The organism is Jannaschia seohaensis (assembly GCF_900116765.1).
GTDB classification, from domain to species: Bacteria; Pseudomonadota; Alphaproteobacteria; order Rhodobacterales; family Rhodobacteraceae; genus Jannaschia; species Jannaschia seohaensis.
The window spans coordinates 1-54958 of the sequence record NZ_UETC01000007.1; the positions used below are offsets into that span (position 1 = coordinate 1).

The following is a 54958-nucleotide window of genomic DNA, read 5'->3' on the forward strand; positions in this document are numbered from 1 at the left end:
TCAGGGCGCGGCAGAGGGACGGTCTTCGGCATCGGCCTTCCTCGCGACTGGATTCTGCAATCCAACCAACCCTCACCCAATCCCCATTAAAACCAGGTGAACAAACACAGGATTCCGAGACGACGCGGCATCGGGATGGAGAGAGTTTTAAGGAGACCGCGGGCCGCGAGCTTGGGTCGGCGCAGCGCCGCGACCTAGAAGAGAATAGAGGCGAGTGGATCATCGTCTTCCACATCCCCGGTCGCATCGGCTTCCGGATCCGCGTCTGACGCGGGGAGGCCGAGGGCTGCGCGATGGACCTCGCGCTCCCGCTCGATGGTGTAGTGGCCATATGCCCGAGCGATCTGGTCCGGATCGGCCTCGCCGTCCTCCATTGCTCGTCCCGAGCCCTCCAGGGTTCCCCCTATGCGTTCCAGCATTTCGAGCGTCAGGCTGTTGGAGGCGATGCGCGCTTCGGCGGCGCGGGCATTAGAAACAAGGTCTTGCAGCGTCGCGGCACAGGCGGCTTGGGCGGCGCGGAGCGCCTCGACCTCGGCACTGAGCCGGACGATATCCGAGCCCGCACTGTCGATATGGTCGCAGACCTGCGTCAGCAGGTTCCCCAACTCGTCTCGCCGGGCGCTGGAGAACACCGTCTCCAAGCCGCCGAAAACGATCTTCAACTCCTCGATGGCGTCGCCGTAGGATTTGGCACACTCCCCGATGGCCTTGGTAACCGAGCGCATTTCGGGCGATTTCCGCTCCGCCCGCTGTTCCGACAGGTCGGCGTTGAGCGAGGACAGGCGGACGGCCAGCCGCATCCGGTTCAGGCGCTCGAACGCGCCGGAAATCTCGGCGAACACCGCCTGGCAGGTCTCCAGATCGGCGAGCGCCCCATCCGATTCGCGTTTGATTTCTTCGACCGAGCGGCGGGCGTCGTCCAGCCGTGCCCGTCGGGCCCGCATCCGAGCGAGGCGGGTATCGGCGCGCAGCGCCTCCTGGAAGGCGAGGATCGTGCGGTCGCAGGCCGCGGCCACCTGGCCCAGGGCGGCCCGCGTGTCCGTCTGCACGCGGTCGAGTTCGCCGCGCATGTCCTGAATCTGTGCGTGCGCCAGCCGCGACAGGGCTGCGCGCGTGGCGCCGGAGACCGTCTCTTCGTTACGCATCGCTAAGATGCGGGCGACGTGATCGCAGCGTTGGCAGAACGCGTCCGGATGCTGCATGCAGGCGACGATTCGCGGCATGAACTCCGCCACGGACGCGGAGAGCGCCTTGGCCATCGCCGAAAGGTCGCGCGAGGCGCCTGCCGCCGCCGATCCGCGCGCCGCGACGTCGGCTTGGCCCGCTTCGCCGGTCAGATGCGCGTGGGCCAGATCATGCGCCTGACGCAACGAGCGCACGGAGGTGACGCGGACCCGATGGACCTGTGCGACCACGTCCACGATCGTCGCGCTTTCGCTCAGCAGGCGGTCTGAGAGCTGTCGCAGATCGGCGACCAGCCCCTCGACCGAAACCTCGCCGCGGGCGTTCGCCGCGGTGATCAGCATGAAGGAGGAAAGCGCGTTCAACTCCCTGCCATTGTTGTTGAAACGCTGGCAGAGCGCTTCGAGTTGACGAAGGCGCCGATCCGTCTCAGGGGCGCTGATCGCGCCGATTGCGGCGCCGATCGTGTCGCGTAGGGCGGCGATGGTGGCGATAGCCTGGTCCGCGTCGTCCCGGACTGCGCGCCCCTGCACACCGTCCTGCGTTTCGTCCAGCGTTCCGATCCCTTCCTCGAAATCCCGCGCCAGTTTCCGGACCTGGGCCAGGCAATCGACGACTGGTTCGTAGATCGCTGTGACTTTGCGGCCGACGGCCTCGATATCCAGGCCCCGCGTCGTCCCCTCGCTTTCCGCCATGTTACGTCTCCGGGCCGGCCATGCGTTCAGCCCGCGATAGACGGAAAGTCTTAGGCTTTCCTTAAGTCCGCATCCGCGTGTCGGAAGCGCTTTGTTAAGCTTTACCCGCTAGCCCAGCCCCGAGTGCCGCAGCCAGAGCCGCAGATAGGGGATGACATGGGCTATACGATCTTGACCGTCGACGATGCCAAGGCCGTCCGGTCGATGGTGACTTTCGCGCTTGAGCCGCATGGCTACACGGTGATCGAGGCCGAGAACGGGCGCGAGGGGCTTGAGAAACTGTCCCAAGCCAAGGTCGACCTGATCATCACCGATTTGAACATGCCCGTTATGGATGGGTTCGACTTCATCCGCTCAGTTCGTGCGGATCCGGCTCAGACAGGCGTTCCGATCATCATGCTCACCACCGAATCCGCGCCCGAGAAGAAGGCCATCGGCAAGGAGGCCGGGGCGACCGGCTGGTTGAACAAGCCCTTCGACGAGGGGCAACTGATCGCGATCGCAAAGAAGCTCGCCGGCTAGGGAAGCGCGCGCGTCCGGATCGGATCGGGGCGATTAGGCCACAGAAGACGCGCGTCGGTCGCGCCGGGGCAGGCGCCGTGCGAAACCTCGGCTCGGTGCGGGCAGACCATCAGCGAAAGGTGCTCGGCGCGGCGCCGAAGCAGCGCCGCATCGCCCGGGCGAAGGCGCTGGCGTCGGCATAGCCCGCGCGCGCGGCTGCCTCGGTGACGCCCTCTCCCGCTTCCATGGCGCGCCGCCCGGCCTCCAGGCGGAGGCGGCCGTAGACGGCGCGCGGGGTCTCCCCCAGGGACCGGGCAAATCGGCGGGCGAGGCCCCGAGGCGAGGCCCCCGTCCGTCGGGCGATCTCTGCGACAGGCAGAGGGGCCTCCACATGCGCCTCCATCACCGCGAGCGCCCGCGCGACCAGCCGGTCCGACGGCCCGCTCTCCGGACCTGCGAGGAACAGCGCGGCGATGTCTTGCGCCAGCGCGCCTCCATGGCGCCGGCGGATCAGGTGCAGCACCAGTTCGAAGGCCGCCGTGGCGCCCCCGGCGGTGAGTCGCGGCCCATCCTCGATCCAGCGCGCAGGCAGGACCGTCAGGTCTGGAAAGCGCGCCTCGAACGGGCGCTGCAACTCGGCGTGGATCGTTGCGCGGCGCCCGGTCAACAGCCCGGCCTGCGCCATCAGCCAGGCCCCCGCATCCAGCCCCGCGACGGTCCCATAGCGGAACGCGGCCCGCCGCAGGTCCGCCCCATGCCGTGTGAACGCCTCATGCCCGTAGCCCGGCATCAGCATCAGCAGATCGCCCCCCGGCGCCGCCCCGAGCCGGCCCTCCGCCGCCACCGGCAGCCCGGAAGAGGACAGGACCGACCCGCCCTCCGGCGTCAGCAGGTGCCAGCGATAGAGCGCCCGCCCGGACAGGTCGTTGGCCGCGCGCAAGGGCTCCAGCGCGTTGGCCAGGCAATGGTTCGAGAAGCGGGGGTAGAGGCAGATCCCCACAATTTCTGTCTTGTTCGGCATGATTTTGACTATTTCGGCACGGCGCATCCGGGACAACCCCTCGTAGACCGGAGACAAGGAGGGACGGACCATGCCACTCGAAATGAACCGCGAGGTCTTCGTGACCTGCGCCGTGACCGGCTCCGGTGCCACGCAGGACCGCAGCCCCCACGTGCCCCGCTCCCCCAAGGAGATCGCCGAGAGCGCCATCGCCGCCGCCCGGGCGGGGGCCGCCATCGTCCATTGCCATGTCCGCGACCCGGAAACGGGCGCGCCGTCGCGCCGCCTCGACCTCTACCGCGAAGTGACGGAGCGGATCCGGGACGCCGAGATCGACATGGTGCTGAACCTCACCGCCGGCATGGGCGGCGATCTGGTGCTGGGCGGCACGGAGACGCCGTTGCCGCCCGGCGCCGGCACCGACCTGATCGGCACGGAGGACCGGGTCGCGCATCTCGCCGAGTGCCTCCCGGAGATCGCGACGCTCGATTGCGGCACGATGAACTTCGCGGAAGCCGACTACGTCATGACCAACACGCCCGGCATGCTGCGCACCATGGGCGCGGCGATGACCGAGATGGGCGTGCGACCCGAAATCGAGGCCTTCGATACCGGTCATCTCTGGTTCGCAAAGCAGCTGGTGGCGGAGGGCGTGCTGGACGCGCCCGCGCTGGTGCAACTCTGCATGGGGGTGCCCTGGGGCGCGCCCGACGATCTGAACACGTTCCTGGCGATGCGGAACGCCGTGCCCGAGGATTGGACCTGGTCGGCCTTCTCGCTGGGTCGCCACCAGATGCCCTATGTGACCGCCGCCGTGCTGGCCGGGGGCAATGTGCGCGTCGGACTGGAGGACAACCTGATGCTGGGCCGCGGGCAACTCGCGACGAACGCGCAGCTGGTGGAGCGGGCGGTCACGCTGATCGAAGGAATGGGTGCGACCGTGATCGGGCCGGAGGCGGTGCGCGCGAAGCTGGGCCTGACCAAGCGCGCCCCGGCGTGAGCGGAGCATGACGTGACGGCCTATGTGATCGGACAGATCGAAATTCACGACTGCGACGGGTATCAGGTGTATCTGGACGGTTTTCTGGAGACCTTCACGCCTTTCGGCGGCACGGTCCTGGCGACGAGCTTTCAGGAAATGACCGTGCTGGAGGGGAGCTGGGCGACCTCTCGCAGCGTCTTGCTGCGGTTTCCCGCGCGGGCGGCGGCGCAGGCCTGGTTCGACAGCGCCGCCTATCAGGACCTCGCGCGGATCCGCCGCGCGACGGCGGTGGCGAATCTCGTGCTCCTGGACGGCGATCCAGACGGGCGCGCATGGACGGAGAGGGCGTGAGATGAAGGCAGCGATCATTGGCGGCGGCGTGATCGGCGGCGGCTGGGCCGCGCGGTTCCTGCTGAACGGGCATGACGTGGCGGTCTACGACCCCGCGCCGGATGCGGCCCGCCGCATCGAGGCGGTGCTCGCGGGCGCGCGCCGGGCGTTTCCGATGCTCTACGACGTGGCGCTGCCGCCCGAGGGGCGGCTCAGCTTCCACGACCGGCTGGAGGACGCCGTCCAAGGCGCAGCCTGGGTGCAGGAGAGCGTGCCCGAGCAGCTCGACCTCAAGCACCGCGTGATCGCCCAGGTCCAGGAGGCCTCCGCCGCGCCGCTCGGCTCCTCCACCTCGGGCTTCACGCCCAGCGAGCTGTCGCAGAGCGCCGCAGACCCCGCGCGCATCGTCGTCACTCATCCCTTCAACCCCGTCTACCTGCTGCCCCTGGTGGAGCTGGTCGGTCATCCGGGCACCGATGCGGCTCTGCTGGATGGGGCCGAGACGATGCTCCGCGGCCTCGGCATGTATCCCCTGCGCATCCGCGCCGAGATCCCCGCCCATATCGCCGACCGTCTGCTGGAGGCGGTCTGGCGCGAGGCGCTATGGCTGGTGCGCGACGGACAGGCGACCACGGCGGAGATCGACGAGGCGATCCGCATGGGCTTTGGCCTCCGCTGGGCCCAGATGGGCCTGTTCGAGACCTACAGAATCGCGGGCGGCGAGGCGGGGATGGCGCATTTCATCGCACAGTTCGGCCCCGCCCTGGCCTGGCCTTGGACCCGCCTGACCGACGTGCCGGAGCTGACCGACGACCTGATCGCCACCATCGCCGGGCAGTCGGACGCGCAATCCGGCCAGCTGTCGATCCGCGAGCTGGAGCGGGTTCGCGACGACAACCTCGTCGGCATCCTGCGGGGCCTCAAGGCGCGCGGCCAGGCCGCGGGCGCGGTGATCGGCGCCCATGAGGCGGCGCTGGCGCCGCCGCTTCCGTCCGGGCCCGTGATGCGGAGCCAGGACCGGATCGTGCCGATCGACTGGACCGACTATAACGGCCACATGAACGAGGGCCGCTATGGGCAAGTCTTCTCCGACGCGTCCGAATGGGTGCTGGCCGCGATCGGCACGCCGCCCGCTGCGGTCGCGGAGACCGGGCTGACTTGGTTCACGGTCTCCTCTTCGGTCGAATACCGGCATGAGACCATGGCCGGGGAGCGGTTCGTGGTCGACACGCGCGTCGTTGAGGGCGGAGGCAAGAAGCTGCGGCTCGCCCATGAGATGCGACGCGCGGAGGACGGGACGCTGCTCGCCGAAGGGCAGCAGCTGCTCCTCCATGTCGACCTGTCCACCCGCCGCTCTTCGCCGCCGCCCGCAGAGGTGGCCGCGGCGATTGAGGCGCTTTGTCAGATCGGCGCCCCCTGACGCGCCCTCCGCAGCAGCCACGCCCAAGCGCCACGCTCCTTCTTCCCTGTTCAAATATCCCGGGGGTCCGGGGGCGGGCCCCCGGTCCCGTCCTTACAGCCCGCGCGAACGCGCGCGGGGGCGCATGACGGCCTATACCGCGATCCGCAGCCCGTCGGCCGCCAGGAAAAAGGGCCCGTCCCAATGCCCGGCGATCGCCCGGCTCCAATCCTCCGGCCCATAGGCGGGGTCGTCTGCGGGGATCAGGTGGCAGAGCGCCAGCCGCTTGACCCCGGCCCGCGTCGCGATGCGGGCGGCGTCCTGGGCAGGCGTGTGGGAGCGCAGCAGATGCGTCATCAGCTTCTCCGACCCGTTACCGACCCGCGCGGTCAGGGAAGGCAGCGCCTGTTCCAGCATCGCCTCGTGGATCAGCAGATCGGCGCCTCGGGCAAAGGTCTCCAGCGCGGCCAGGGGGGCCGTGTCGCCGGAGAAGACGACATGGCGCTCGGCCGTTCGGAACGACAAAGCGAAGCAGTCGACCAGGGGCGGGTGGATCGTGCGCAGAGCTCTGATGGTCAGCCCCCCATCGGACAGGACCTCGCCCTCGGCGATGGGGTGGATCCGCACCAGAGGGCGCAGGTCGGGGCGGCCCTCGTCGGCGATGCGCAGGTCGATATCGGCCTGCATCGAGGCCAGGAACCCGGCCCAGGCGGTCTCCAGTCCGGGCGGTCCGTAGACATCCACCGGCGTCTTCAGGCCAGCCGTCCAGGCGGTGTGGAGCAGCGGGCCGAGCTCTAGGTAGTGGTCGGAATGCAGATGGGTGACGAAGATCAGCGACAGGTCCTTCAGCTCCATCCCCTGGTCCACCAGCCCCCGCGTCACCCCCAGCCCGCAATCAACCACGATCCGCCGCCCGCCCATCGAAACCAGCAGCGAGGTCGGCATCGACGAGCCCGGGCGGATCGCCGGCCCGCCCTTGGCGCCGAGAATCGCGACGTAATCGCTCATCCCCCGCTCCCCGGTCGGCGCGACTTTGCGCCCCTCAGGCGTCCCCATTTCCACTCTGTCCCGGTCATCGCTTTTGCGCTCCTGACGGTCTGGAGGCCCATAGGGCGTGGATTCCCACGCCGCGCGAGGGGATGCCGGTGCCGATCGGGTCTGCGGTCAAGCCGCGTCCCATGGTGCCGGAAACCGGGCCGGCGGCGGTTGTCGTGTCGGGCATGAAGTCTCCGGAGGTCAGCGAAATCGAGGGCTCTGGCGGCATCTTGACCGGGCCGCCATCCGAGAACAACGCAGGCGCGCCTGCCGTGCCGATTGATCTCGCGGCCTTGGCGGGCTAGGCCGCAGCGGCATCAAACGGAGACTTGGCGATGAAAGCGCGCGTGACGGTCATGCTGAAAGATGGCGTTCTGGACCCCCAGGGCGAGGCGGTGCGCCACGCGCTGGGCGCGCTTGGCTTCGGCGGCGTTGAGGGGGTGCGGCAGGGCAAGCTGATCGAGCTGGACCTGGCCGAGGGCACCACCGAAGACGAGGTCCGCGCCATGTGCGACCAGTTGCTCGCCAACACGGTGATCGAGAGCTACCGCATCGAGATGTGACCGCTCGTCAGGATGGGGTTTCCGTCCGGGCCCCTGGTGACAAAGCGCGCCGGGGCTGACCCCCCGGTGCCGCAGTCCTGGTCGCGTGTGTGGCCCGCCGCCTGCGGCCGGACCATGATCGCGCGGAGGGCTTCGAGTGCGCCGCCGACCGGCTGCGCGTCCTGAGACGGGCCCGGGCTGAAGGCGAGTCGGTCGGTCTCGATCAAGCCTCCGAACCCGCTCAGGGCCGTCGGCCCGTCCCGAAGGAACATCCGGCGCTTGTCCGAGAGGTCGTCCGCGACCTCGGCCCCCAGCGTCTCGGAGAAGGCGCAGGACGTGGCGCAGCCGCGGACGCTCCGGCTCATGGAAAAGACGCCGGATCGCATCGAGACCCCCATCCTTGCGCCCCCATCCTTGCGCCCCCAGCCTCGCAAGTCAGCCCACGCGCACCGCCACCTTGCCGAAATTCCGCCCGGCCAGCACGTCGCGTAGCGCATGGGGCGCGGCCTCTAGCCCCTCGACCACCTGCTCGGTATAGTGGACGGAGCCATCGGCCAGCCATCCGGTCATCTCGGCCAGGAAGGCGTCATAGGCGCTGGGCGGGAACGAGTCGTAGACGATGAAGCCCTGCATCTTCACCTTCATCCTCAAGATCGTCGCCATGATCTGCGGCCCGCGATCCGGCCCTTCGGGCAGGCTTTGGAGGTTATACCAGCCCGCAACGCCGCAAACGGGGACGCGCGCGAACGGGTTGAGCAGCGGCAGCACCGCATAGAGCGGCCGCGCGCCCGTATTGTCCCAATAGACATCCACGCCGTCGGGGCAGGCGGCGCGCAGCTCAGCCTCGAAATCCTCGGCCCGGTGGTCGATGCAGGTGTCGAAGCCTTGGACCTCGACCGCGTGGCGGCATTTCTCCGGCCCGCCCGCGACGCCGACCACGCGGCAGCCGCGCAGCCGCGCGATCTGCCCGACCGTGGCGCCGACCGGCCCGGTCGCGGCGCTGACCACCAGGGTCTCGCCCGCTTTGGGCTCTCCGATATAGGCGAGCCCCGCATGGGCCGTCAGGCCCGGCATCCCCAGGATGCCCAGCGCCCAGGCGGGCCGCTCCAAGCCTTTGGGCAGGCGCATCACGCCGGTTCCATCCGAGACCGCCCAATCCTGCCAGCCGCTCAGGGCCAGCACCCGGTCGCCAGGGGCGTAGCCGTCGACGCCGGAGGTCACGACCTCCGCCACGACCTGGCCCGTCATCACGCCGCCGATCGGCACCGGCTCCGCGTAGGATTTCGCGTCGTTCATGCGGCCCCGCATATAGGGGTCGATGGAGAGCCATTCGGTGCGCAGCAGCATCTCGCCCGCGCCAGCCTGCGGCATAGGCCGCGTCTCCAGCCGCAGCGTGTCGTCGTCGGGTTCGCCCACGGGGCGCTGGGCCAGCACCCAGGCGCGGTTCTGGTCTCGTGATTGCATGGTGTTTCTCCGGCTTGCGTTTCGACGCTAGCGCGGGCCAACTCCGCCCGAAAGGGAGAGACCACCATGCGCGCAGCCGTCCTGAAGGAATACCGCCAGCCCCTCGCAATCGAGGAGGTGCCCGACCCGGAAGTCCCGCGCGACGGCGTGGTTCTGAAGGTCATCGCCTGTGGCGTTTGCCGGTCCGACTGGCATGGCTGGGTGGGGGAGCACCCGCGGGTGAAGCCGGGCCAGATCGGCGGGCATGAATATTGCGGCGAGGTGATCGCGGCGGGGCCCGACGCGCAATACGCGGTGGGCGACCGGCTGGTCGCGCCCTTCATCCTGAGCTGCGGGACCTGCCCGCAATGCCGCTCGGGCGCGTCGAATACCTGCCTGGATCAGCGTCTGCCCGGCTTCGTCGAGCCGGGCGCCTTCGCCGAATACGTGGCCGTGCCCCGCGACCACAATCTGGCCCGCCTGCCCGAGGGGCTGTCGCCCACGGTGGCGGCGGGGCTAGGCTGCCGGGTGACGACCTCCTGGCACGCGCTGACCGACCGCGCCGCGCTCAAGGGCGGCGAGTGGCTGGCCGTGCATGGGACCGGAGGCATCGGCCTCTCGGCGGCGCTGCTGGGCAAGGCGCTGGGCGCGCGCGTGGTCGTTGTCGATGTGGTCCAGGAAAAGCTGGATCACGCGCTCAGCCTCGGCATCGACGCGGCGGTGATGGCGGGCGACGATGTGGGCGCGCGCATCAAGGACCTGACCGGCGGCGGCGCCCATGTCTCGGTCGAGGCGCTGGGCATCCCGGCCACGGTCAACGGCTCGCTGCAATGCCTGCGCCCGCTGGGCCGCCACGTGCAGGTCGGCCTGCCCACCGGCCACACCGCCCGGATGGAGGTCGACATGTCCGCCGTCTACCAGGGCAACCTCGCCCTGTTCGGCACACGGGGCATGCCCGCCTGGCGCTATCCGTCGCTGCTCTCGATGATCACCTCGGGCGCGGTCGACATGTCGCCGATGATCGCGCGGGAGGTGGGGCTGTCCGATGTCTCAGCCGAACTCGCCGCCTTCGACGGCCCCACCACGCCGCCGGGGGTGGCGATCGTGACGGACTTCGCGGCCTGAGGGCGCGCCCGATCTCCGGCGTCCATCGCGGCTGAGAGCGCGCGATCGAGTATTTTTGGCCAGAAGAAGAGGGGCGCGCGCCTGTGGTCCGGCGCGCCCTTTTTTGCGCAAATTTAGGTGTTGCCGAAACCGGTTTCGGAAATCACGCTTGCCGTCATGGAGGAGATCACGGCACCGCGAGGGCCAGGGCGGAGAGCGACGATTACCGACGTCGCGCGCGACATCGGCGTGTCGAAAGGCACGGTCAGCCGGGCGCTCAATGGCCATCCCGATATCTCGGACGCGACGCGTTTGCGGGCGCAGAAGGCGGCTGCGCGGCTGGGCTACCGGCCGCTGGGCTCCGCCCAGGCGATCCGCACCGGGCGCTGCCGCGCGCTGGGCCTTGTGATCGAGACCGGCGAGCACGACGCGCACCGTCCCTTTCTGGCCGCCTTCCTCGCGGGGCTCTCCGATGGCGCGGCGCTGGAGGGCTGGACGCTGACGGTCGCGACCGCGCCCGAGGGCGATACGCTGGCCACCTATCAACGCCTGATCGACGACCGGAAAGCCGACGGGTTCGTATTGCCGCGCACGCGGTTGCGCGACCCGAGGGTCGAGATGCTGCGCGGGGCGGGGGTGCCCTTCGTCCTGTTCGGCCGCCATGGCGACCCAGAGGGATGCGCGTGGTTCGACATCGAGATGGAGGCGGCGATGCGGGCCTCGGTCGCGCGGCTGGCCGCGGCGGGCCATCGGCGGATCGCCTTCGTCGGCGGCAGCGCGTTGCATACCTACGCCCAGTTGCGGGCCGAGGGGTTCCGGGCCGGCATGGCCGAGGCGGGGCTGCGCGCCGACCTGATGCGGTTTGGCGCCGTGGACCGGGCGGGCGGCGCGCGGGCGGCGGCGGCCTTGCTGGACGCGCCCGACCCGCCCAGCGCCTTCGTCTATGCGGTCGATGCGGCCGCTCTCGGCCTCTGGCAGGCTGCCCGCGCGCGTGGGCTGACCGTGGGCCGCGACCTGGCCGTGATCGGCTATGACGGCACGCCCGAGGGTGCCCATGCGGAGCCGCCGCTGGCCACCTGGGCCGTCGACACCCATGCCGCCGGCCTCCGCCTCGCCGACCTCTTGATCCGGCGCATCCGCGGGGAGGCGCCCGAGGCGCTCCGCGAAGTGGGGCAGGCCCGCTATCTCGACCGCGGCTCCGCCGCCTGTGCGGGCCCGGGCGGGGCCGCGCCATCAGACGACGACACACCAATGGGAGGACGATAATGACAACCAAGACCATGCTTCTGGCCGGCACCGCGCTGGCGCTGATGACCGGCACCGCGCTGGCGGAGAACCTGCGCTTCTGGACCACGGAGGAGCAGCCCGAGCGTCTGGCCAAGCAGGAAGAGATGGCCGCCGCCTTCGCCGAGGCCACGGGCCATACCGTCGAGGTGATCCCCGTCACGGAGAGCGACCTGGGCACCCGCGCCACCGCCGCCTTCGCGGCGGGAGACCTGCCGGACGTGATCTATCACACGCTGCAATACGCACTGCCCTGGGCCGAGGCGGGCATTCTGGACATCGACGCGGCCACCGACGTGATCGAGGATTTGGGCGAGGGCACCTTCGCCTCCGGTGCGCTGACGCTCGCGGCCTTCGAGTACGGCTACGCCTCCGTTCCTGTCGATGGCTGGACGCAGATGATCGTCTACCGCAAGGACTTGTTCGAGGACGCCGGGCTGGAGCCGCCCACCTCCTACGCCAATGTGCTGGCCGCCATCGAGGCGCTGCATAACCCGCCCGAGATGTATGGCTTCGTCGCCGCCACCAAGGTCGACGAGAACTTCATGTCCCAGGTGTTGGAGCATGTCTTCCTCGCCAATGGCGTCAGCATCGTCGACGAGGACGGCGCAGCGACCCTGGAGGAAGGGCCGACGCTGGAGGTGCTGGACTTCTACAAGGCCATCGCCGAGGCCTCGCCCCCGGGGGAGCTCTACTGGGACCAGTCGCGCACGCTCTACTTCTCGGGCAACGCGGCGATGATCATCTGGTCGCCCTTCATCCTCGACGAGCTGGCGGGCCTGCGCGACAGCGCGCCACCCACCATCACCGACGACCCGACCTCGCCTGAGCTCGCGTCGCGCACCGGGATCGTGACCAACTTCTCCGGTCCCTCGAACCCGGATGGCGCGGCCTGGGGCGATATCCGCTATTTCGGGATCACCACCGACGCGGCCACAGACGCGGCGATGGAGTTCGTCGCCTATTCGATGGGCGAGGGCTATGGCCAGACGCTGTCGATTGCGCCCGAAGGGAAGTTCCCGGTCCGCCGTGGCACGACCGAGAACCCGACCGAGTTCACCGAGCTCTGGTCCACGCTGCCCGTGGGTGTGGACCGCAAGGCGCCGCTGGGCGACCTCTACGCCGCGTCGATGATCGACGAGATCGTCGGCGGGCTCGACGTGGCGCAGCGCTGGGGCGTGGATGAGGGGCAGTTGGCCACTGCTTCCAAGATCATCAACAGCCAGGTGATCAACCGGATCGTGCGTCAGTATATCGACGGCGAGATCGAGGGCGCGGCCGCTGTCGCCTCGCTCAACGAGGCCATCGCCGGGGTCGAGTGAGACCCGCCGCCGGGGCGCGCGCGCGCGCCCCGGCTCCTGCCGACTGCGAGAGGAGGCGCGGCATGGCCCATCCGTCCGAGACCGGCACGCCGTCGACGGCCCCCCCCACCGGCCGCGGCGCCCTGGCGCGCGGCGAGGCGCGGCTGGCCTGGGGCCTGTTGGCCCCGACGATCGCTATCGTCGCCGCCGTGGTCATTCTGCCTCTGCTGGCGATCTTCTGGATCAGCGTGAAGCCGGTGAAGCTGTCGGATCTGCGCGCGCCCGAATTGGTGCTGCGCGAGGATCTGCGCGGCCTGGACGCGCCCGGCGATGCGGGCATTTGGCGGTTCCGTTTGCGCAATTCCTCCCCCGACCGCGCGCTGCGCGGCGTGAGCTTTTCCGATACCGTGCCCCCCGGACTGACCTTGAGCGCGGTGCCCGAGCCCTGCGCCCTGGAAGGCGCCACCCTCACCTGCGCCTTTGGCGAGGTCGAGGGCGGCTGGCGCGAGCGGATCGAGATCCCGGCCACCGCCGCCGCCGCTTTCGACCCGGATCTCGACCCCGACGACGTGCCGGCGCGCATCACCGCCCAGGCGAGTTCGGTTCTGACGGACGCGACCTTCACGCTCGACAATTTCGCCCGCATCTTCGACGGAGAAGAGTTCTGGTCCGTTCTCTACGCCACGATCTTCTACACCGTCTTCGGCACGGTCGGCGCCATCGTGATGGGCCTCTTCGCCGCGCTGCTTCTGGACAAGTCGTTCAAGGGGCAGGGCATCCTGCGGGGACTCTACCTGTTTCCCTACGTGGCGCCGGTGATCGCGGTGGCCTTTGCCTGGATCATCCTATTCGACCCGTTCTCCGGCTCGGCCAATGCGCTGCTGATCCAGATGGGCGTGACTTCGGAGGCCATCAACTTCTTCGGAGAACGGCCGCTCGCGCTCATCATGGTCACGGTGTTCGAGATCTGGCGCTATTTCCCGCTCAGCTTCCTCTTCATCCTCGCCCGGATGCAGAGCATCGACAGCGATATGTACGAGGCCGCCGACATGGACGGGGCCTCGCCCTTTCAGCAATTCGCCTGGCTTTCGCTGCCCCAGCTCCTAGGGATCCTGTCGGTCCTGTTCCTGCTGCGCTTCATCTGGACCTTCAACAAGTTCGACGACATCTTCCTGCTCACCGGCGGGAATGCCGGCACCCGCACCCTGACCGTCAATGTCTACGAGCAAGCCTTCGCCATCTCGAATATCGGGGCGGGCGCGGCGGTCGCCGTGGTGATCTTCGGATGTCTGCTGCTGTTCTCGGCCTTCTTCTTCCGGTTCATCTCGCAGGAGGAGGGGCTGTGATCGGGTTCGCCGCCTTGGGCGGCGAACCGCTGGGGGCTCTGCCCCCAGACCCCCGGAGTATTTTCGGCCAGAAGAAGGGGATGCGGGCATGACGATCCGATCGGGTCTCGTGACGGGGGCGCTTCTTGGAGCGGCCTGGATGGTCACGCTTTCGGTCACGGTCGCCGTGGCGTTGTCCTTCGCGACCGGGGGCGCGTTCCGGCCGTCGATCCTGCTCTCGGTCCTCTGGGGCGCCGTAGCGGGGGCGGGGCTGGTGGCGCGGCCGGGGCGGGAGGCGCTTGGCGCGGTCGGAGCGGCGGTGCTCGTTCTGTGTCTGACGCCGCTGGGCCCGATGCGCGCGGGGCCGGAGGTCGGCTGGCTCGCGTCTGGTCTGGGCGCGGCGATTCTGGCGCTGTCCTTCGCCGTGGCGAAGCGGCCCACCTTGACCGACCTCGTGCCGGGCGAGAACGACCGCCACGCCTTTGAGGCGGCGGTCATCCGCTTCCTCACCGGCTTCGGCTACATCTTCTTCACCGCCATCGTCGCGATCCCGTTCTGGGTGATGCTGGTCACCTCGACCAAGAACCGGGCGGAGCTGGTGTCGAACCCGCTCGACCTGTCGGTCGATCTGTCCAAGGGGACCGAGCTGTTCCGCAGCTATGTCGAGCTCTTCGCCGATTTCAACTTCGGCACCTACCTGGTGAATTCGGCCTTCATCTCGGTGGTCACGGTCCTTGTCACGCTCGCCTTCGCGATTCCGGGCGCCTATGCCGTGGCGCGCCTGCGCTTCCGGGGGCGGGCGGCATTCTCGCGGTCGATCCTGCTGATCTACATGGTGCCGATGATCGTGCTGGCGCTGCCGATCTACATCACCTTCTCGGTGACGGGCCTGCGCAACTCGATGATCGGCATCCTGCTGATCTACCCGGTCACGACCATCCCCGTCGCGCTCTACATGCTTCAGGGCTATTTCCGGGGCCTGCCCGCCGAGGTCGAGGAGGCGGGGCTGATGGACGGGCTGAACCGGCTTCAGGTGATCTGGAAGATCACGTTGCCGCTGTCGCTGCCCGCGCTCGCCTCGGTCAGTCTCTACGTCTTCATGATCGCCTGGAACGAGTTCCTCCTGGCGTTCATGCTGCTCGACGATCCGTCGAAATTCACCCTGACGCGGGGGATCGCCTCGCTCAATTCGTCCGAGATCCCGCGCCAGCACCTGATGGCGGGCTCGGTCATTGCCACGGTGCCGATCATGGCGCTGTTCCTTGGATTGGAGAAGTTCATGACGAAAGGTCTCGCAGCCGGGTCGGTCAAGGGATGAGTGCCGATCTCGACGCCCGCGCCCGCGCCATCCTGACCGGCAACGACCGGGGCGGCTACACCGTGCCCACCGCTGGGCTCTACCCGTTCCAGTGGAACTGGGATTCGGCCTTCGCGGCCTGGGGGTTCTCGACCTTCGATGCGGACCGCGCCTGGACCGAGCTGGAGACGCTGACGGCGCATCAATGGCCCGACGGGATGATCCCGCATATCGTGTTCCACCGCGACGACGAGGGCTATTTCCCCGGTCCCGGCGTCTGGGGCACCGGGCGGCCGACGCCGACCTCCGGCATCTCCCAGCCGCCGGTGGCGGCGACGATGGCGCGGATGATCCTGGAGGCGGACAGGAGCAAGGCGCCTCGCGCGGCGGCCCTCGTGCCGAAGCTCGCCGCCTGGCACCGCTGGTGGATCCGCGCGCGCGTCCGCGAGGGCGTGGTCGGCATCGTGCACCCATGGGAGTCGGGGCGCGACAACGCCTTCGACTGGGACGGGGGCATGGCCAATGTGGACGGCTCGAATGTCGGCGCCTATCAGCGGCGCGATACCAGCCATGTCGATGCCTCGATGCGGCCCACCAAGGCGGAATACGACCGCTATCTCGCGCAGGTGCAATGGGGCAAGGCGCATGGCTGGGACCAGGTGAAGATGGCCGACGAAGGGCCGTTTCTGGTCGCCGATCCGGGCACTACGTTCATCCTGATCCGTGCCTGCGACGACCTTGCGGCCTTGGCCGCGGCAGCGGGCGTCGCCGATGAGGGCGCGGCCGAGATGGCCGAGACGCTGCGCGGCGGGCTCGGCACGATCTGGAACCCCGATGGCTACTGGGACAGCCGCGATCTGCGCACGGGGGTCTTTACCGGGATCCTCTCGGCGGGGGCGTGGCTGTGCTGGCTGGCCGGGGCCGGGCGGCCGGAGATGGACGCGCATCTGGCGCGGGCGCTCGGGGGCGTGCGCTATGCCATGCCGACCGTCGACCCGACGCTCCCGGCCTTCGACGCGCGGCGATACTGGCGGGGGCCGACATGGCCCTTCTACAACGCGCTGATCGCGCTGGGCCTGCGCGACGCCGGCAAGGCGGCCGAGGCCGAGCGGCTGCGCGTCGATACCGCCGATCTGATCCGGGGCGGCGGGTTCTATGAATATTTCGACCCGACCGACGGCACGCCCTGCGGCGGCAAGGACTTCACCTGGACGGCGGCCATCTGGCTGGCCTGGATCCGGTCGGGCGCGGGGAGAGACGCATGAACGCGCAGGTCGAATTGAAGGCGGTCGAAAAGTGGTTCGGCGAGGCGCAGGTGATCAAGGGCGTCGATCTGGCGGTCGCGCCGGGGGAGTTCGTGGTCTTCGTCGGGCCCTCGGGCTGTGGCAAGTCCACTCTGCTGCGGATGATCGCGGGCCTGGAGGAGACCTCGCGTGGGCAGATCCTGGTCGAGGGCCGGGACGCCACCGCCGAGCCGCCGTCGAAGCGCGGACTGGCGATGGTGTTCCAGTCCTACGCGCTCTACCCGCATCTGACGGTGCGGGAGAATGTCGGTTTTCCGCTGAAGGCGGCGGGCATGCCCAAGGACGAGATCGCCCGCCGCGTGGACGAGGCGGCCCGCGCTTTGCGGCTCGACGCCTATCTCGACCGGCGGCCTCGCGACCTGTCGGGCGGGCAGCGGCAGCGGGTGGCCATCGGCCGATCGATCGTGCGGCAACCCACGGCTTTTCTGTTCGACGAACCGCTCTCCAATCTCGACGCGGCGCTCCGGGTCGAGATGCGCTACGAGATCGCCAAGCTGCACCAGCAGCTCGGGACCGCGATGATCTACGTCACCCACGACCAGATCGAAGCGATGACCCTGGCCGACCGGATCGTCGTGCTGGAATTCGGCAAGATCGCCCAAGTCGGCACCCCGCGGGAGCTTTATACCGCGCCCGCCAACCTGTTCGTCGCGCAGTTCATCGGCAGCCCCAAGATGAACGTCTTCGACGCCTCCGCCGTCCCGGCCATCCCGACGCCTGCGGGCACCGACAAGATCGGCCTGCGGCCCGAGCATCTGACGATCCATGAAGCGGGCGAGGCGCCCATCGCAGGGCAGGTGGACGTGCTGGAATATCTCGGCGCCGACACGTTCGTGATCGTCGATTGCGCGGCCGCGGGGCGGATCACGGCGCGGGTGCAGGGCGAGGTCGACCTGGCCCCCGGTACGCCGATCTCCCTGGGCTTCGACCCGGCCGATCTGCGCGCCTTCGGGGCGGACGGTCTGGCGATCCGCTAGGCGCTCTCAGAGCGGCCAGAACACCAGGATCGCAGGCACCCCCACGGCAACCACGAGAATCTCCAGCGGCAGGCCCATGCGCCAGTAGTCGCTGAACCGGTAGCCACCCGGTCCCAGGATCAGCGTGTTGTTCTTGTGCCCGATCGGCGTGAGGAACGCGCAGGAGGCTGCGACGGCGACCGCCATCAGGAATGGGTCCGGCGAGACCTCCAGCGTGCGCGCCATCTCGATGCCCACCGGCGCGGCCACGATGGCCGTGGCGGTGTTGTTGAGCACGTCCGATAGCGTCATCGTCACCACCATCAGGACGAGCAGTGCGACCCAGGCCGGTTGCCCTTTCGTCAGCCCCGTCAGCCCATCGGCGATCAGCCGCGTGCCGCCCGCTGCCTCCAGCGCGGCCCCCAGCGGGATCATCGAGCCCAGCAGTACGACGACCGGCCATTCGATATGGTCGTAGAGCTCCCGCAGGGGCAGGATCCGGAGCAGCACATAGGCGACGACGACGACGCCGAGCGCCACGGTCAGGTCCACCAGCCCCAGGCTCGCCGCGATGACGGCCAGGAGGAAGACGCCGCTCGCCGGCCAGATCTTGCCCTTCTCGGTCACCGCGAGGCCGCGATCCGCCAGGGGCAGCGCGTCGAGCCAGCGGACCACGTCCTCCGCCTGCTCCGAGGGGGCCAGCAGCAGCAGCAGGTCGCCCTCGCGGATGGTCTCCCGGCGGAGCCGTTCGGTGATGTGCCGGCCCCGGCGCGAGATGCCCATCAGCACCGTGCGCTGCCGCCAGGCGAGGCCGATGGACTGGGCGGTCTTGCCCCGGATGCGGCTGTTCTCGCGCACCACCACTTCCAGCAGGGTCAGGCCCTGCTCGGCCGCGTCGAGCACCGTCATGCGCCGGTCATCGGCGAAGGTCAGGTTCTCGCCCGCGCGGAACTCGTCCAGGTCCTCGGGCCGGGCCTCCAGCACCAGCGTGTCGCCCGCCTTGAGCGGCACGTCCCGGGCCGAGCCGAACATGCGCCGCCCGTCGCGGATGAGGCCCACGACCTGCACCCCGGCCTCGTCGGCGGCGTCGATCAGATCGCGCAAGGGCGCGCCGATACGGTCGCTTTTCTCCGGCACGGTCAGCTCGGCCAGGTAACGGGTGATCTCGTCCGCTTCGGCCCCGCCCTGGGCCATGCCCTCGCCCAGCGGGATCAGCCGCCAGCCCAGCAGGGCCACGAAGAGCAGCCCCGCCAGGGCGACCGTCGCGCCCACCGGCGCGAAGTCGAACATCGTGAAGCTCTCGCCCAGCTGGTCCTGGCGGATGCCCGCGATGATGATGTTCGGCGGCGTCCCGATCAGGGTGATCATGCCTCCCAGGATCGTCGCGAAACTGAGCGGCATCAGCGTCTGCGCGGGCAGGCGGCCCGCCTTTCGCGCCGTCGCGATATCGACCGGCATCAGCAGCGCCAGGGCCGCGACGTTGTTCATAAAGGCCGAGAGCACCGCGCCCACGCCCCCCATGATCGCAATATGCGCGCCAACCCGGCGCCCGCTATCGATCAGAGTCCGGGTGATCATCAGCACCGCGCCCGAGCGCACCAGCCCCGCCGAGACCACGAGGACCAGCGCCACCACGATGGTCGCCGGATGGCCGAAGCCGGAAAACGCCTCCTCCTTGGGCACGACCCCCAGGATGACGCCGAGCAGCAGGGCGGAGAACGCGACGATGTCGTAGCGGAACCGCCCCCAGAGCAGCAGGACGAAGACGCCTCCGAAAAGCGCGAAGAGGATGATCTGGTCAGCGGTCATGGAGCGGCGCGTCTCACGTCTGTTGCCGAAGGACGCTTGGGCCTGCGTCCTTGTTCCATGAATTCACGGTCAGGCCGCACATTTCAACGTGGGTTCGGCCGGCCGCGCCCCGTCGCTCCCGCAGCGACGGACCCCAGGGCCCCGATCCCGATCGCACCGGGCGCAGGCCGAGCCCGGCCTCTCGGGGACGGCTGCGAGGGAGGGACCGCATCCAAGGCGGGCATTGGACCGGGCCTTGCGAAGCGACCGGTGCCTCGCCTATATCGCCGCGTCCGACGAGCGAGGAGACATTCCATGGCCGGCCACAGCAAATGGGCGAACATCCAGCACCGCAAGGGCCGGCAGGATAAGCTGCGGGCCAAGATCTTCAGCCGTCTCTCCAAGGAGATCACGGTCGCCGCCAAGATGGGCGACCCGGACCCCGACAAGAACCCGCGTCTGCGCCTGGCCGTGAAAGAGGCCAAGTCCAACTCGATGCCCAAGGACAACATCGAACGGGCCATCAGCAAGGCCACCGGCGGCGACGCGGAGAATTACGACGAAATCCGCTATGAGGGCTACGGGCCGAACGGCGTCGCCATCATCGTCGAGACGATGACCGACAACCGCAACCGGACGGCGTCCAACGTCCGGTCCACCTTCTCGAAGAACGGCGGCAATCTGGGCGAGACCGGCTCGGTCGGATTCATGTTCGATCGCAAGGGCCAGGTGATCTACCCGGCGAGTGTGGGCTCCGAGGACGATGTGATGATGGCCGCCATCGAGGCGGGCGCGGAGGATGTCGAATCCGACGAGGAAAGCCACGTCATCTGGTGCGCCGACACCGACCTGAACGCCGTCTCCACCGCCTTGGAAGAGCAGTTGGGCGAGGCCGAAACCACCAAACTGGTCTGGCGCCCCCAGACCACGACCGAGCTGGACCTGGAGGGCATGCAGGCCCTTATGAAGCTGATCGAGGCGCTGGAGGACGACGACGACGTCCAGACCGTCACCGCCAATTTCGAGGCCAGCGACGAGGTCATGGCCCAGCTCTGACCGCCATGGCGGAACCCGGGCGGCGTCGCCCCGGTTCTTCCGCCATAACAGCTTGCGATCCGCCGACGGATCCCGGTGGCCGGAGCGTCCCCATATTTTCGCGGGCATGGCCCGGCTCGGCTTCGCCGGGCCCTCGGTTTTCGCCCACTCGCTCCTGATGGCGGATCTCGTTGTGCCGCATCCCGACGCTATCGCCGACACGATCAGCGATCTGGGGGCCGGGCGCCATGAGATGATCGTCGATATCGGGATCTATGCTTATGCTCTGTCGCTGATCGCCTTGGCGGTCGGGGCGTCCCACGCACATCTGGGCGGGTTGGGCTGGACCCTGGGCATCTATGGGCTGATCTTGACCGGGCCGATCGTCTTCCTCGTGGGGGCGCGCAACGAACACGGGGACGGGGATCATGACGGGCCGGTGATTCAGGTCTATCTCGTCTCGGCGTTGGACTTGGCCTTCAGCGTCATCCCCTGGGCCATGTCCGCCCGGGGCAGGGGGGATCCGGGCGCGCTACCGCTGGATTTGGCGGGCGACGACACCCGTCTGGGTGCCCGCCGCGCCGGTTTTCTGGATGCATGACGGCAAGGACGGATCTTAGGAGCGCGGCTGAGGAGCGCGGCTGAGGTCGTGTGACCTTCGTCTACGCCCTGGCCTTCACACTGCGGGCCCGGGCCCGCGCGCTGACCGTGCCGCCCGCCCGGGCCGATGCGGGCTGAGACATCGCAGCCGGCTTGCGCCCATCCCCCGGGCAGGCGATGCGGCGCGCATGACCGCCTATCTCTCCGGCTTCGGCCTGGGCCTGTCCCTGATCCTCGCCATTGGCGCGCAGAACGCCTTCGTCCTGCGCCAGGGCCTGCGCGGGGAGCACGTGCTTCCGGTGGTCCTGACCTGCGCCGTCTCGGATGCGCTGCTGATCGCGGCGGGCGTGGCAGGATTCGGCGTGCTGGTGGAGGCCATGCCCTGGATCGTGCCCGTCTTGCGCTGGGGCGCCGCCGCCTTTTTGCTGGCCTATGGCGCGCGCGCCTTCCGGTCCGCCTGGCAGGGAGGTGCCGCGTTGCAGACTGGCGAGGCCGCAGGGAGCCGGAGGCGTGCCGTCGCCATTTGCCTCGCGCTGACCTGGCTCAACCCCCATGTCTATCTCGATACGCTGGTGCTCCTGGGCTCGATCTCGACTCAATCGCCGGACCCGGCGCTCTTCGGGGCCGGAGCGATAACCGCCTCCTTCACCTTCTTCTTTTCGCTGGGCTTCGGAGCGACGCTGCTGCGCCCGGTCTTCGCGAAGCCCTCGGCCTGGCGCGCCCTGGATTTCGCGATTGGGCTGGTGATGTGGGCCCTCGCACTGAGCCTCGTCCTCGGCTGACCGGCGCATCTCGCTGGCTCTTGCGCTTCCCCCGGGAAGGGCGCATGCCGCTGCCATGTCCGAGACCCCGCGCCCCCTGATCGGCATCCTCTGGATGGTCGTGACGGGCCTGTGCTTCATCGCCGTCACCGCCACCGTCAAGCATGCCGCGCAGGAGCTACCCGCCGCGCAGGCGGCCTTCCTGCGCTATCTGCTGGGGCTGGTCTTTCTGATCCCCGCCATGGGCGCGATCCGGGCAGCGCGGATCGACCGCAGGGATCTCGCCATTTTCGGCATCCGGGGCTTGTGCCACACGCTGGCGGTGATCCTGTGGTTCTACGCGATGACACAGATCTCGATCGCCGAGGTGACGGCGATGAACTACCTCACGCCGGTCTATGTGACGCTCGGCGCCGCGCTTTTGCTGGGGGAGCGCTTGGCTGCCCGGCGCATCACGGCGGTGCTGGCGGCGCTGCTCGGCGTGGTGGTGATCCTGCGGCCCGGGTTCCGCGAGGTCGAGACCGGCCATTTCGCGATGATGGGCACGGCGCTCCTGTTCGGGGTGTCCTACCTGTCGGCCAAGCCGCTCTCGGGGCGGCATTCGGCGGCGCTGGTGGTGGCGGTGCTGTCGATCACGGTGACGATCGGGCTCGCGCCTTTCGCCTATGCCGTCTGGGTTCCGCCCAGCATGACCGAGGTCGCCTGGATGTTCCTGGTGGCCAGCTTCGCGACGGCGGGCCACTATTCCATGACGCGGGCCTTCGCGGCGGCGCCCATCGCGGTGACGCAGCCGGTGACCTTCCTTCAGATGGTCTGGGCGGTCCTGCTGGGCTGGGCCTTGTTCGACGAGGCGCCCGATGGCTGGGTGATCCTGGGCGCGACCATCATCATCGCCTCGGTCAGCTTCATCGCCTGGCGCGAGGCAAGGCTGCGGCGCGAGGTCGTGCGGCCACAGGTCGTCATAAAGTAAAGCCGACGTTAATCATTTCTTAAGGACTCCCTGGAAGGCTCTGCGCCCGTCGCCCATTTTGGGGGGATGCTTCGTGTCTGGACCCTCCTCCTCTGCCTCCTCGCCGCGCCGGTTTCGGCCGATATCCTCACCGGCTCCGTGCGCGTGATCGACGCCGACACAATCGATATCGGCGCGGACCGCACGATGCGCCTCAAGGGGATCGACGCCGCCGAGGACGGGCAGGACTGCGCCGACGGGGCGCGGCTTCTGCCTTGTGGGCGCATGGCGACCGAGGCGGCGCGGGCGCTCTACGAGGGCCGCACCGCGCGCTGCGCCATCCATGGGATTGACCGTTTCGACCGCGCTCTGGCGGTCTGTGAGGTCGCTGGTCGGGAGATGAATGCAGAGCTCGTGGCCCGTGGCCTCGCTCGCGCCTATCGCCGCGATCCCACCTATCTGCCGTATCAGCAGGCGGCGCAGCGCGCGGGTCACGGGCTCTGGGCCTATGAGATGCAGAATCCGGCCGCCTGGCGCGCCGCCCGCCGGGCCGCGCAGCCATCGGACCCGGCGCCCGAGGGCTGCCGGATCAAGGGCAATGTCAGCGCTTCGGGACGCATCTACCACAAGCCGGGCGACAGCAGCTACGCGGCTACGCGCATCGACACCGGCGCGGGCGAGCGGTGGTTCTGCACCGAGGCCGAGGCCCGCCGCGCGGGCTGGCGCCCGCCGCGGCGGTGACCCCGGCTTGGGGAGCGGCCCTTAGGAGCTCTGCTCGCCCCCCTCGACCTGGTCCTTGAACGTCTCGAAAAACTGGTCGGCCATCTTCGCGGCAAAGCCGCCGATGATCCGGGAGCCGAGCTGGGCCAGCTTTCCGCCCACCTTGGCGTCCACCGCATAAGTCAGCTCCGTCCCCTCGGGGACCTCGGCCAGCGTCACGTCCGCGGCGCCCTTGGCAAAGCCCGCGACCCCGCCCTTGCCCTCGCCGACGATGCGGTAACTCTCGGGCGCGTTCACATCCTCCAGCGTCACCGCGCCCTTGAACGTCGCCTTCACGGGGCCGACCTTCTGCTTGACGACGGCTTCGAACCCCTCCTCGGGCGAGCCGGTCAGCTCTTCGCAGCCCGGGATGCAGGCCTTGAGCACTTCGGGGTCGTTCAGCTTGGCCCAGACTGTCTCGCGCGGGGCGGCGATGGTGCGGGTTCCGTTCAGTTCCATGTGGCTCTCTCCTCGGCTGCGCCTGTCATCGCAGAGCCGCGCGACGCCGCCAAGGCCCTCAGAGATCGTAGGGCAGCACGCCCCGGTCGTCGGCGTCGATGCGCAGCGGGCGCTCCAGCGGCGGCACGGCCCGTTGCGGGCAGGTGGCGCGCTCGCAGATGCGGCAGGAGACGCCGATCGGATCGAAGGCGCCGGTCAGGTCCAGCCCGTCGGCATAGACGATCCGCCCCGCATGGCGCAGCTCGCAGCCCAGCGCGATGGCATGGCGCCGCATCGGCGCCCGCCACGCCCCGCCCGAGCGCGAGACGTCCCGCGCAAGGCAGAAATAGCGCATCCCGTCCGGCGTCTCGGCCAACTGCCGCAGGAAGCGGCCCGGCGTCTCGAAGGCCGCGTGGACGTTCCAGAGCGGGCATGCGCCGCCAAAGCGCGCGAATTGCAGCCGCGTGGCGGAGTGCCGCTTGGTGATCTGCCCCGCCGGATCGACGCGCACGAAGAAGAAGGGCACGCCCTTTTCGCCGGGCCGCTGAAGCGTGGAGAGGCGATGCGCCACCTGCTCCAGCGAGGCACCGAAGCGGCGGGCCAGGGCCTCCAGGTCGTGGCGCGTCTCCTCGGCGGCGGTGCGGAAGGCGCCATAGGGCATCAGCGCCGCCCCCGCGAAATAGTTGGCGAGCCCCGTGCGCGCGATGGCCCGCGCGTCGTCCGAGGAAAAGCGCGCGAGGTCCAGCGTGGCGTCCAGCAGCTTGGCCTGGGACAGGAGCGCGACCTGGTGGAGCTGCTGGAACCGCTGCGTCGCCGCTTCGGTGCGACGGGACAGAACCAGCGTGCCCTCGCGCGGGTCGAAGACGCGGAGGCGCTCGGTCTCGTCGAGCCGGACGCGGATGTTGCGGTCGTTCCAGAACGCGGCGAGCCCCGCGTCGATATCCGGCCAGCCCTGGGCCAGCCGCTCGGCGGCGCGGTCGATCGCGTCGAGATAGTTGTCGCAATAATGGAAGAAGTCGCGCACCTCCTCCCACGGAGACGGCGCGGCCATGCCCGACGAGCCCAACGCGGCGTCCAGCGAAGCGAGCCGTTCATGCCCGTCGCGATAGGCGCGGTGCAGCGTCAGGAAGGCGCGGGCGAGGGCCGGGGCGTTGCCCGCCGCCAGCCGCAGGTCGGCCAGGGGCACCGCATCGGCGAAGACCGGATCGGCCAGCGCCTCGCGCATGTCCGAGACGAGCCGGGCCTCGTCGCCTCCGCCCAGTTCGGTCACGTCAAAGCCGAACTCGCGGGCGAGGGCCAGCACCACCGTGGTCGAGACCGGGCGGTTATTGTTCTCCATTTGATTGAGATAGGGCAGCGAGATGCCCAGCCGGGCGGCGAACTCGGTCTGGGTCAGCGCGATCCGGGTGCGGACCTCGCGCAGCTTCGCGCCGGCATAGAGCTTCTGGGTGGCCATGGCCGAGGGGTGCCATGGCCGCGCAGGTTTGCAAAGCCCGTTCGCGTCTTTGCGGGTCCGCGGCTCAGGCGCCCAACTGGCGGTTGCGCCGGATCGTCAGCACGATCGCCACGACCGCAGCATAGGCCGAGACGACCATCAGCAGCTCCAGCGGCAGCGGCGTGGCTGCGCCCTCCAGCATCTTGCCCGCAAAGCCCGAGAGCGCCGCGCCGCCGCCGATCATCATCGCGCCGCCCAGACCGCTCGCCGTGCCTGCCAGATGCGGTCGGACCGACAGCATGCCCGCCGTGGCGTTGGGGATCACCATCCCGTTGCCCAGCCCCAGGAAGGACATAAAGCCGAAGAACAGGTAAGGCCCGCTGAAGCCAGACAGCGTCAGGACCATGAGCACGGTCAGCCCCGCCGCCTGCAGCAGCGACCCGCCAAGGATCATCCGGTCGACGCCCAGCCGCTGCGAATACCGGCCGGAGACGAAATTGCCCAGGAAATAGCCCGCCGCCGGGGCGCCGAAGAAGAAGCCCAGCGTCGCCGGGTCCATTCCGAACAGCACCGCGCCGACATAGGGCGATCCGCCCAGATAGGCGAAGAACGTGCCCGAGGCGAGCGCCGAGGCCCCGCAGTAGCCCCAGAAACGTTGGGAGGTCAGCAGTTCGGGATAATCGCGGACCTGGTCGCGGAAGGATCCGCCCGACCGCGGCGCCGTCTCGCCCAGGTCGTGCCAGGTCCAGGCCAGGATCGCCGCGCCCGCCGCCAGCAGCAGCCAGAAATTGGATTGCCAGCCGAACAGGCTCTCCAGCCAGCCGCCCAGGACCGGGCCCAACATCGGCACGACGGACATGCCCATGGTGACATAGCCCAGCATCGAGGCCGCCTTGTCCTGCGGGTAGAGGTCGCGGACGACGGCCCGGCTCAGTACCATGGCGGTCACGATGGCCGCTTGCCCCATGCGGAAGGCGAGAAAGACTTCGATCGTCTCGGCCATGAGGCAGCCGATCGTGGCCAGCATGAACAGGGCGATCCCGCCCATGATGACGGGCCGCCGTCCGTAGCGGTCCGAGAGCGGGCCGACCACCAGTTGCAGCACCGCGTTCATCCCCAGATAGAGGCCGACCGACAGCTGCATAGTGCCGTAATCGGTGGCGAAATACTCGGCCATCGTGGGCAGCGACGGCAGGAAGACGTTCATCGACAGGGTCGACACGCCGACCAGCGCGACAAGCGTCAGAATGTGTGGGGGCGTGCGTTCGGGACGCACAGGAAAATCTGTCATCGTTGTCATGTCGAGGCGCTACGCCTCCGTGTCCATCCTGTCCATTCCGCTCGGCGCACAGGTGCGTGTGCGAAGCGCGGTGCGGTGCGCAAAAGAATTTGCCGTTTTGCCAAAAAGAGAAGCTGAATATTCCGGGCTTTGCAAATATTCCGAATGACGCTTCCACCGCGCGCTCCGAGCGCGTAACCCATTTGGAAGGGAAGCGGAGGGCGTCATGACCGACATTCTGGAACAGCTCGAGGCGCGCCGCGCCGAGGCCCGCGCCGGCGGCGGAGAGCGCCGCGTGGCCAGCCAGCACGCCAAGGGCAAACTGACCGCGCGAGAGCGGATCGAGCTTCTGCTCGATGCGGACAGTTTCGAAGAGTTCGACATGTTCGTCACTCACCGGGCAACGGATTTCGGCATGGCCGCCGAAAAGCCCGCTGGCGACGGGGTCGTGACGGGTTGGGGGACGATCAACGGGCGTCTCGTCTATGTCTTCTCGCAGGACTTCACCGTGATGGGCGGCTCGGTCTCCGAGACCCATGCCGCGAAGATCTGCAAGATCCAGGATATGGCGATGCAAAACGGCGCGCCGGTGATCGGCCTCAACGATTCGGGCGGCGCCCGCATCCAGGAAGGCGTGATGTCGCTGGCCGGCTATGGCGAGGTCTTCCAGCGCAATATCGACGCCTCGGGCGTCATCCCGCAGATCAGCGTCATCATGGGGCCCTGCGCGGGTGGGGCGGTCTATAGCCCGGCGATGACCGACTTCATCTTCATGGTGAAGGATTCGAGCTACATGTTCGTGACCGGCCCGGATGTCGTGAAAACCGTCACCAACGAGGTCGTCACCGCCGAAGAGCTGGGCGGCGCCTCTGCCCATACCAAGAAGTCGGGCGTGGCCGACGGCGCTTTCGAGAACGATGTCGAGGCCCTGGCCGAGGTGCGCCGCCTGGTGGACTTCCTGCCGCTCTCGAACCGCGAAACGCCGCCCGTGCGTCCCTTCTTCGACGATCCCGGCCGGCTGGAGGACAGCCTCGACACGCTGATCCCCGACAATCCCAACATGCCCTACGACATGAAGGAACTGATCGAAAAGATCGCCGACGAGGGCGATTTCTTCGAGCTTCAGGCCGATTACGCGGGCAACATCCTGACCGGCTTCATCCGGCTGGAGGGGCGCACCGTGGGGGTCGTGGCCAACCAGCCGATGGTGCTGGCAGGCTGCCTCGACATCGATTCCAGCCGCAAGGCCGCCAAGTTCGTCCGCTTCTGCGACGCCTTCGAGATCCCGCTGCTGACGCTGGTGGACGTGCCGGGCTTCCTGCCCGGCGTGGGCCAGGAATACGGTGGCGTCATCAAGCACGGCGCGAAGCTGCTCTTCGCCTATGGCGAGGCGACGGTGCCGAAGATCACGGTCATCACCCGCAAGGCCTATGGCGGCGCCTATGACGTGATGAGTTCCAAGCATCTGGGCGGGGACATCAACTACGCCTGGCCCACGGCCGAGATCGCGGTGATGGGGGCCAAGGGCGCCGTCGAGATCCTCTATCGGAGCGAGGCGGGCGAGCCCGACAAGATCGCCGCCCGGACCAAGGATTACGAGGACCGCTTCGCTAATCCCTTCGTCGCGGCCGAGAAGGGCTTCATCGACGAGGTGATCATGCCCCATTCGACCCGCAAGCGCGTCGCCCGCGCCTTCGCGTCGCTGCGGCACAAAAAGGCCCAGCGGGCCTGGCGCAAGCACGACACGATCCCGCTGTGAGCGACTGGCGCCCAGATGGCCGCGGCTGGTGGGAGCGGCGGGACGGCGCGGCCTATGCGCTGACCCGCCGGATGCCGCCGCGCTGGGACGTGATGGCCCGGACCTGCCTGCCGGATCTCGGACGGCGGCGGCTGGCGCATGCGGTCCGTCAGGATATGTGGCGTGCCTTGCAACGGGTCCGTGGGTTCTCGCCCTTGGTGGAGGTCGTGAGGGAGGACGGTCTTTGCCACCTGCGCGCGGGCGGTCGTGTGGAGGGCCCGCGCCCGCCCGACCTGCCCGCGCGCATCCAGTCCCTGCTGGACGACCCGCGCAGGCGGGCGGCCTGGGCGCGGGCCGCGGCGCATCGGGGGGCGGCATGACGGGAACGCGCGACCGGGGTCGGGGCGTTGGGATGGCGGAAGGAGACCGCCATGACCAAGGACCACGGGCCGAGTATCAAGGACGACGAGACCTACGAAGCGCTCCGCGAGGACGGCGCCTCCAAGGAGAAAGCCGCGCGGATCGCCAATGCGCAGGCCGCGCCGGAGCAGTCCCCGGGGAAGGCCGGCGGAAACTCGCCGCCCTACGAGGCGTGGTCGAAGGATGCGCTCTACGAGCGCGCGCAGGAGCTTGGGATCGAGGGCCGCTCGGACATGGCCAAGGACGCGTTGATCGCCGCCTTGCGCGCAGGTTGAGCGCGGGGCTGCTGGCGCTGGCCTGCGCCGCGCCCGCCTGGGCGCAGGGCGTGCCTTCGGGGCAGGCCGTCGTGTTGTGGCAAGTTCTCTGGGAGCGGGTGGAAGGCCAAGGAACTCAAGCGGTTCTGCGCTTCATTGCGCCCGGGGTCGGCGCCGAGGGCGGCGTCGATTTCGAGGCGGCCCAGGCGGATATGGACTGGCTCTGCGAGACCCATGGCGTGCCGGTCGCGGCGCTGCCTTATGCCAGATCCGACGATGTGGTCGTCGAGATCACCGACCGCGCGGTTCCCCGCGGGGAGACCGATCCGGAGGCGGTGCGCTACTTTTCCGTCTATCGAATCGATGGCGAGACCTGTCTCTCGGAGGGCTTTTGATGCAACGCGGCAACAAACTCTTGCGGCGAGTCGCGAATCCGTCGCAGCCTGCCGGCAGCGGCGGTGCGTCCTGCGCGCGCCGCTTTGTCTGCCAAAGAAGGAGAGAGACATGCGTAATTTCTTTAAGCTGGCCGCCGTTCTCGGCGTCACCGTTACCCTGGCCGCCTGTGGCGCCCCCGAGGAAGAAGAGCCCGTCATCATCGTCGAGCCCGAGCCCGTCAGCACGAAGTACTGACCGCAGGGCGGCGGCGGCCCCCGCGCCGTCGCCAATTCCGCATCAATCTGGTCATCGGGCCGGGTTTGGTGCGGCACGGACACGGCGCGGCAACGCAATCGGGGCCATTTTGGGGCACCCGTATCGCGGCCAAATCCCGCGCGGTAACCTTCTGACAGATCGCGGCAGAGCGATCCCAATCTCGGGCGGCGTCGTAGGGGACACCCTGGCGCCGCCCGTCAACGTCAGGAGACTGGAATGTCGACCATCCTCAAGGCCTGCGCCGGCCTCGCCGCCCTCTCGCTGCTGGGAGGCTGCCTGCTGCCCAACCCGCAGGCCGAAGAAATCGTTATCGTCGAGCCTGCCCCCGTTGTGGCCGAACCCGTGGGCGGCAAGTACGACTGATCACGCTTCGGGGCGGGGGATCTCTCCCGCCCCGACCCAGACGCCCGCCGCCGCGTGCGCCCCGTTCCGTCGGGGGGCCTCATGCTGAAACATCGCGGCTTTCCCGGGCGGCTCCCCTCCACCGACCTGCAATTCACGATCCGGCGGGCCAATCCGAAAGGCGCGACGCCCCTCACCCGCCGGGAGCGCTTTCGGGACCGGAAAGCGCTGGATCGCCGCGCGGACGCGGCCTTCCTCGCCGCGCTCTGGGAGCATTTCGGCGACGAACCCTTCGAACGCGGCAATCTCGACGCCGGACGCCTGTCCTGGCTGCTGGGGCGGGAGGTCGTGGCCGTCGACGATCCGTTCGACCCGACATCCTACGAGGCACGGCTGCGCGTGGACGAGGCCGCCGCCCGCGCGGCCTTCCCGGAGGTGTTCGAGCAGCCCGATGACGCGGATTGGGACGACATATGGGACGAGGACTCGGCATGATCCCGCCCATCTCGAGCGCCTTTGGGCCATGTGCCGCCGATTCGGTGCCGCGCGGGACGGTGCCCTTTCGTGCCGAAGAGCCTCGGGTCACCCCTGTCTTGCACGCCCCGTCCGACAGGCCGCGCCAGCGGTCCGACCCCGGGCCGACGTGCAACCGTACCCCTTCCCTGTCCGGGCGGCGGTCGGCTTCCCCAGGTCGCCCGCTGCCCGGAATTTTTCCGGGTTCGGGCGCTCTCGTCTCACCGATTGAAACCGTCGCGCCGGTCGCCGCGTTGAAAGGGACACTGCAAACAGGAGTGATCCCATGTTCCGCGCGATCCTTGCCCTGTCCACGACTCTTGCCCTCGCGGCCTGCAACACCGGCGCCATCGACACCGATGCGGAACGCGGTCTTGCCGGCGCCGCGATCGGGGCGGGCACGTCCGCCGTGCTCGACGGCAGCGTGGCCGGGGGCGCCGTGGCCGGTGCGGCCGCGGGCGTGTTCTGCGACGATGTCGGCGCCTGCCGCTGACCTGACCGACCTTTCGCGCGCCCCGCGGCGCGCCATCGCCATGGGCCGCTTCCCGACCGGGAGGCGGCTCTTTTTGCAGTCCGGGCGCGGGGACGCCCGAGGGATACGACCGAAGGGGACCCGATGTTCGACAAGATCCTGATCGCCAACCGGGGCGAGATCGCCTGCCGCGTCATCAAGACCGCCCGGCGGATGGGCATCGAGACGGTGGCCGTCTATTCCGATGCCGACCGCAACGCGCTGCACGTCAAGATGGCCGACGAGGCCGTGCATATCGGCCCGCCCCCGGCCGCGCAGTCCTATATCGTGATCGACAAGATCATGGACGCCATCGAGCAGACCGGGGCGCAGGCGGTGCATCCGGGCTATGGCTTTCTCAGCGAGAACGCCAAGTTCGCCGAGGCGCTCGCTGCGGCGGGCGTCGCCTTCATCGGCCCGCCCAAGGGGGCGATCGAGGCGATGGGCGACAAGATCACCTCCAAGAAGATCGCCGCCGAGGCCGGGGTCAACACCGTGCCTGGCCATATGGGTCTGATCGAGGATGCCGAGGAGGCCGTGCGCATCAGCCGTTTCATCGGCTATCCGGTTATGCTGAAGGCCAGCGCCGGCGGCGGCGGCAAGGGGATGCGGATCGCCTGGAACGACGAGGACGCGCGCGAGGGCTTCCAGGCCTCCAAGAACGAAGCGGCGGCGAGCTTCGGCGACGATCGCATGTTCATCGAGAAATTCGTCACCCAGCCCCGTCACATCGAGATCCAGGTTCTCTGCGACCAGCACGGGAACGGCGTCTATCTGGGCGAGCGGGAATGCTCGATCCAGCGCCGCAACCAGAAGGTCGTGGAGGAGGCGCCTTCGCCCTTCCTCGACGAGGCCACGCGGCGGGCGATGGGCGAGCAGGCGCTCGCGCTGGCTCATGCGGTCGGCTACGCCTCGGCGGGCACGGTCGAGTTCATCGTCGACGGCGACCGCGATTTCTACTTCCTGGAGATGAACACCCGGCTTCAGGTCGAGCATCCGGTGACCGAACTCATCACCGGCGTCGATCTGGTCGAGCACATGATCCGGGTCGCGAGCGGCGAAAAGCTGAGCCTGACCCAGGACGACATCAAGCTGAACGGCTGGGCGATGGAATCGCGCCTCTATGCGGAGGATCCCTATCGCGGCTTCCTGCCCTCCATCGGCCGTCTGACCCGGTACCGCCCGCCCGCCGAGACCGAGGGCTACCTGCCCGGCGTCACCCCGGACGCGCCCGTCGTGCGCAACGACACGGGCGTCTACGAGGGCGGCGAGATCAGCATGTTCTACGACCCGATGATCGCCAAGCTCTGCACCTGGGGTCCGGATCGTCAGGCCGCCATCGAAGGGATGCGTGTCGCGCTCGACAGCTTCGAGGTGGAGGGGATCGGCCATAACCTGCCCTTCCTTTCGGCGGTCATGGACCATCCGAAATTCGTCGCGGGCGACATGACGACGGCTTTCATCGCCGAGGAATATCCTGACGGGTTCGAGGGGGTGGAGCTGCCCGAGGCCGAATTGACCCGCATCGCCGCCGCCTGCGCCGCGATGCACCGGGTGGCCGAGATCCGGCGTACCCGCGTCTCAGGCCGGATGGATAATCACGAGCGGGTCGTCGGCTCCGACTGGGTGGTGACGCTGGACGGCCATCGCTTCGACGCGTCGATGACCGCCGACAAGGCGGGTGCCGACGTCACCATCGGCGGCAAGACCCTGCGCGTCGAAGGGGATTGGACCCCCGGCGACAGGCTGGCGGCGATGACGGTCGATGGCGCGCCGCTGGTGCTCAAGGTCGGAAAGGTCAGCGGCGGCTTCCGTATCCGGTCGCGCGGGGCGGATTTGATCGTGCATGTCCGCTCGCCGCGCCATGCGGAATTGGCCGAACTGATGCCGGTGAAGGAGGCGCCGGATACCTCCAAGCTGCTGCTCTGCCCGATGCCGGGCTTGGTCGTTCGCATCAACGTGGCCGAGGGCGACGAGGTGCAGGAGGGCCAGGCCCTGGCCGTGGTCGAGGCGATGAAGATGGAGAACGTGCTGCGCGCCGAGCGCAAGGGCACCGTCTCCAAGGTCAACGCGGCGGCGGGCGACAGCCTGGCCGTGGACGACGTCATCCTTGAGTTCGAGTGACGGCGGATCAACATATCGTGTGCCGGGCGGGCGTCCGGTCGCAGGGGTCTTTCCTCCGGGCCGGGCGCGCTCCTGTCTCAGGGCAGACAGCGTTCCGCTTTGAGGGAGACCGCCATGACCGCCGATCAGGCCGACGTCCCCCACCGCATCCTCTCCTTTGCCGCCCAGATCGGGCGCTGCGCCTTGCCGCCGGAGGTCAAGGCCCGGCGGCGGGGCTGGCTCGACGGGACGGGGGCGCACACCCCCGAAGGCCACGAGCTTTTGGACCACATCGGCGAGCGGGTGCGGACGCGCACCGTGTTCCGGGGGCTCTGAGCCCCGCTCAGCCGTCGATCCGGCCGTCGCGGCCCTCGGCTTGCTCGCGTTGCCGCATCGGCATCTTGTCGATCGAACGGGAGATTTCGCGCACGCTCCAGGGCAGGGGCTTGCGCAGTTTGACTTGGCCGTCCTTGCCGATCAGCGTCAGCATGAAACCGCGGGGGCGCAGCCGTTCCCGCAGCGCGCTGTCGCCGGCGGGGTCGGTGTCGACGATCACAATCACATCGCGCTCCACCAGCTGGTCGAACTCCCCCGCGATCTCCTCCATCTGCTGGATGAAGGCCGGGTCGCGCGGGGAATTGGCGAAAACCACGAGGGGCCGCGCGATCCATTGGAGCGCGTCCAGGTCGACCTCCTGCGCGTTGAAAACCCGGGTCGGGTCGGCCAGCCAGGCGGCCTCCAAGCTGTCGGTATCCTGCGCGAGGGCGGGCAGGGCGGTCAGGCTCAGGGTGGCCAAGAGAGCGGTCGCTTTCAGCATGTCGGTCATTGTCCTTCGTTCCTTCAGGAACATAGGGGCGGGCGCACGCAGGGCGAAGGGCGGTGCGGCGATTTCGGCCCAATTGACGTTCAATTCTCCGCTTAACCTGCTGGGAAGGGAGGCGGGGCTAGGCCCGGCTGTCCCCCAATCAGCCGCGCCGGAGACGACCTCATGACGCCGAAAGACATGCCCCCCATCACGCTGCATCTCGGGGCCCACCGGACGGGGACTTCCTCGCTCCAGCGCCTGCTCAACCGGGAGCGGGCGGGCCTGGAGGCGCGGGGCATCGCGCTCTGGTCGCCCAAGCAGACCCGCGCGGGGCTGTTCACCGGGCTGCTGGGCGATCCCGGACGGCGCACGCCCAAGCGCGAGATCCACGCCCATCGCGCAGCGGGCCGCATCGCGATGCGGCGCCGCGCTCTGGCCGCCGACGGGATCACGCGGTTGATCGTCTCGGACGAGAACATGCTAGGCGGCCTGCGCGAGAACCTCCTGATGGCGCGCATCTATCCGACGGTGACGGCGCGGATGGCGCGGATCGGACCCGCCTTGCCCGGGACTGACCGGGTCTGTCTGTCGATCCGCTCGCCCGACGCGTGGTGGACCTCGACCTTCGCCTTTCTCATGAGCCGTGGCTTCGCCCCCCCCGATCGCGCGACGCTGGACGCGATTTTGCGGTCGCGCCGTGGCTGGCGCGGCGTGGTCGAGGATCTGGCCCGCGCCTTCCCCGCCGCCCGCCTGACCGTCTGGACCCACGAGGAGATGGCCGCGCGCCCCGCGGCGGGCTTTGCGCTGCTGACAGGGGCACCGCCGCCCGACGGGCCGGTGCCGCATCTCCAGGCGTCCCTGACCGCCGAGGACCTGCGTGCGCGGCTGCGCGACGAGGGCTGCATGGCCGACCTGCCCGAATTGGCGGGCGCCTATTCCCCTTTCACCCCCGACGAGCGGGCTGCGCTGCGCGACGCCCATGCCGAAGACTTGGCCTGGCTGCGCGGCGGCGCGGACGGGCTGGCCGATTTCGTGACGCGGCGCCCCGAAGAGGCGCCCCCCCGCGACAGGAAAGGACTCAGAGATGAAGGACGGAACCGATCCACGGGTAAGATGGACGCAGCTGGCCGAGGGTGAGCTGCGCGGCCGCGCCCCCGAGAGCCTGACTTGGCACACGCTGGAGGGCATTCCCATCCAGCCCGTCTATACCGAGGCCGACCTGGAGGGCGTGACCCATCTGGGCACCCTCCCGGGCGAGGCGCCCTATACCCGCGGCGTGAAGGCCACGATGTATGCGGGCCGCCCCTGGACGATCCGCCAATATGCGGGCTTTTCCACCGCCGAGGAATCGAACGCCTTCTACCGCAAGGCGCTGGCCGCCGGACAGCAGGGCGTCTCGGTCGCCTTCGACCTCGCCACCCATCGCGGCTATGATTCCGACCACCCGCGCGTCGAGGGCGATGTGGGCAAGGCGGGCGTGGCCATCGACTCGGTCGAGGACATGAAGATTCTGTTCGACGGCATCCCGCTGGAGAAGATCTCCGTCTCGATGACGATGAACGGCGCCGTGATCCCGATCCTGGCCAATTTCATCGTCGCCGGCGAGGAGCAGGGGGTCGACCGCGCGCAGCTCTCCGGGACCATCCAGAACGACATCCTCAAGGAGTTTATGGTCCGCAACACCTATATCTACCCGCCCGAGCCTTCGATGCGAATCATCGCGGACATCATCGAATACACCTCCAACGAGATGCCCCGCTTCAACTCGATCTCGATCTCCGGCTACCACATGCAGGAGGCGGGGGCGGACCTGGTGCAGGAGCTGGCCTTCACCCTGGCCGATGGGCGCGAATATGTCCGCGCTGCCATCGCGCGGGGCATGGATGTGGACAAGTTCGCCGGGCGGCTCAGCTTCTTCTTCGCCATCGGCATGAATTTCTTCATGGAGGCGGCCAAGCTGCGGGCCGCGCGTCTGCTCTGGCACCGCATCATGTCGGAGTTCGAGCCGAAGAACCCCAAGTCGTCGATGCTGCGCACCCATTGCCAGACCTCGGGCGTCAGCCTGGCGGAGCAGGACCCCTATAACAACGTCATCCGCACCGCTTATGAGGCGATGTCGGCGGTGCTGGGCGGCACCCAGTCGCTTCACACCAACAGCTTCGACGAGGCCATTGCGCTGCCGACCGAGAACTCGGCCCGTATCGCGCGCAACACCCAGCTGATCCTCCAGGAAGAGACGGGCGTGACCAATGTCGTCGACCCGCTGGCGGGTAGCTATTACGTCGAGAAGCTGACCCATGACCTGGCCGAGGCCGCCTGGAAGCTGATCGAGGAGGTCGAGGAGATGGGCGGCATGACCAAGGCCGTCGCCTCGGGCATGCCCAAGCTGCGGATCGAGGAATCGGCCGCCACCCGTCAGGCCAAGATCGACCGGGGCGAGGATGTCGTCGTAGGCGTCAACAAGTATCGCCGCGAGACCGAGGACGCGATCGACATCCTCGATATCGACAACGACAAGGTCCGCGAGGCGCAGGTCGCCCGGCTCGACCGCATCCGGAGCTCTCGCGATGAGAAAGCCTGCACGCAGGCGCTCGAAGAGCTCACCCGCCGTGCGACCGAGGGCGGCAACCTTCTGGAAGCGGCGGTCGAGGCCGCCCGTCACCGAGCCTCCGTGGGAGAGATCAGCATGGCCATGGAAAAGGTCTTCGGCCGCCACCGCGCCGAGGTGAAGACATTGGCCGGCGTCTATGGCGCCGCCTATGAGGGGGATGAGGGCTTCGCCCAGATCCAGAAGGATGTCGAAACCTTCGCCGAGGAGGAGGGCCGCCGCCCGCGGATGCTGGTCGTCAAGATGGGCCAGGACGGGCACGACAGGGGCGCCAAGGTCATCGCCACGGCCTTCGCCGATATCGGCTTTGACGTGGATGTCGGCCCCCTGTTCCAGACCCCCGAGGAAGCCGCGCAGGACGCCATCGACAACGATGTCCACGTCGTCGGCATCTCCAGTCAGGCGGCGGGGCACCGCACCCTGGCGCCCAAGCTGATCGAGGCGCTGAAGGCGCAGGGCGCGGGCGAGATCATCGTGATCTGCGGCGGTGTCATCCCCCAGCAGGATTACGACTTCCTCAAACGGGCGGGCGTTGCCGCGATCTTCGGGCCGGGCACCAATATCCCCCATGCCGCCGCCGAGATCCTCACGCTGATCCGGGCCGCTCGCGGCTGAAGATCGTCGGCGTCGCGCGGCCCGAAAGGGCAAAGGCCCACCGCATGCGGTGGGCCTTTCGTTTTTGGTCTCTCCGCGCGGCTCGGGGCTTTCCGGGCCGCGCCGATCGCGCGGGTCCGGGTCAGACGGCGATAACGCCGCCATCTTCTTTCGTGACGACCACGACCGAGGGGCGCGGCGGCATGGCCGGGTGGAAATCGGGCCAACGCGTCGCCGGATCCTCGAAGGTCGAGTTCCGCTCGAAGCCGACCATCGCGCTCACGCCATCGGTGCCGGGATGCTGCACCGCCAGGAACAGCGTCCGGCTCTCGTCGGCAAAATACGGCCCGCAAAGCTCCCCACCGACGGGGCAGCGGAAGAACAGCTTGGAATGGCCGCGCAGATCGCCTTCTGTCTCCAGCCCGTAGAGGCCGTCCGACTTGCCCGTGCGCCCCCAGCCGGAGCCCTGGTCCGTCGAGATCCAGAGCCGTCCGGCACTGTCGATGGCGCAGTTGTCCGGCGAGGCGAACCAGCCCGCATCCGAGGTCTCTGGGTTCCACATCGCCCCGACCTCTTCGACGTCCGGGTCGCCGCAGAGGACCAGGATCGACCATGTGCCGGTCGTGGCGGAGTGGTTGCCGCCCTCTTCCTTGATCTCGATGATATGGCCGAAATTCGACTCGGGCCGGGGGTTGGCGGCGTCGACCTGATCGGGCTGACGGCGCGAGTTGTTCGTCAGCATGATGTAGGCCGTCCCATCGCCGCGCGGCTGCGCGTCTTCGGGGCGGTCCATCGGCGTGGCGCCCAGGAGATCGGCGGCCAGCCGCGTGTCGATCGAGACGTCGGCCTGGCTGTTGAAGCCGTTCTCGACCGTCAGCGGCCCTTCGCCATGGACGAGCGGCAGCCAATCGACCGTTCCGTCATCATTAAAACGCGCCACATAGAGCGTCCCCTCGGACAGAAGCGACGAGCCGAAGACGGCGTTCTCCTCGGTGACGGCCTCGGCCGAGACCCATTTGTACTGGTAGTCGAAGCGGTTGTCGTCGCCCGAATAGATCACCAGCTTGCCGTCCGAGGCCACGGTCGTCTCCGCGCCCTCATGGCGGAAGCGGCCCAGCGCCGTGTGCTTGATCGGCGGCGCGTCCGGGTTCATCGGATCGACCTCGACGATGTAGCCGAAGCGGTTGGGCTCGTTCGGTTCCAGGTCGATGTTGAAGCGGTCGTGATACTTGCCCCAGGCATACCAGCGGCCCGGCACGCCATAGCGCTTCATCGACGCGGCCTCGGGCTGTTCCGAGATGTCCGGGTCGCCATCGGCGTCCAGCTTGTCCGTCCAGAAGTAGCCGTGGAAGTTCTCCTCGGCCATCAGGTAGGTGCCCCAGGGCGTCATGCCGCCGGCGCAGTTGTTGATCGTGCCGAGCACCCTCATGCCCTCGGGGTCGGCACTGGTCTTGAGGCGATCATGGCCGGCGGCCGGGCCGGAGAAGGTCATCGGCGTCTCGGCGGTGATCCGGCGGTTGGCGGGGTTGTCGCGATTGATCGACCACTTGCCGTCGGCGCCCTTGACGATCTCGAAGACGGACCCGCCATGGGCGGCCATCTCGATGTCGACCAACTCCTTGGTCATGCCCGCGAAGTCCTGGTTGTCCTGACGGCCCAGGCCCGGGAACATGACTTCTTCGTTGGTGTATTCGTGATTGACGCAGAGCATCCCGCGGCCGGGCTCGATCTCCGCGAATCCGACATAGTCGTTGTTGTAGCCAAACTGCTTGGCCTGGGCCGCGGCGGTCTGGTTCATGACGTCGAAATCGGGGGCGTCGGCGGTGATCGGGTCGCCCCAGCGGACCAGGATGTCGGCGTTATAGCCATCGGCGATGTGGTGGGTCGTGTCGTTGCCCCACTGGAGTTCGTCGAACGCGTAGCGGCTGGCGGCGGCGCCTTGGGCCTTGGCGGATTTCGGCGCGGTCAGAGCGGTCGTCCCGAACAGGGCGGTGGTCGCCGCCACGCCGAGCGAGCCGCGCAGGACGTCGCGGCGGCCATAGCGCCGCGCGATCACATCGCCGATCGTATTGCCGAGATTCGGATTGGTCGGAATGTCGTCGAAGGCTTCGAAGGCTTCGGCCTTGTTGCCATACTCCTGATTATTCAAAATTTCTCTACGGTTCATCCTCATCTCCCTTTGGCGATCCGCTTGCGGAACTGGCGCTCCACGCCACCTCACGGCGCCCTAATGCACATGCTCCACGACGGTTTTGCGAAGCTTCCATGCCTTTTCACCTTACCGGGCCGCCGAAATGACTCAACGATCTTGAGCACCGGCCGGTCTGGCGGGCCATTTCCGCCAGCCCCCGTCGAACTCAGCGCCCGGGGAACCGGCCACTGCCCCGGCGCGGGCCTTGATCCGGTGCCGTGGCCAAGCTGTCTCCGCCACCGAACCGCGCCGCGGATGCGGCCCTGCGGCGACCCATCCGGCTCGGGTCATCGACCGGGCAAGAACCGCACTTTTTTGCCTTGCGAGCCCGCGAGCGCTGTCCTAAGACCCGCGGCACGGTTGGGGTGTGGCGCAGTGGTAGCGCAACGGTTTTTGGTACCGCAGGTCGTAGGTTCGAATCCTACCACCCCAGCCAAATCTCATTCTTTGCGGATGTCGCCTGACCTGCCGTCGCTGCGCGCGCGGCGATAGCCGTAGTTTCCGCCAAAATATCAAAGGGTTGGCGGAAGGTGGCGACCACCTCCCCATCCTCCCAGGTGCATTTCGATAGCACGATTTTCAGAAGCCGCCGCTTCTCGCGGGCCGGCTGGCGTTCGAACAGGGCCTGCGCGTTCCGGGCGATTTCGAGAATCCGCAAACCCTCATCCATGTAGGACTGCTCGGCCTCCTCGTGGCGCTCGATGTCCCGTTGCAGGCGGCGCTGCTCCTCGCGCCACTTGCCCGACATCTCCTCGAAGAACGCGCCGGTGATCTTCCCGTCGAGCTTGTCGACATACATCGCGCTGATCCGCTCGCCGAGACGGGCGTGCTCAGCCTGAAGCCGGGCGATCGCCTCCTGATGCTCGCGGCGCTCGTCGGCGTCGCTGGCGTGCAGGGCCTCGCGCACCCACTCCAGCACCTCGTCGTCGAAGCGAAGCCGGCCGAGCATGGCGGTGAACTGCTGCTCCAGCACCTCCTCGCGCACATACTTCCGGCGGCACGAGGCAGGCTCGCCCCGGCATTTGTCCGCGTAGCCGGTGCAGTGATAGTAGATGCATTTATGCCTTTTGATCTCGCCGACCACCGAACAGCCGCATCGCGCGCAGGCGATCAGGCCCGAGAAGGCGAAGTCGTGCGTCATGCGGCAGTGCTTGCTGGCGTTCCGGCCGTCCATCACGCCCTGCACCCGCTCCCACAACTCGACCGGCACCAGCGCCTCGTGCTTGCCCTGATAGAGCTTGCCGTTCCACTGGCGTTGGTGCACGAAGCCGGTCCTGGAATTCACAGCGTGAGTTCAGCGACCTAGCTGGGGGGCATGTCCAAGCCTGCGCCCACCCGCTCCCGTACCCTGAACTGGTCCAGCTACAACGCCGCGTTGCGTAAGCGCGGCTCGCTGACGGTCTGGTTCGATCCGTCGACGCCGTGGCATGCGGCCCCTTCGAGCAAGCGCGGCGCGCAGCCGGTCTACAGCGACGCCGCGATCCAGGCCTGTCTGACGGTGAAGGGTGAGGGGCGTCTCGGGATCGGTCCAGTGGACAGATCCAGCCCCGAACGGGCGGAGCCCTGGGACGGTTCGGCTTGCCGCTGCGCCAGACGACGGGCTTCGTGGCGAGTTTGCTCAAGCTTGCAGGCCTGAACTGGCCGGTGCCGGACGTCTCGACCTTGTGCCGCCGTCAGAAGACGCTGGCCGTGCAGCTGCCCTACCGCGGCTCGGGCGGCCTGCTGCATCTTCTGGTCGACAGCACCGGGATCAAGGTCAGGGGCGAGGGCGAATGGCATGCTCGCAAGCATGGCGGGGCCAAGCGACGCGTGTGGCGCAAGGTGCATCTGGCGGTGGACGCGGCGACGCTTGAGGGTGAGCCCCGCGAACGCCGTCGAGTTCACCGACAGCAACATAGGCGACGCGCCCATGCTGCCCGGCCTGCTATCGCAGATCCCGGAGAGCGAGCCGATCGCCTCCGGCGAGCCCGCGAGCGCCGATGGTGCCTATGACGGCCGCGCCTGCCGCGACGCCGTCGCGTCCCGAGGCGCCGATGCGATCATCCCGCCGCGCCGCAACGCCAAGCCGTGGACGACAGACAGCCCCGGCGCGGGGACCCCGCAACGAAGCCTTGCGTGCCATCAAGCGCTTCGGCCGGACGCTCTGGCGGAAGTGGTCCGGCTACCACCGCAGAAGCCGCGTCGAGGCCAAGATGAACTGCATGAAGCTGCTGGGTCCGAAGCTCATGTCCCGCAACTTCGACCGCCAGACGGCCGAACTCCAGGTCCGGATCGCCATCCTCAACCGCTTCACCGCGCTCGGCATCCCCGTCACGCAGCCCATCGGCTGAACCCCGCGGCGGAAGGGGGGAACTCGCCTTTGCGATGCTTCGTGCAACAGAGCCGCGTCGGCCCGGTTGTTGTTCAGTCGCCTCTGGCCTTTCTTGCCTCCGCCGCGAGCCGGGCGATCTCGTCGCGGGTCATGCCGCTGGTCGTCCGAAGAAGCGCCGACACCTCGACCGGCGCTCGCTTGATGATGTCGGCCAGGTCCGAGGGCATTCGCCCCGCCAAAGCCAGCAGCTCGTCGGGATCGCATTCGATGATCTGCGCGATGGCCCTGACCTTGTCCTCGGTCGGTGGCGTGAACTCGTCGCGCTCGACCTTGGACAAGTAAGTCGGGCTCACCCCAATCTTTTGGGCCATTTGGCGCAAACCGATCTCCCTTGCCTCGCGTTCCCGGCGAACGAATGCGCCGAACTTCAGACCCTCAGCGGTCATGGCTTCCTCTCCTGTTTAGTGGATAGATAACACGCGAGTCGCCCAACATCCAGATGCTGCGTATCGATAGGGAACGCTCCTCTATATCTAGCGCATTTGCGCGGCGGCGCTCGGCGATGCGCTGTGCTGCGGGACGGGCGTCTCGCCAATGCAGGCCCTCACGCAGTGAGGTCCAGCCACCGGATTTCCTCCAAAACCTGCCGAATTCCGGCTCTGGCGATACGCACATGGTTTCGTATAGCTGCTGGACGTTTGCCACATCAGCCCACGTCAACAAGGAACCCGCGCAGCGCGAGCCCTTCTTCAAGAACAATCCCGGGTTTTCGCGCGGCGACGGGTCTGCCATCGGTCTTCGTTACGCAAGGAAACCATCGCATGCAGGTCCGGCTAACCGTGTGCGATTGGCCGATACTCGACGGCGTGCCGCCAGATAGACGGCGGTGCGGCGATACTGTCACCCGTGCGGCCTGCCGTATGCCACTTCCAGAGCCCGGATCGCGAACCGTCGTGCCAGCGGCGCAAGCGCCGCGGCCTCCGGATCGCTGGCCGTTCCCGACTGCGCCCGGTCGGAGATGCCGACGAAGATCACCGCAAATCGGTAGAGGGCGAAGGCCTCGTGGAACGGCAGGAGCGGGGCCTCGAACGCCACCTGCGCGCGGTAGCGGTCAACGAATGTGCGCTGCGACGGGAGGCCTGTGGTTTCGAGGTCGTATCCGAGAAGCCCCCCGTACTCGTCGGGCGAGGTGTGCCAGGGCATGACGCAGAAGCCGAGGTCGGCAAGCGGGTGGCCCAAGGTCGAAAGCTCCCAGTCGAGGATCGCGACGACGCGGGGTTCCTCCGGGTGAAACAGGAGGTTCCCGAGGCGGAAGTCACCGTGGCAGAGCGCGATGAGCCCGTCGTCGGGCGGCATGTTCGCGACGAGCCAGGCATGGAGGCTCTCGATCTCGGCAACGCTCCCGGAGGGCGAGGTGCGATATTGCCGGTCCCATCGGGCGATCTGCCGCTCGAAATAGTTGCCGGGTCTGCCGTAATCGCCGAGGCCCACCTCGTCCGGCCGGATATGGTGCATCGCCGCAAGCGCGTCGGCCACCGCCATCCAGATCGCATGCCTCTCCGAACGCGGCAGCTCGGCCAGCGAGGTGTCGGTGAACACGCGGCCCTCCACGCGCTCCATCAGGTAGAAGGGCGTGCCGATCAGCCTGGGGTCTTCGTGGTAGAGAACCGGCCGCGGAACCGGCACGCCGGTGGGGTGGAGCGCGTCGAGGACGCGGTATTCGCGGTCGACCGCGTGCGCCCCGCGCAGGATCGGGCCGCCGGGCTGCTTTCGGAGGACCAGCCGACGGTCGGCCCAGTCGAGGAAATAGGTCGGGTTCGACTGACCGCCGCCGATCCGGGAGAGCGCGAAGCGCCCGCCGTCCGGCCCAAGGTGCCGGTGCAAGACCCCCGCCAGCGCCTCGGGATCGAAATCGAGGGGACTCTCGGTCTGCGCTGCGGTCACGGTGCGGTCTCCCACCGGTAAAAGCCCGTCCCCTGGTCGGCGAGGTGGCGGTTGATGACCATCTTGTGGACCTCGTCCGCCCCATCCACCAGCCGCGCCTGACGGGCGTAGCGGTAGATCCACTCCAGCACCGTGTCGGTCGAATATCCCCGTGCGCCGTTGATCTGGATCGCCGTGTCGGCAGCCTTGTGGAGAAGGTTCGCGACGTGGATCTTCGCCATCGACACCTCCTTTTGCGCGTAGCCGCCGCGATCGATCTCCCAGGCCGCCTTCATCACGAGGAGCCGGCCGACCTCGACCTGCATGGCGAGATCGCCCAGCATGACCTGTACGCTTTCGCGATCTGCGAGACGCACGCCAAAGCCCTCGCGGCGTGCGGCGTAGTCGCGCGCGATCTCGATGCAGCGCTTCGCGAGCCCGAGCCACCGCATGCAATGGGTCAGCCGCGCGGGTCCCAGCCGCGTCTGCGTGACCTTGAGCCCGCGTCCCTCCTCCAAGAGCACGTTCTCGGCCGGGATACGCAGCCCGTCGTAGACGATCTCGCAATGGCCGCCGTGCTCCTCGGGCCCCATGATCGGAATACGGCGGACGATCTCCCAGCCCGGGTCGTCGCGGTGATGGAGGAACGCCGTGAGGCCGCGCCGCGGATCGTCGGAGGTGCGCGCCATGAGGATGAAGTGCTCCGCCGCGCCGGCGCCGGTGATGAACCACTTTCGGCCGCGGATCACGTAGGCGTCACCGTCTCGCGTCGCGGTCGTCCGCATCATGCCGGGATCCGATCCGCCGCCGGGCGCGGGCTCGGTCATGGCGAAGGCCGAGCGGACCTCGCCCCGCACGATCGGGGCGAGCCACCGTTCCCTCTGCGCCTCGGTTCCAAGGGCCTCAAGCACCATCATGTTGCCGTCGTCTGGCGCGGCGGCGTTGAACACCACGGGACCGAAGATCGAGCGGTTCATCGTCTCATAGGTGACGGCCATGCCGATCTTGCCGATGCCGAGGCCGCCGTTCTCGGGCGAGACCTGCGGGCACCAGAGCCCCTCGGCGCGCGCCTTGGCGCGCAGCGCCTGCAGCGGCTCCTCGGCGATGTTGTCGTGCGCGTCCCAGGCGGAGCGGTCCGCCTCGACCGGCAGGATGTGGGCTTCGACGAAGGTCTCTATCCGGTCCCGGAGCGCGGCGAGGTCGGGCGAAATGGAGAAGTCCATGATGCGACTCACAATCCTGAAACGAGGTGCCCGCCATCGACGGCGACGATAGAGCCGGTCATGTAGGCCGAATGCTCGGACGCGAGCAGAAGGAGCGGGCCGTCGAGGTCGCTCAGCCGTCCGAGGCGTCGTTGGGGGATGCGCTTGATCAGCGCGCGACCCGCGTCGGTCTCGAAGAAGGCCCTGTTGATCGGCGTCTCGACGTAGCCGGGGCAGAGCGCGTTGACGCGGATGCCGTACCGCGCCCATTCGAGCGCGAGCGCCTTCGTCAACTGCACGACGGCCGCCTTCGAGGCCGTGTAGGCGGGGACGTGCCCGGCGACGCGAAGCCCGAGGATGGAGGCAATGTTCACGATGCTGCCGCCACCCGCGTCGCGCATTGCGCGCGCGGCGGCCTGGGCGACGCCGAAGATGCCAGTCAGGTTCGTGTCGACGACGCTGCGGAACGCTTCGGTCTCCATGTCCATCGCGGCGCCGTCCCCGGCGACGCCGGCATTGTTAATGACGATGTCGAACGCCGGGCGCCCGCCGAAAAAGGCTGCGATGCTGGCGGGCCCGGTCACGTCGAGCGCGCCCGCGTCCGCCGCGTGCCCAGCCTTGCGCAGTGCGTCGGCCTCCGCCTCGACTCGCTCCTGTCGGCGCGCAGCCAGCGTGACCTCCGCCCCTGCCGCTGCAAGAACGCCCGCGAAATGCAGGCCGAGCCCGCTGGATGCGCCGGTGACGAGGGCGCGCTTGCCGTCCAGTGAGATCCCCATCACGCCATCTCACGACGCTTGCGCTCGGCGTCGTCCCAGGCTGTGAGCGGCTGGTAATCCGGCACGAAGCCCAGCCCTTTCTGTGCGTCCGACGACACCGCATCCTGCGAGGTGACCACGTCGATCACGGCGGGCGCATTGGCGAGACCCCGGCGGATCGCATCGGCCAGTTCCGAGGGGGTCTCGACCCGCTCGCCATGCGCGCCGAGGGCGCGGGCCATGCCCGCATAGTCGGAGTGGCGCAGCGTGGTGCCGACGACGCGTCCGCCGTAGTTGAATTCCTGGTCGTAGCGCTCGATGTTCCAGGCGGCGTTGTTCGACACGATGAAGACCGCCTTCGCGCCATGCCTGACGGCCGTGTCGATCTCCATCGCGTTGATCCCGTAGGCGCCGTCGCCGTTGACCGAAATGACTTGCCGATCCGGGAAGGCGAGGGCGGCGGCGACGGCGAACGGCACCCCGACGCCAAGGCAGCCGAAAGCGCCCGCGTCCATGTAGGTGCTCGCCGTCAGTCCGATGCGGGCGAAGCTCAGCAGGTCTCCGCCATCCGCGATCGCGATGTGATCCGGGTCCGCGACCTCGCGCAGCGCCTCGAAGATGGCGAGCGGGTGGATCTTGCCGTCGCCGCCCGTCTGGGGCGCGGACGTGTCGTTGCCCTTGGCGATCCGTTCGCGATGCTTGGCGCGAAGGCCCGAGAGCCAGCCTTCGTCGCGGACGCCTGCGTCGTTGCCGAGCGCCTCCGTGATGGCGTCCAGCGTCGCGCCGACAGGGGCGAGGATCTCGGTGCCGCGCCGGTTGTCGATCAGCTCACCCGCCGTATCGGAGATGCGCAGGAAATGTGCCTCGGGGAAGACCGCCGGAGATCCGAAACCAAGTTGGTAGTCGAGCTTCCTACCGAGCGTGACCACAAGATCGGCCTGCGCCATGGCCGCGGCGCGCACGGCGCCCACGACCGCGGGATGCTCCGCCGCCACGAGGCCCCGGCTCTCTTGTGTATCGAGGTAAAGGGCGTCGACGGCATCGAGAAACGCCGTGACCGAAGCGCCGGCACCGCGTGCACCGCGTCCGCTGACGACAAGCGGGCGCTTCGCCTCGCGGATCGCCGCAACGGCTGCCGTCACGCTCTCGGGGGCCGGGCTTACCCGGCGCGGCGGTTTCGGCGCGATCCAATCCCTTGGGACCAGCGATGGACCTACGCGGCTGCGCAGCACGTCCGTCGGCACCTCGATGTAGGATGGTCCCGGTTCTCCCATGTCGCCCATGGCGCGCGCGATCGCCTCGTCGAGTTCGCGGATGACCTGCTCGGCCACCCGGGCGGTGCGGCTGTAGCGTGTGACGGGTCGCATGATGTCGACATGCGGAATGTCCTGGAGCGGCCCCATGTTGGCCTGGTGACGGGATGTGCAGCCGCCGATCAGCAGGACCGGCACCCGCGCGAGGGAGGCGTTTGCCACGCCGGTCACGCAGTTCGTGACGCCCGGCCCGGCCGTCGCCATGGCCACACCAAGCTCGCCGGTGAGCTCGGCATGGGCGTGGGCCATGTGGACCGCCGCCCCCTCGTCGCGCACGTCGACGATGGCGATCCCGCGCTGGGCGAGATGGTCCCAGACAGGCTGGATGTGGCCGCCCTGAAGCCCGAAGACGCGCGTGACGCCGCGCGCCTCGAGCAGTGTCGCGATCCAGGCCGCGACACTTTCGGGATTGCTGTTGAGGTCCTGCCGATCGGTCATGCGAAGTCTCCCTTTCGTGTTCGTCCCACGGGCGTCAGGCGACGCGAGCAGCCATCATGTCCCGCAGAACGCGGTGGAGGATCTTGCCTGTGGCGTTGCGCGGCATCTCGTCCGGCCCGAGGAAAAGGATTTCGCGGGGTCGCTTGTACCCGGCGAGCCGTTCCTTCGACCACGCGATGAGGTCTTCGGCCGTCAGTGTCGCGCTCTTGCGCAAGACCACCGCGGCGGCGACGCGCTCGCCCCACTTGTCGTCAGGGCGGCCGACCACGGCCACGTCCTTGACGTCCGGGTGCTGCCCGAGGATCGCTTCCACCTCGGTCGGGTACACGTTCTCGCCGCCAGAGATGATCATGTTCTTCTTTCGATCGATGAGACGAATGAAGCCGTTCTCATCGCGCAAAGCCATGTCGCCGACGGAGAGATACGGGCCGCGAAACGCCTCGGCCGTCTTTTCCGGCAGGTTCCAGTAGCCCTCGAAGGCGTAGGGCCCGCAGGAGAACAACTCGCCCGGCTCACCGTCGGGCACCTCGTTGCCATTGTCGTCGAGCAGCAGGATCGGTGCCGATCCCACCACCTCGCGGCCGACCGTGCCGAGATGGTCGAACTGTTCGTTGGGATGAAGAAAGGTCACCCAGCCTGCCTCGGTCGAGCCGTAGAGTTCGTAGAGGCCGGAATTCGGGAACATCTCCATGATCGCGCGCTTTGTCTCAACCCGCGCGGGTGCGGACGACACCATGAGCTTTTCAACTGAGCCGTAATCCGCCGTGCCGCGCTCGGCTTCCGGGACATCCAGCATCATCGTGTAATGGGTCGGCACGAGCGAGGTGAACGTGATGCCCATGTCTCCGATCGTGCTCAGGCAGAGGCCGGCGTCGAAGCTGGGCCGCGAGAAGATCGTGACGCAGGCGCCGATCAACAGAAAGGACGTGAAGAAATTGAGCGAGTTGGCATGGCACATCGGCATGACGAGCAACGCATTGTCACGGCGTTTCAGGCTCAGTTCGACCTGCGTCATCAGCGCGAGCATGGCCATCCCGCGGTGAGACCGGATCGCGCCCTTGGGATTGCCGGTGGTGCCAGACGTATACATCAGACACCACGGATCATCGGGCGACACCGACGCCTCCGGTTCCGATGCAGGCGCGGACGCGATCAGCGCCTCGTAGCAGCGCCATCCTTGGGTCGTTTCGCCGTCGAGCAGGATAAAGCGGTCGCTGTCGACGGCGATCTCGGAGCGGAACGCCTCGGCGATGCCCGCCAGCGAGGGCTCAGCGATTACCGCGCGCACGTCGCAATCTTCGCAGATGAAGCGAGCCTCGGGCGCGGTCAGCCGGAAGTTGACCGGCACGGCGACAAGGCCGACCTTCGCGACTGCGGCGTAGATTTCTGCCCATTCGAGGCGGTTGTAGGCGAGCACGGCCACCCGGTCGCCCTTTGCGAGGCCGAGGTCCAGAAGACCGTTCGCGAGGCGGCAGGCGCGCGCGTTCCACTCCCGGAAGGTGAGCGCACGCTCCAGATCCCGGGCGCCGATGCGCTCGGGCTGAAGGCGCGCCTGCGCGCTCAGCATCTCGCCAACGGTAAGCATCCTGGTCATGCGCGTGCCTCCGGGGTTTGCTCGGCTTGCCTGCTGGCGACGAGCGCCGAATGCAGCGTCCGCGCCGCGCCGAGATCGTGCTCGGCCATGAGCCGCTCTGCCGTGTCGGGATCTCCCGCCGCGATGGCGTCCGCGATCTCGGCATGCTGGCGCCAGATCTCCTTGGGCAGCGTCGCCTGGCGCAGCACCTCTCCCATCGCGCGCTGCAGAAACCGCCAGTGCGGCTCGGCCGTGCGCGCCAATAACGGGTTGCCCGACATTTCGTAGACGAGTTCATGGAGCGCCCGGTCTTGCCGCACCTGCTCGGCCGTGTCGTCGGTTTCGACCGCCTGCGTGCCGGCCGAAAGGATCGCGTCAGCACGGTGCCTGAAGATCTCGCCCGCTCCCGCCTCGGCGCGCACGCGGTCCGCCGTAAGCCGTGCCGCCAGTCCATCCAGTACGGCGCGGATGTCGTAATGGTGCTGCATCAGGTCCGGGTCGAGCGGCGCGACCCACAGCCCGCGGCGGCCGATCTCCTCAACGACTCCGTCAGCCTTGAGGCGGGCCATAGCTTGTTGAACCGGCTGCCGTGAAACGCCCAGCCGCTCGGCGATCTGTTCTTGAACCAAGTGCGATCCGGCCGGCAGCGTGCCGCCGCAGATCTCGTCGACGAGGGCATCGTAGACCTGATCGGCAAGGTTTGGATTGGGTTTCAGGAGCGTCATTTTGAACTCCGAATTCTGAATTCAGAATGCAATAAGGTGCGCCAATCGCCGAGTCAAGCGGTCGCGTCAGCCCTCCCAGGCGGGCGAGCGGAAGGCGGCGACGAGAAAACCCACGAAGGTTCGGATGCGCGGGACCATGTCACGGTCGGGCAGGAAAACGGCATGAATGGCGGTGTCGTCGCTTGGCGCATGATCGCGCAGAAGCTCGACAAGCCTTCCGTCGCGGATGGCGGGGCGCGCGAGATGCTCGGCAACCCGCATTACGCCTACGCCCGCAAGGCACATCGCGAAAAGCGACATGCCCTGGTTGCCGCGAAAACGGCTTTGCGCGTGAAAACTCGCCTTCTCTCCGTCGCGGACGAAGCTCCAGCGGTTCAGATGTTCGCGGCTGCCATCCCACGCAATGCAGGGCATCCGCGCGAGATCGGCGACGCTTTCGGGCGCTCCGTGGCGCTCGACGAGACCGGGGGCTGCGACGACGATCCGGCGCAGCCGGCAGAGCCGCCGGTGAATGAGGCCCGAATCCGACAGCCGGCCCATGCGGATCGCGACGTCGATGCCATCGGCGATCAGGTTCTCGTGGTCGTCGGTCAGGCGCAGGTCGAGAGAAAGGTTTGGATGCCGCGCGAGGAACTCGGGCATCAGCGGCGTGACCCGGTCGAGCCCAAAGGCGATGGGCGCGGACACGCGCAACTGCCCCTCGATCTGCGCCTCCTCCCTCTGCCAGAGCGCCTCGGCCTGCTCGACCGCGCCGATGACCGTCCGCGCGGCGCCGAGGAACCTCTCTCCCTCGGGCGTCAGGCGCTGTCCACGCGTGGTGCGATGCAGGAGCTTGGCGCCCAGCCGCGTTTCGAGCCTGCGGATTGTCTGGCTGACGAAGGACTGGCTTGCCCCGAGCATGTTGGCGGCCGCAGAAAAGCCGCCCGTGTCGATCACCGCGCGGAACACCCGCATTTCCAGTAGCCGGTCGTCCCTCATCCCGCCTCCTGATCGTAATAACTGTTATCGCGTTTGGATGATTGCGTGTCATGGGCCCGTTACTCAATACCCGCGACCAAGGTGCGGGCCTGCGAACGGCGGGCCCGCCGCGACAGTGCAAATGGGAGGTCTCGCCATGCTCGATCTTGGAAACCGCGTCTCGATCTACCAGCCCGAGCAGGACGGGCTCATCTTCCCGGAAATCCCGGAGTTCGCCTCGGTCGAGGACGAGCGGCGGCACCGCAAGGAGCGTCTCGTCGCCGCCTGCCGCGCCTTCGCGCAGCAGGGCTTCGACTACGGGTTCGCCGGCCATCTCACCGTGCGCGACCCCGAACGGCCCGAGCTTTACTGGACCAATCCGATGTGCGTGCACTTCGATAAGGTGAAGATGTCGAACCTGATCCTCGTCGATCACGACGGCAAGGTGATCGAAGGCAGCTACGCCGTGAACCGCGCCGGCTTTGTTCTGCACGCCAACGTGCACGAAGCGCATCCCGACATCATCGCCATGTGCCACGCCCACACCACCTACGGCACGGCATGGTGCGCGACCGGGCGGCCCATCGACCCGATCACGCAGGATGCCTGCGCCTTTTTCGAGGATCACGTGGTGATTGGCGAGCAGGGCGGTGCCGTGGCCGTCGAGAACCACGCCGGAAGCGACGTGGCGAAGGCGTTCAAGGGCGTGAAGGCCGCGCTTCACCAGAACCATGGCTTGCTGACCGCGTCGCGTCATTCAATCGAAAGTGCCGCCTTCTGGTTCATCGCGCTCGAGCGCTGCTGCCAGCAACAGCTCGCCATCGCGGCCTCGGACGTCGAGCCTATCCGCATTCCCTCCGAGCGGGCGCGCTACAGCCGCGAGCATGTGGGCAGCGAGTATATCGGCTGGCTGCATTTCCAGACGATCTGGAACCAGCTGGTCGAGGACCAGCCCGACATGTTCGACTGAGTCCACCGAAACCTTCAGCACCGAAATACATTGAGAGCGGCGGGAATGACTTCGGAAGAATTCAAGGCGATCTGCAGAGGCAAAGGCTACGCCTTGCCGAAACAAGTGTCGTTCGAAGCGCTATCCCGCAGCGTTTCCCACACGCATGATCAGGTATCGTTTGTCTACGTGCTGGAGGGCGAGTTTATTCTCAACACTCCCGCCGGAAGAACATGCTACGGTGCGGGGGAGACCTGCTTGCTCGATGCAGATGTCGAACACGCAGAGGAGGCAGGCCCCTCCGGTGCAGTGATCTTGGTGGCAAGGAAATAGTGGTGCGGCTCGTGAAGGAGGTTCTGTCGAAATGACACTCAAGGCCGTACCCGATGTCGTTTTTCATACTCGTGTGCGAAACGATGCGCTTGAGGGTCCAAATCCCTTCGAATGGAAGGACATGACCACAAGCGACCTGTTCGGCGGAAAGCGCGTCGTGCTATTTGCGGTGCCGGGTGCATTCACGCCTGCCTGCTCGGAGAGCCATCTTCCGGGGTATGAGGCAAATTTCGATGCGTTCAAGGCGCTTGGCGTTACTCATGTCTACTGTCTGTCCGTCAATGACGCTTTCGTCCTGCGCCAGTGGGCTCTGTCTCGGAACATCGAAAGAGTCATCATGTTGCCGGATGGAAATGGCGATTTTAGCCGCATGATGGGTATGCTGGTGAAGCGAACCGCGCAAGGCATGGGGTACCGCAGTTGGCGCTACTCCATGTTTGCGGTCGACGGCATGATCGAAAAGCTCTTTATCGAGCCCGGACTCCAAGACAACCCCGGCGGCGTGCCTGTAGATCGATCCGACGCGGAAACGATGCTCGGCTACCTGCGCTCAAGCCATTAGAAAATGGAATGCGCAGTGTTTGCGCAGGGAATTTTCGATGTCATGCTCTCTCATCCTATCTTGACCGAGAGCAAGCGAGACAGTCAGCCCTGAGAGAGCGGCCGCGTTGGGAACGACAATGCCGGGTTGTCGCTCAGCGCGAAGCGACGGACGGGAATTTCAGGCCACGGAGCTATGATCGCCGTAATTAACCACGACCGTCGACTATGCGGCGAGGTCGAGGGTGCGAATGTCCTTGAGGAGCTGCCGAAATTCCGGCTCCGGCGCCAAACACATTGTTCGATACGTGTTCAGGAACGGCAGCCAAATCTTTCGAAGTTCGGATCCCGCTTCACGGGCGATCGCGGCGCTAGGCAAGGCGTCTCCTGTGCCGGCAGTCGTTCGCCTGGCAAGTGAGAGCAGATGGATTCCGCGTCTCGATCCCGCCGATCTCTCGGGGCAAAGGCAGCGCGCACACGCCGCAGGCGCCGGTCAGGTTGGTGTCGACGACGCTTCGGGAGGCATCCACCTCCATGTCCAGCGCGCTCTGTTCGCCCGCGACACTCGCGTTGTTCCAAAGATGTCGAAGGCGGGCCGCCCCGCGAAGAAGGGCGCGATGCCGTCGGGAGACGTCACGTCGATCGCTCCCGCTTCCGCCGCGCGTCCGGCCGATCGCAGGGTCTTCGCCTCAACGGCGTCGGTCCGTCGCGCCGCCAGCGTGACCTCCGCCCCAGCCTCGGCGAGAATATGCGGAAAATGCAGGCCCAGTCCGCTCGACGCGCCGCTGATGAGGGCGCGCGCCATGCCCGCGTAATCGAAATGGCGGAGCGTCGTGCCCACCACCGGGCCGCCATAGTTGAACTCCTGGTCGTAGCGGTCGATGTTCCACGCCGCGTTGTTGGACACGATGAAGGCGGCCTTCGCTCCATGCCGGACGGCGGTTTCGATCTCCATCGCGTTGATCCCATAGGCCCCGTCGCAATTGACCAAGATCATCTGCCGGTCTGGGAAGGCCAGCGCGGCGGCAACGGCGAAGGGCACGCCGACGGCGCCCGCGTCCATATAGGTCGTCGCCGTCAGCCCGATGCGCGCGAAGCCCAGAAGATCGCCCCCGTCCGCGATGGCGATGTGGTCGGCATCGGCCACGACGTTGAGCGCCTCGAAGATCGCGAGGGCATGGATCTTGCCATCGCCGCCCCGTTTTCGGGGCGGTCCTCTCCTTGCCCTTCCCGATCCGGGCGCGATGCTTGGCGCGAAGGTCGGACAGCCAGTCCTCGTCCCGCGCGCCCGCATCGTTGCCGAGCGCCGCCGTGATCGCGTCGAACGCCGCGCCGACGGAGGCGAGGATCTCCGTGCCGCGCCGGTTGTCGATCACTTCGCCGGACGTGTCCGAGATGCGCAGGAACCGCGCCTCTGGAAACACCGCCGGAGAGCCGAATCCGAGCTGGTAGTCGAGCTTGCGCCCCAGCGTTACGACGAGATCGGCCTGCGCCATGGCCGCCGCGCGAACGGCGCCGACGACGGGGGGATGATCGGCGCGCACGAGCTCCCGGCTTTCCTGCGTGTCGGGATAGAGCGCATCCACCGCGTCGAGAAAGGCCGCAACCGACGCGCCGGACCCGCGCGCCCCGCGTCCAGTGACCACGAGCGGACGCTTCGCGGCCCGGAGGGCGGCGACGGCTTGGGCGACGTCCGCCGGGTCGGGCGAGATGCGCCGGGCGGGCTTTGGCGCAATCCAATCCTCCGGGATCAGCGACGGTCCGACCCGAGTGCGCAGCACGTCGGTCGGCACCTCGATATAGGACGGGCCGGGCTCGCCCATATCGCCCTTGGCCCGGGCAATGGCCTCGTCGATCTCGCGGATGACTTGCTCGGCCACACGCGCCGTCCGACTGTAGCGCGTGCCGGGCCGCAGGATATCGACATGCGGAATGTCCTGAAGCGGTCCCATATTGGCCTGGTGACGTGACGTGCATCCTCCGATCAGCAGCAACGGCACCCGCGCGAGCGAGGCGTTCGCCATGCCGGTCACACAGTTCGTCACACCCGGCCCGGCCGTGGCCAGCGCGACCCCAAGCTCGCCCGTCAACTCCGCATGGGCATGCGCCATGTGAACCGCCGCGCCGTCGTCACGCACGTCCACGATGCGGATGCCGCGCTGCGCGAGGTGGTCCCAGATCGGTTGGATATGACCGCCCTGAAGCCCGAAGACGCGGCTCACGCCGCGCGCTTCGAGCAGTCTCGCGATCCAGTTGGCGACGCTTTCGGGGGCGCTGTTGAGGTCCTGACGGTCGGTCATCTGCCGTCTCCCATGTCAGTTCGGACCGGCCGCGTCAGAAGACGCACGCGGCCATCATGTCCCTGAGGACACGGTGAAGGATCTTGCCCGTCGCGTTGCGGGGCATCCTTTCGGGGCTGAGGAACAGGATCTCGTGCGGGCGCTTGTCGCCGGCGAGCCGGTCCTTCGACCACACGATGAGATCC

The 54958-nt window shown here is 68.0% G+C and carries 55 protein-coding genes, 1 tRNA gene and 2 pseudogenes (1 of these 58 cut by a window edge); 35 read left to right on the forward strand and 23 right to left on the reverse strand.

The window, feature by feature from the left end; all coding sequences use genetic code 11:
- Window positions 1-194: 194 nt before the first annotated feature.
- On the reverse strand, window positions 195-1877 hold the full coding sequence (locus DTQ71_RS14620) for a hypothetical protein (RefSeq protein WP_109565050.1): 1683 nt from the start codon (window positions 1875-1877) through the stop codon (window positions 195-197).
- Between the two features lie 156 nt (window positions 1878-2033).
- On the opposite strand from DTQ71_RS14620, the gene DTQ71_RS14625 reads away from it, so the two are divergent.
- Complete coding sequence (locus DTQ71_RS14625; RefSeq protein ID WP_109565051.1) at window positions 2034-2399, forward strand: response regulator; 366 nt, start codon at window positions 2034-2036, stop codon at window positions 2397-2399.
- 109 nt (window positions 2400-2508) lie between these two features.
- On the opposite strand, the gene DTQ71_RS14630 is transcribed toward DTQ71_RS14625, so the two are convergent.
- The gene (locus DTQ71_RS14630; protein WP_245947552.1) at window positions 2509-3399 is read right to left on the reverse strand and encodes a GlxA family transcriptional regulator; all 891 of its coding nucleotides are present in this window, start codon (window positions 3397-3399) and stop codon (window positions 2509-2511) included.
- 70 nt (window positions 3400-3469) lie between these two features.
- Here DTQ71_RS14630 and bcoG point away from each other — a divergent pair, with 70 nt between their 5' ends.
- Genes bcoG through DTQ71_RS14645 form a run of 3 tightly spaced genes read left to right on the forward strand, consistent with a single transcriptional unit; the run spans window position 3470 to window position 6110 of the window.
- Entirely contained in the window at window positions 3470-4378 is a 909-nt protein-coding gene (gene bcoG, locus DTQ71_RS14635) for a 3-dehydrocarnitine:acetyl-CoA trimethylamine transferase BcoG (protein ID WP_109565053.1), read from the forward strand.
- A gap of 12 nt (window positions 4379-4390) precedes the next feature.
- A complete protein-coding gene (locus DTQ71_RS14640; RefSeq protein WP_109565054.1) occupies window positions 4391-4711 on the forward strand; it encodes a DUF1330 domain-containing protein in 321 nt (106 codons plus the stop codon).
- A gap of 1 nt (window position 4712) precedes the next feature.
- On the forward strand, window positions 4713-6110 hold the full coding sequence (locus DTQ71_RS14645) for a carnitine 3-dehydrogenase (RefSeq protein ID WP_109565055.1): 1398 nt from the start codon (window positions 4713-4715) through the stop codon (window positions 6108-6110).
- A gap of 132 nt (window positions 6111-6242) precedes the next feature.
- Here the strand turns inward: DTQ71_RS14645 and DTQ71_RS14650 are convergent, their stop codons facing one another.
- Window positions 6243-7097 (reverse strand): MBL fold metallo-hydrolase, encoded by an 855-nt coding sequence (locus DTQ71_RS14650; protein ID WP_109565056.1) that lies wholly within the window; start codon window positions 7095-7097, stop codon window positions 6243-6245.
- 131 nt (window positions 7098-7228) lie between these two features.
- Here DTQ71_RS14650 and DTQ71_RS23530 point away from each other — a divergent pair, with 131 nt between their 5' ends.
- Window positions 7229-7429 carry a hypothetical protein gene (locus tag DTQ71_RS23530; RefSeq protein ID WP_109565057.1) on the forward strand — a complete coding sequence of 67 codons (201 nt, stop codon included), beginning with the start codon at window positions 7229-7231 and terminating at the stop codon, window positions 7427-7429.
- Window positions 7430-7459: 30 nt separating this feature from the next.
- On the forward strand, window positions 7460-7687 hold the full coding sequence (gene purS, locus DTQ71_RS14660; RefSeq protein ID WP_109565058.1) for a phosphoribosylformylglycinamidine synthase subunit PurS: 228 nt from the start codon (window positions 7460-7462) through the stop codon (window positions 7685-7687).
- Here the strand turns inward: purS and DTQ71_RS14665 are convergent.
- Together DTQ71_RS14665 and DTQ71_RS14670 are read right to left on the reverse strand one after the other, a co-directional pair.
- On the reverse strand, window positions 7669-8031 hold the full coding sequence (locus tag DTQ71_RS14665) for a hypothetical protein (protein WP_146204871.1): 363 nt from the start codon (window positions 8029-8031) through the stop codon (window positions 7669-7671). The two genes, purS and DTQ71_RS14665, sit on opposite strands and share 19 nt — an antisense overlap.
- 70 nt (window positions 8032-8101) lie before the next feature.
- Window positions 8102-9130 carry an NADP-dependent oxidoreductase gene (locus tag DTQ71_RS14670; protein WP_109565060.1) on the reverse strand — a complete coding sequence of 343 codons (1029 nt, stop codon included), beginning with the start codon at window positions 9128-9130 and terminating at the stop codon, window positions 8102-8104.
- 66 nt (window positions 9131-9196) lie between these two features.
- Here DTQ71_RS14670 and DTQ71_RS14675 point away from each other — a divergent pair, with 66 nt between their 5' ends.
- From DTQ71_RS14675 to DTQ71_RS14705, 7 genes are all read left to right on the forward strand, one after another.
- Complete coding sequence (locus tag DTQ71_RS14675) at window positions 9197-10234, forward strand: zinc-binding dehydrogenase (RefSeq protein ID WP_109565061.1); 1038 nt, start codon at window positions 9197-9199, stop codon at window positions 10232-10234.
- 156 nt (window positions 10235-10390) lie between these two features.
- Window positions 10391-11479, forward strand: coding sequence for a LacI family DNA-binding transcriptional regulator (locus DTQ71_RS14680; protein ID WP_109565062.1), 1089 nt, complete (start codon window positions 10391-10393; stop codon window positions 11477-11479).
- Window positions 11479-12819, forward strand: a complete 1341-nt coding sequence (locus DTQ71_RS14685) for an ABC transporter substrate-binding protein (RefSeq protein WP_109565063.1) — start codon at window positions 11479-11481, stop codon at window positions 12817-12819. The genes DTQ71_RS14680 and DTQ71_RS14685 overlap by 1 nt, the downstream gene beginning before the upstream one ends.
- 62 nt (window positions 12820-12881) lie before the next feature.
- Entirely contained in the window at window positions 12882-14144 is a 1263-nt protein-coding gene (locus DTQ71_RS14690) for a carbohydrate ABC transporter permease (protein WP_109565064.1), read from the forward strand.
- An 88-nt stretch (window positions 14145-14232) separates the two neighbouring features.
- Window positions 14233-15441, forward strand: coding sequence for a carbohydrate ABC transporter permease (locus DTQ71_RS14695; protein WP_109565065.1), 1209 nt, complete (start codon window positions 14233-14235; stop codon window positions 15439-15441).
- Window positions 15438-16685, forward strand: coding sequence for an MGH1-like glycoside hydrolase domain-containing protein (locus DTQ71_RS14700; protein WP_109565066.1), 1248 nt, complete (start codon window positions 15438-15440; stop codon window positions 16683-16685). Before DTQ71_RS14695 ends, DTQ71_RS14700 begins: the two co-directional genes overlap by 4 nt.
- Window positions 16682-17701, forward strand: a complete 1020-nt coding sequence (locus tag DTQ71_RS14705) for an ABC transporter ATP-binding protein (protein ID WP_109565067.1) — start codon at window positions 16682-16684, stop codon at window positions 17699-17701. The genes DTQ71_RS14700 and DTQ71_RS14705 overlap by 4 nt, the downstream gene beginning before the upstream one ends.
- Window positions 17702-17707: 6 nt before the next feature.
- Here the strand turns inward: DTQ71_RS14705 and DTQ71_RS14710 are convergent, their stop codons facing one another.
- Entirely contained in the window at window positions 17708-19489 is a 1782-nt protein-coding gene (locus DTQ71_RS14710; RefSeq protein WP_109565068.1) for an SLC13 family permease, read from the reverse strand.
- Window positions 19490-19783: 294 nt separating this feature from the next.
- On the opposite strand from DTQ71_RS14710, the gene DTQ71_RS14715 reads away from it, so the two are divergent.
- The 5 genes from DTQ71_RS14715 to DTQ71_RS14735 all read left to right on the forward strand — a co-directional run bounded on the left by DTQ71_RS14715 (window position 19784) and on the right by DTQ71_RS14735 (window position 23554).
- Window positions 19784-20524: a YebC/PmpR family DNA-binding transcriptional regulator gene (locus DTQ71_RS14715; RefSeq protein WP_109565069.1), complete on the forward strand. Its 741-nt coding sequence runs from the start codon at window positions 19784-19786 to the stop codon at window positions 20522-20524.
- Window positions 20525-20681: 157 nt separating this feature from the next.
- Window positions 20682-21104, forward strand: a complete 423-nt coding sequence (locus DTQ71_RS14720) for a hypothetical protein (RefSeq protein WP_146204872.1) — start codon at window positions 20682-20684, stop codon at window positions 21102-21104.
- 187 nt (window positions 21105-21291) lie between these two features.
- Window positions 21292-21885: a LysE/ArgO family amino acid transporter gene (locus DTQ71_RS14725; RefSeq protein WP_109565071.1), complete on the forward strand. Its 594-nt coding sequence runs from the start codon at window positions 21292-21294 to the stop codon at window positions 21883-21885.
- Window positions 21886-21940: 55 nt separating this feature from the next.
- A complete protein-coding gene (locus DTQ71_RS14730) occupies window positions 21941-22834 on the forward strand; it encodes a DMT family transporter (protein ID WP_245947557.1) in 894 nt (297 codons plus the stop codon).
- A gap of 66 nt (window positions 22835-22900) precedes the next feature.
- The gene (locus tag DTQ71_RS14735; RefSeq protein ID WP_109565072.1) at window positions 22901-23554 is read left to right on the forward strand and encodes a thermonuclease family protein; all 654 of its coding nucleotides are present in this window, start codon (window positions 22901-22903) and stop codon (window positions 23552-23554) included.
- A gap of 21 nt (window positions 23555-23575) precedes the next feature.
- On the opposite strand, the gene DTQ71_RS14740 is transcribed toward DTQ71_RS14735, so the two are convergent.
- From DTQ71_RS14740 to DTQ71_RS14750, 3 genes are all read right to left on the reverse strand, one after another.
- Window positions 23576-24031, reverse strand: a complete 456-nt coding sequence (locus DTQ71_RS14740) for an SRPBCC family protein (RefSeq protein WP_109565073.1) — start codon at window positions 24029-24031, stop codon at window positions 23576-23578.
- Between the two features lie 58 nt (window positions 24032-24089).
- Window positions 24090-25466, reverse strand: coding sequence for a helix-turn-helix domain-containing protein (locus DTQ71_RS14745; protein WP_109565074.1), 1377 nt, complete (start codon window positions 25464-25466; stop codon window positions 24090-24092).
- Window positions 25467-25530: 64 nt separating this feature from the next.
- Window positions 25531-26736, reverse strand: coding sequence for a multidrug effflux MFS transporter (locus DTQ71_RS14750; RefSeq protein WP_245947559.1), 1206 nt, complete (start codon window positions 26734-26736; stop codon window positions 25531-25533).
- A 214-nt stretch (window positions 26737-26950) separates the two neighbouring features.
- Between DTQ71_RS14750 and DTQ71_RS14755 the strand changes: the two genes are divergently transcribed.
- The 10 genes from DTQ71_RS14755 to DTQ71_RS14790 all read left to right on the forward strand — a co-directional run bounded on the left by DTQ71_RS14755 (window position 26951) and on the right by DTQ71_RS14790 (window position 33592).
- A complete protein-coding gene (locus DTQ71_RS14755) occupies window positions 26951-28483 on the forward strand; it encodes an acyl-CoA carboxylase subunit beta (RefSeq protein ID WP_109565076.1) in 1533 nt (510 codons plus the stop codon).
- Entirely contained in the window at window positions 28480-28842 is a 363-nt protein-coding gene (locus tag DTQ71_RS14760) for a hypothetical protein (protein ID WP_245947561.1), read from the forward strand. Before DTQ71_RS14755 ends, DTQ71_RS14760 begins: the two co-directional genes overlap by 4 nt.
- A 51-nt stretch (window positions 28843-28893) precedes the next feature.
- Complete coding sequence (locus tag DTQ71_RS14765; RefSeq protein ID WP_109565077.1) at window positions 28894-29157, forward strand: DUF7218 family protein; 264 nt, start codon at window positions 28894-28896, stop codon at window positions 29155-29157.
- On the forward strand, window positions 29154-29531 hold the full coding sequence (locus DTQ71_RS14770; protein ID WP_109565078.1) for a DUF6497 family protein: 378 nt from the start codon (window positions 29154-29156) through the stop codon (window positions 29529-29531). The genes DTQ71_RS14765 and DTQ71_RS14770 overlap by 4 nt, the downstream gene beginning before the upstream one ends.
- Window positions 29532-29640: 109 nt before the next feature.
- A complete protein-coding gene (locus tag DTQ71_RS24650; protein ID WP_281271247.1) occupies window positions 29641-29766 on the forward strand; it encodes a hypothetical protein in 126 nt (41 codons plus the stop codon).
- A gap of 237 nt (window positions 29767-30003) precedes the next feature.
- On the forward strand, window positions 30004-30150 hold the full coding sequence (locus DTQ71_RS23535) for a hypothetical protein (RefSeq protein WP_170125442.1): 147 nt from the start codon (window positions 30004-30006) through the stop codon (window positions 30148-30150).
- Between the two features lie 81 nt (window positions 30151-30231).
- The gene (locus DTQ71_RS14775) at window positions 30232-30624 is read left to right on the forward strand and encodes a hypothetical protein (protein ID WP_109565079.1); all 393 of its coding nucleotides are present in this window, start codon (window positions 30232-30234) and stop codon (window positions 30622-30624) included.
- Between the two features lie 304 nt (window positions 30625-30928).
- Window positions 30929-31135 (forward strand): hypothetical protein, encoded by a 207-nt coding sequence (locus tag DTQ71_RS14780; protein WP_109565080.1) that lies wholly within the window; start codon window positions 30929-30931, stop codon window positions 31133-31135.
- A gap of 123 nt (window positions 31136-31258) precedes the next feature.
- Entirely contained in the window at window positions 31259-33277 is a 2019-nt protein-coding gene (locus tag DTQ71_RS14785) for an acetyl-CoA carboxylase biotin carboxylase subunit (RefSeq protein WP_109565081.1), read from the forward strand.
- A 114-nt stretch (window positions 33278-33391) separates the two neighbouring features.
- Complete coding sequence (locus tag DTQ71_RS14790) at window positions 33392-33592, forward strand: hypothetical protein (protein ID WP_109565082.1); 201 nt, start codon at window positions 33392-33394, stop codon at window positions 33590-33592.
- 7 nt (window positions 33593-33599) lie between these two features.
- Here DTQ71_RS14790 and DTQ71_RS14795 read toward each other — a convergent pair whose 3' ends face one another.
- A complete protein-coding gene (locus DTQ71_RS14795; RefSeq protein ID WP_245947563.1) occupies window positions 33600-34082 on the reverse strand; it encodes a DUF4174 domain-containing protein in 483 nt (160 codons plus the stop codon).
- A gap of 162 nt (window positions 34083-34244) precedes the next feature.
- Here DTQ71_RS14795 and DTQ71_RS14800 point away from each other — a divergent pair, with 162 nt between their 5' ends.
- Window positions 34245-35198: a hypothetical protein gene (locus DTQ71_RS14800; RefSeq protein ID WP_109565083.1), complete on the forward strand. Its 954-nt coding sequence runs from the start codon at window positions 34245-34247 to the stop codon at window positions 35196-35198.
- Entirely contained in the window at window positions 35146-37284 is a 2139-nt protein-coding gene (gene scpA, locus DTQ71_RS14805) for a methylmalonyl-CoA mutase (protein ID WP_109565084.1), read from the forward strand. Before DTQ71_RS14800 ends, scpA begins: the two co-directional genes overlap by 53 nt.
- Window positions 37285-37405: 121 nt before the next feature.
- Here scpA and DTQ71_RS14810 read toward each other — a convergent pair whose 3' ends face one another.
- Window positions 37406-39430 carry a PhoX family protein gene (locus DTQ71_RS14810; protein WP_109565085.1) on the reverse strand — a complete coding sequence of 675 codons (2025 nt, stop codon included), beginning with the start codon at window positions 39428-39430 and terminating at the stop codon, window positions 37406-37408.
- Window positions 39431-39815: 385 nt separating this feature from the next.
- Here DTQ71_RS14810 and DTQ71_RS14815 point away from each other — a divergent pair.
- Window positions 39816-39890 (forward strand) — tRNA-Gln (locus tag DTQ71_RS14815).
- On the opposite strand, the gene DTQ71_RS14820 is transcribed toward DTQ71_RS14815, so the two are convergent.
- Window positions 39876-40739 carry a recombinase zinc ribbon domain-containing protein gene (locus DTQ71_RS14820; RefSeq protein ID WP_211317141.1) on the reverse strand — a complete coding sequence of 288 codons (864 nt, stop codon included), beginning with the start codon at window positions 40737-40739 and terminating at the stop codon, window positions 39876-39878. The genes DTQ71_RS14815 and DTQ71_RS14820 overlap by 15 nt on opposite strands.
- Before the next feature lie 30 nt (window positions 40740-40769).
- On the opposite strand from DTQ71_RS14820, the pseudogene DTQ71_RS14825 reads away from it, so the two are divergent.
- Window positions 40770-41784, forward strand: a pseudogene (locus DTQ71_RS14825) (IS5 family transposase).
- Window positions 41785-41857: 73 nt separating this feature from the next.
- Here the strand turns inward: DTQ71_RS14825 and DTQ71_RS14830 are convergent.
- The 8 genes from DTQ71_RS14830 to DTQ71_RS14865 all read right to left on the reverse strand — a co-directional run bounded on the left by DTQ71_RS14830 (window position 41858) and on the right by DTQ71_RS14865 (window position 50672).
- Window positions 41858-42211 (reverse strand): helix-turn-helix domain-containing protein, encoded by a 354-nt coding sequence (locus tag DTQ71_RS14830; protein WP_109565086.1) that lies wholly within the window; start codon window positions 42209-42211, stop codon window positions 41858-41860.
- 454 nt (window positions 42212-42665) lie between these two features.
- Window positions 42666-43709, reverse strand: a complete 1044-nt coding sequence (locus DTQ71_RS14835; RefSeq protein ID WP_109565087.1) for a phosphotransferase family protein — start codon at window positions 43707-43709, stop codon at window positions 42666-42668.
- A complete protein-coding gene (locus DTQ71_RS14840; RefSeq protein WP_109565088.1) occupies window positions 43706-44911 on the reverse strand; it encodes an acyl-CoA dehydrogenase family protein in 1206 nt (401 codons plus the stop codon). Before DTQ71_RS14840 ends, DTQ71_RS14835 begins: the two co-directional genes overlap by 4 nt.
- An 8-nt stretch (window positions 44912-44919) precedes the next feature.
- Window positions 44920-45666: an SDR family NAD(P)-dependent oxidoreductase gene (locus DTQ71_RS14845; protein ID WP_109565089.1), complete on the reverse strand. Its 747-nt coding sequence runs from the start codon at window positions 45664-45666 to the stop codon at window positions 44920-44922.
- Window positions 45666-47396, reverse strand: a complete 1731-nt coding sequence (locus DTQ71_RS14850; RefSeq protein WP_109565090.1) for a thiamine pyrophosphate-binding protein — start codon at window positions 47394-47396, stop codon at window positions 45666-45668. Before DTQ71_RS14850 ends, DTQ71_RS14845 begins: the two co-directional genes overlap by 1 nt.
- A gap of 34 nt (window positions 47397-47430) precedes the next feature.
- Entirely contained in the window at window positions 47431-48963 is a 1533-nt protein-coding gene (locus DTQ71_RS14855; RefSeq protein ID WP_211317142.1) for a class I adenylate-forming enzyme family protein, read from the reverse strand.
- Window positions 48964-48986: 23 nt separating this feature from the next.
- Window positions 48987-49694: a GntR family transcriptional regulator gene (locus DTQ71_RS14860; RefSeq protein WP_109565092.1), complete on the reverse strand. Its 708-nt coding sequence runs from the start codon at window positions 49692-49694 to the stop codon at window positions 48987-48989.
- Between the two features lie 66 nt (window positions 49695-49760).
- The gene (locus DTQ71_RS14865) at window positions 49761-50672 is read right to left on the reverse strand and encodes a LysR family transcriptional regulator (RefSeq protein WP_109565093.1); all 912 of its coding nucleotides are present in this window, start codon (window positions 50670-50672) and stop codon (window positions 49761-49763) included.
- Window positions 50673-50808: 136 nt separating this feature from the next.
- Here DTQ71_RS14865 and DTQ71_RS14870 point away from each other — a divergent pair, with 136 nt between their 5' ends.
- From DTQ71_RS14870 to DTQ71_RS14875, 3 genes are read left to right on the forward strand one after another with little or no spacing between them, the layout of a single operon-like run.
- A complete protein-coding gene (locus tag DTQ71_RS14870) occupies window positions 50809-51621 on the forward strand; it encodes a class II aldolase/adducin family protein (protein WP_109565094.1) in 813 nt (270 codons plus the stop codon).
- Window positions 51622-51666: 45 nt separating this feature from the next.
- Window positions 51667-51933, forward strand: coding sequence for a cupin domain-containing protein (locus tag DTQ71_RS23200; RefSeq protein WP_146204873.1), 267 nt, complete (start codon window positions 51667-51669; stop codon window positions 51931-51933).
- A gap of 31 nt (window positions 51934-51964) precedes the next feature.
- Window positions 51965-52495, forward strand: coding sequence for a peroxiredoxin (locus DTQ71_RS14875; RefSeq protein WP_109565095.1), 531 nt, complete (start codon window positions 51965-51967; stop codon window positions 52493-52495).
- Window positions 52496-52966: 471 nt separating this feature from the next.
- Here DTQ71_RS14875 and DTQ71_RS23540 read toward each other — a convergent pair whose 3' ends face one another.
- The 3 genes and pseudogenes from DTQ71_RS23540 to DTQ71_RS24780 form a co-directional block, all read right to left on the reverse strand.
- The gene (locus DTQ71_RS23540) at window positions 52967-53620 is read right to left on the reverse strand and encodes a thiamine pyrophosphate-dependent enzyme (RefSeq protein WP_170125443.1); all 654 of its coding nucleotides are present in this window, start codon (window positions 53618-53620) and stop codon (window positions 52967-52969) included.
- Window positions 53621-53855: 235 nt separating this feature from the next.
- A pseudogene (locus tag DTQ71_RS24945) lies at window positions 53856-54773 on the reverse strand (thiamine pyrophosphate-binding protein); the annotation flags it as partial.
- A gap of 34 nt (window positions 54774-54807) precedes the next feature.
- Window positions 54808-54958, reverse strand: partial view of a class I adenylate-forming enzyme family protein gene (locus DTQ71_RS24780; RefSeq protein ID WP_211317143.1) — the 3' portion only. The gene runs 386 nt beyond the window's last position; 151 of the gene's 537 nt are visible here — the last part of the coding sequence; its start codon lies beyond the right edge, outside the window; its stop codon occupies window positions 54808-54810.

Bases quoted from the DNA above. Each gene is read 5' to 3' on its own strand.
- DTQ71_RS14620 (WP_109565050.1), bottom strand. From the start codon at position 1,877: ATGGCGGAAAGCGAGGGGACGACGCGGGGCCTGGATATCGAGGCCGTC.
- DTQ71_RS14625 (WP_109565051.1), top strand. From the start codon at position 2,034: ATGGGCTATACGATCTTGACCGTCGACGATGCCAAGGCCGTCCGGTCG.
- DTQ71_RS14630 (WP_245947552.1), bottom strand. From the start codon at position 3,399: ATGCCGAACAAGACAGAAATTGTGGGGATCTGCCTCTACCCCCGCTTC.
- bcoG (WP_109565053.1), top strand. From the start codon at position 3,470: ATGCCACTCGAAATGAACCGCGAGGTCTTCGTGACCTGCGCCGTGACC.
- DTQ71_RS14645 (WP_109565055.1), top strand. From the start codon at position 4,713: ATGAAGGCAGCGATCATTGGCGGCGGCGTGATCGGCGGCGGCTGGGCC.
- DTQ71_RS14650 (WP_109565056.1), bottom strand. From the start codon at position 7,097: ATGAGCGATTACGTCGCGATTCTCGGCGCCAAGGGCGGGCCGGCGATC.
- DTQ71_RS23530 (WP_109565057.1), top strand. From the start codon at position 7,229: ATGCCGGTGCCGATCGGGTCTGCGGTCAAGCCGCGTCCCATGGTGCCG.
- purS (WP_109565058.1), top strand. From the start codon at position 7,460: ATGAAAGCGCGCGTGACGGTCATGCTGAAAGATGGCGTTCTGGACCCC.
- DTQ71_RS14665 (WP_146204871.1), bottom strand. From the start codon at position 8,031: ATGAGCCGGAGCGTCCGCGGCTGCGCCACGTCCTGCGCCTTCTCCGAG.
- DTQ71_RS14670 (WP_109565060.1), bottom strand. From the start codon at position 9,130: ATGCAATCACGAGACCAGAACCGCGCCTGGGTGCTGGCCCAGCGCCCC.
- DTQ71_RS14675 (WP_109565061.1), top strand. From the start codon at position 9,197: ATGCGCGCAGCCGTCCTGAAGGAATACCGCCAGCCCCTCGCAATCGAG.
- DTQ71_RS14680 (WP_109565062.1), top strand. From the start codon at position 10,391: ATGGAGGAGATCACGGCACCGCGAGGGCCAGGGCGGAGAGCGACGATT.
- DTQ71_RS14685 (WP_109565063.1), top strand. From the start codon at position 11,479: ATGACAACCAAGACCATGCTTCTGGCCGGCACCGCGCTGGCGCTGATG.
- DTQ71_RS14690 (WP_109565064.1), top strand. From the start codon at position 12,882: ATGGCCCATCCGTCCGAGACCGGCACGCCGTCGACGGCCCCCCCCACC.
- DTQ71_RS14695 (WP_109565065.1), top strand. From the start codon at position 14,233: ATGACGATCCGATCGGGTCTCGTGACGGGGGCGCTTCTTGGAGCGGCC.
- DTQ71_RS14700 (WP_109565066.1), top strand. From the start codon at position 15,438: ATGAGTGCCGATCTCGACGCCCGCGCCCGCGCCATCCTGACCGGCAAC.
- DTQ71_RS14705 (WP_109565067.1), top strand. From the start codon at position 16,682: ATGAACGCGCAGGTCGAATTGAAGGCGGTCGAAAAGTGGTTCGGCGAG.
- DTQ71_RS14710 (WP_109565068.1), bottom strand. From the start codon at position 19,489: ATGACCGCTGACCAGATCATCCTCTTCGCGCTTTTCGGAGGCGTCTTC.
- DTQ71_RS14715 (WP_109565069.1), top strand. From the start codon at position 19,784: ATGGCCGGCCACAGCAAATGGGCGAACATCCAGCACCGCAAGGGCCGG.
- DTQ71_RS14720 (WP_146204872.1), top strand. From the start codon at position 20,682: ATGGCGGATCTCGTTGTGCCGCATCCCGACGCTATCGCCGACACGATC.
- DTQ71_RS14725 (WP_109565071.1), top strand. From the start codon at position 21,292: ATGACCGCCTATCTCTCCGGCTTCGGCCTGGGCCTGTCCCTGATCCTC.
- DTQ71_RS14730 (WP_245947557.1), top strand. From the start codon at position 21,941: ATGTCCGAGACCCCGCGCCCCCTGATCGGCATCCTCTGGATGGTCGTG.
- DTQ71_RS14735 (WP_109565072.1), top strand. From the start codon at position 22,901: ATGCTTCGTGTCTGGACCCTCCTCCTCTGCCTCCTCGCCGCGCCGGTT.
- DTQ71_RS14740 (WP_109565073.1), bottom strand. From the start codon at position 24,031: ATGGAACTGAACGGAACCCGCACCATCGCCGCCCCGCGCGAGACAGTC.
- DTQ71_RS14745 (WP_109565074.1), bottom strand. From the start codon at position 25,466: ATGGCCACCCAGAAGCTCTATGCCGGCGCGAAGCTGCGCGAGGTCCGC.
- DTQ71_RS14750 (WP_245947559.1), bottom strand. From the start codon at position 26,736: ATGACAGATTTTCCTGTGCGTCCCGAACGCACGCCCCCACACATTCTG.
- DTQ71_RS14755 (WP_109565076.1), top strand. From the start codon at position 26,951: ATGACCGACATTCTGGAACAGCTCGAGGCGCGCCGCGCCGAGGCCCGC.
- DTQ71_RS14765 (WP_109565077.1), top strand. From the start codon at position 28,894: ATGACCAAGGACCACGGGCCGAGTATCAAGGACGACGAGACCTACGAA.
- DTQ71_RS24650 (WP_281271247.1), top strand. From the start codon at position 29,641: ATGCGTAATTTCTTTAAGCTGGCCGCCGTTCTCGGCGTCACCGTTACC.
- DTQ71_RS23535 (WP_170125442.1), top strand. From the start codon at position 30,004: ATGTCGACCATCCTCAAGGCCTGCGCCGGCCTCGCCGCCCTCTCGCTG.
- DTQ71_RS14775 (WP_109565079.1), top strand. From the start codon at position 30,232: ATGCTGAAACATCGCGGCTTTCCCGGGCGGCTCCCCTCCACCGACCTG.
- DTQ71_RS14780 (WP_109565080.1), top strand. From the start codon at position 30,929: ATGTTCCGCGCGATCCTTGCCCTGTCCACGACTCTTGCCCTCGCGGCC.
- DTQ71_RS14785 (WP_109565081.1), top strand. From the start codon at position 31,259: ATGTTCGACAAGATCCTGATCGCCAACCGGGGCGAGATCGCCTGCCGC.
- DTQ71_RS14790 (WP_109565082.1), top strand. From the start codon at position 33,392: ATGACCGCCGATCAGGCCGACGTCCCCCACCGCATCCTCTCCTTTGCC.
- DTQ71_RS14795 (WP_245947563.1), bottom strand. From the start codon at position 34,082: ATGACCGACATGCTGAAAGCGACCGCTCTCTTGGCCACCCTGAGCCTG.
- DTQ71_RS14800 (WP_109565083.1), top strand. From the start codon at position 34,245: ATGACGCCGAAAGACATGCCCCCCATCACGCTGCATCTCGGGGCCCAC.
- scpA (WP_109565084.1), top strand. From the start codon at position 35,146: ATGAAGGACGGAACCGATCCACGGGTAAGATGGACGCAGCTGGCCGAG.
- DTQ71_RS14810 (WP_109565085.1), bottom strand. From the start codon at position 39,430: ATGAACCGTAGAGAAATTTTGAATAATCAGGAGTATGGCAACAAGGCC.
- DTQ71_RS14830 (WP_109565086.1), bottom strand. From the start codon at position 42,211: ATGACCGCTGAGGGTCTGAAGTTCGGCGCATTCGTTCGCCGGGAACGC.
- DTQ71_RS14840 (WP_109565088.1), bottom strand. From the start codon at position 44,911: ATGGACTTCTCCATTTCGCCCGACCTCGCCGCGCTCCGGGACCGGATA.
- DTQ71_RS14845 (WP_109565089.1), bottom strand. From the start codon at position 45,666: ATGGGGATCTCACTGGACGGCAAGCGCGCCCTCGTCACCGGCGCATCC.
- DTQ71_RS14850 (WP_109565090.1), bottom strand. From the start codon at position 47,396: ATGACCGATCGGCAGGACCTCAACAGCAATCCCGAAAGTGTCGCGGCC.
- DTQ71_RS14855 (WP_211317142.1), bottom strand. From the start codon at position 48,963: ATGCTGAGCGCGCAGGCGCGCCTTCAGCCCGAGCGCATCGGCGCCCGG.
- DTQ71_RS14860 (WP_109565092.1), bottom strand. From the start codon at position 49,694: ATGACGCTCCTGAAACCCAATCCAAACCTTGCCGATCAGGTCTACGAT.
- DTQ71_RS14865 (WP_109565093.1), bottom strand. From the start codon at position 50,672: ATGAGGGACGACCGGCTACTGGAAATGCGGGTGTTCCGCGCGGTGATC.
- DTQ71_RS14870 (WP_109565094.1), top strand. From the start codon at position 50,809: ATGCTCGATCTTGGAAACCGCGTCTCGATCTACCAGCCCGAGCAGGAC.
- DTQ71_RS23200 (WP_146204873.1), top strand. From the start codon at position 51,667: ATGACTTCGGAAGAATTCAAGGCGATCTGCAGAGGCAAAGGCTACGCC.
- DTQ71_RS14875 (WP_109565095.1), top strand. From the start codon at position 51,965: ATGACACTCAAGGCCGTACCCGATGTCGTTTTTCATACTCGTGTGCGA.